49 protein-coding genes and 1 tRNA gene (1 of these 50 only partly in view) are annotated in these 57,276 nt (G+C 70.3%); 27 read left to right on the top strand and 23 right to left on the bottom strand.

The genetic code is table 11. The features are described from left to right. Positions 1 to 14: the beginning of a glycoside hydrolase family 5 protein gene (locus JIG36_RS31545; RefSeq protein WP_203380050.1), read on the bottom strand. It extends 1,822 nt beyond the left edge of the window; only the first 14 of its 1,836 coding nucleotides appear in the window; its start codon is at positions 12 to 14; the stop codon falls past the left edge of the window. 23 nt (positions 15 to 37) lie between these two features. After that, the gene (locus JIG36_RS31540) at positions 38 to 1,051 is read right to left on the bottom strand and encodes a hypothetical protein (RefSeq protein ID WP_203380049.1); all 1,014 of its coding nucleotides are present in this window, start codon (positions 1,049 to 1,051) and stop codon (positions 38 to 40) included. Positions 1,052 to 1,185: 134 nt separating this feature from the next. On the opposite strand from JIG36_RS31540, the gene JIG36_RS31535 reads away from it, so the two are divergent. Continuing rightward, positions 1,186 to 1,623: an HNH endonuclease gene (locus JIG36_RS31535; RefSeq protein ID WP_203380048.1), complete on the top strand. Its 438-nt coding sequence runs from the start codon at positions 1,186 to 1,188 to the stop codon at positions 1,621 to 1,623. On the opposite strand, the gene JIG36_RS31530 is transcribed toward JIG36_RS31535, so the two are convergent. Together JIG36_RS31530 and JIG36_RS31525 are read right to left on the bottom strand one after the other, a co-directional pair. Continuing rightward, positions 1,586 to 1,771, bottom strand: a complete 186-nt coding sequence (locus JIG36_RS31530) for a hypothetical protein (protein WP_203380252.1) — start codon at positions 1,769 to 1,771, stop codon at positions 1,586 to 1,588. The genes JIG36_RS31535 and JIG36_RS31530 overlap by 38 nt on opposite strands. Before the next feature lie 10 nt (positions 1,772 to 1,781). Continuing rightward, the gene (locus tag JIG36_RS31525) at positions 1,782 to 2,669 is read right to left on the bottom strand and encodes a GNAT family N-acetyltransferase (protein ID WP_203380047.1); all 888 of its coding nucleotides are present in this window, start codon (positions 2,667 to 2,669) and stop codon (positions 1,782 to 1,784) included. Positions 2,670 to 2,728: 59 nt separating this feature from the next. Between JIG36_RS31525 and JIG36_RS31520 the strand changes: the two genes are divergently transcribed. Continuing rightward, on the top strand, positions 2,729 to 3,031 hold the full coding sequence (locus tag JIG36_RS31520; protein ID WP_203380046.1) for a DUF1905 domain-containing protein: 303 nt from the start codon (positions 2,729 to 2,731) through the stop codon (positions 3,029 to 3,031). Positions 3,032 to 3,447: 416 nt separating this feature from the next. On the opposite strand, the gene JIG36_RS31515 is transcribed toward JIG36_RS31520, so the two are convergent. After that, entirely contained in the window at positions 3,448 to 4,596 is a 1,149-nt protein-coding gene (locus JIG36_RS31515; protein ID WP_203380045.1) for a PP2C family protein-serine/threonine phosphatase, read from the bottom strand. A 29-nt stretch (positions 4,597 to 4,625) separates the two neighbouring features. Continuing rightward, positions 4,626 to 4,970 (bottom strand): MerR family transcriptional regulator, encoded by a 345-nt coding sequence (locus JIG36_RS31510; protein WP_203380044.1) that lies wholly within the window; start codon positions 4,968 to 4,970, stop codon positions 4,626 to 4,628. A 59-nt stretch (positions 4,971 to 5,029) separates the two neighbouring features. On the opposite strand from JIG36_RS31510, the gene JIG36_RS31505 reads away from it, so the two are divergent. From JIG36_RS31505 to JIG36_RS31495, 3 genes are all read left to right on the top strand, one after another. Then, positions 5,030 to 6,040 carry an oxidoreductase gene (locus tag JIG36_RS31505; protein WP_203380043.1) on the top strand — a complete coding sequence of 337 codons (1,011 nt, stop codon included), beginning with the start codon at positions 5,030 to 5,032 and terminating at the stop codon, positions 6,038 to 6,040. 42 nt (positions 6,041 to 6,082) lie between these two features. After that, on the top strand, positions 6,083 to 10,924 hold the full coding sequence (locus JIG36_RS31500) for a PDDEXK-like endonuclease domain-containing protein (protein WP_203380042.1): 4,842 nt from the start codon (positions 6,083 to 6,085) through the stop codon (positions 10,922 to 10,924). An 84-nt stretch (positions 10,925 to 11,008) separates the two neighbouring features. Next, the gene (locus tag JIG36_RS31495) at positions 11,009 to 12,397 is read left to right on the top strand and encodes a WD40 repeat domain-containing protein (protein WP_307872986.1); all 1,389 of its coding nucleotides are present in this window, start codon (positions 11,009 to 11,011) and stop codon (positions 12,395 to 12,397) included. A gap of 4 nt (positions 12,398 to 12,401) precedes the next feature. On the opposite strand, the gene JIG36_RS31490 is transcribed toward JIG36_RS31495, so the two are convergent. Then, positions 12,402 to 13,022 carry an L-threonylcarbamoyladenylate synthase gene (locus tag JIG36_RS31490; RefSeq protein WP_203380040.1) on the bottom strand — a complete coding sequence of 207 codons (621 nt, stop codon included), beginning with the start codon at positions 13,020 to 13,022 and terminating at the stop codon, positions 12,402 to 12,404. Between the two features lie 207 nt (positions 13,023 to 13,229). Continuing rightward, entirely contained in the window at positions 13,230 to 14,117 is an 888-nt protein-coding gene (locus JIG36_RS54295; RefSeq protein WP_307873003.1) for an NAD(P)-dependent oxidoreductase, read from the bottom strand. A gap of 157 nt (positions 14,118 to 14,274) precedes the next feature. Between JIG36_RS54295 and JIG36_RS31480 the strand changes: the two genes are divergently transcribed. Together JIG36_RS31480 and JIG36_RS31475 are read left to right on the top strand one after the other, a co-directional pair. Next, the gene (locus JIG36_RS31480; protein WP_203380038.1) at positions 14,275 to 14,520 is read left to right on the top strand and encodes a hypothetical protein; all 246 of its coding nucleotides are present in this window, start codon (positions 14,275 to 14,277) and stop codon (positions 14,518 to 14,520) included. Between the two features lie 209 nt (positions 14,521 to 14,729). Next, on the top strand, positions 14,730 to 16,169 hold the full coding sequence (locus tag JIG36_RS31475) for an NAD-dependent succinate-semialdehyde dehydrogenase (protein ID WP_203380037.1): 1,440 nt from the start codon (positions 14,730 to 14,732) through the stop codon (positions 16,167 to 16,169). Here the strand turns inward: JIG36_RS31475 and JIG36_RS31470 are convergent. Then, positions 16,159 to 16,695 carry a GNAT family N-acetyltransferase gene (locus JIG36_RS31470; protein ID WP_203380036.1) on the bottom strand — a complete coding sequence of 179 codons (537 nt, stop codon included), beginning with the start codon at positions 16,693 to 16,695 and terminating at the stop codon, positions 16,159 to 16,161. The two genes, JIG36_RS31475 and JIG36_RS31470, sit on opposite strands and share 11 nt — an antisense overlap. 81 nt (positions 16,696 to 16,776) lie before the next feature. Between JIG36_RS31470 and JIG36_RS31465 the strand changes: the two genes are divergently transcribed. The 7 genes from JIG36_RS31465 (at position 16,777) to JIG36_RS31435 (ending at position 27,948) form a co-directional block, all read left to right on the top strand. Beyond that, the gene (locus JIG36_RS31465) at positions 16,777 to 22,269 is read left to right on the top strand and encodes an NACHT domain-containing protein (protein ID WP_203380035.1); all 5,493 of its coding nucleotides are present in this window, start codon (positions 16,777 to 16,779) and stop codon (positions 22,267 to 22,269) included. Between the two features lie 105 nt (positions 22,270 to 22,374). After that, a tRNA-Glu gene (locus tag JIG36_RS31460) sits at positions 22,375 to 22,447 on the top strand. Between the two features lie 200 nt (positions 22,448 to 22,647). Continuing rightward, a complete protein-coding gene (locus JIG36_RS31455; protein ID WP_307872985.1) occupies positions 22,648 to 24,090 on the top strand; it encodes an SDR family NAD(P)-dependent oxidoreductase in 1,443 nt (480 codons plus the stop codon). A 68-nt stretch (positions 24,091 to 24,158) separates the two neighbouring features. Continuing rightward, a complete protein-coding gene (locus JIG36_RS31450) occupies positions 24,159 to 24,566 on the top strand; it encodes a GntR family transcriptional regulator (RefSeq protein WP_203380033.1) in 408 nt (135 codons plus the stop codon). Beyond that, positions 24,563 to 25,441 carry an ABC transporter ATP-binding protein gene (locus JIG36_RS31445; protein WP_203380032.1) on the top strand — a complete coding sequence of 293 codons (879 nt, stop codon included), beginning with the start codon at positions 24,563 to 24,565 and terminating at the stop codon, positions 25,439 to 25,441. The genes JIG36_RS31450 and JIG36_RS31445 overlap by 4 nt, the downstream gene beginning before the upstream one ends. Then, complete coding sequence (locus JIG36_RS31440) at positions 25,438 to 26,445, top strand: ABC-2 membrane transporter-related protein (protein WP_203380031.1); 1,008 nt, start codon at positions 25,438 to 25,440, stop codon at positions 26,443 to 26,445. The genes JIG36_RS31445 and JIG36_RS31440 overlap by 4 nt, the downstream gene beginning before the upstream one ends. Before the next feature lie 342 nt (positions 26,446 to 26,787). After that, the gene (locus JIG36_RS31435) at positions 26,788 to 27,948 is read left to right on the top strand and encodes a sugar ABC transporter substrate-binding protein (protein ID WP_203380030.1); all 1,161 of its coding nucleotides are present in this window, start codon (positions 26,788 to 26,790) and stop codon (positions 27,946 to 27,948) included. Positions 27,949 to 28,133: 185 nt separating this feature from the next. On the opposite strand, the gene JIG36_RS31430 is transcribed toward JIG36_RS31435, so the two are convergent. From JIG36_RS31430 to JIG36_RS31420, 3 genes are read right to left on the bottom strand one after another with little or no spacing between them, the layout of a single operon-like run. Beyond that, positions 28,134 to 29,159, bottom strand: coding sequence for an LLM class flavin-dependent oxidoreductase (locus JIG36_RS31430; RefSeq protein ID WP_203380029.1), 1,026 nt, complete (start codon positions 29,157 to 29,159; stop codon positions 28,134 to 28,136). A gap of 16 nt (positions 29,160 to 29,175) precedes the next feature. Then, the gene (gene smpB, locus JIG36_RS31425) at positions 29,176 to 29,658 is read right to left on the bottom strand and encodes an SsrA-binding protein SmpB (protein ID WP_203380028.1); all 483 of its coding nucleotides are present in this window, start codon (positions 29,656 to 29,658) and stop codon (positions 29,176 to 29,178) included. A 16-nt stretch (positions 29,659 to 29,674) separates the two neighbouring features. Further along, complete coding sequence (locus tag JIG36_RS31420) at positions 29,675 to 29,938, bottom strand: hypothetical protein (RefSeq protein ID WP_203380027.1); 264 nt, start codon at positions 29,936 to 29,938, stop codon at positions 29,675 to 29,677. 192 nt (positions 29,939 to 30,130) lie between these two features. On the opposite strand from JIG36_RS31420, the gene JIG36_RS31415 reads away from it, so the two are divergent. The 3 genes from JIG36_RS31415 to JIG36_RS31405 are packed head-to-tail and all read left to right on the top strand — an operon-like array spanning position 30,131 to position 34,356. Further along, positions 30,131 to 32,257, top strand: coding sequence for an MMPL family transporter (locus JIG36_RS31415; protein WP_203380026.1), 2,127 nt, complete (start codon positions 30,131 to 30,133; stop codon positions 32,255 to 32,257). Between the two features lie 49 nt (positions 32,258 to 32,306). Continuing rightward, positions 32,307 to 33,305 carry an NAD(P)-dependent alcohol dehydrogenase gene (locus tag JIG36_RS31410; protein WP_203380025.1) on the top strand — a complete coding sequence of 333 codons (999 nt, stop codon included), beginning with the start codon at positions 32,307 to 32,309 and terminating at the stop codon, positions 33,303 to 33,305. Between the two features lie 37 nt (positions 33,306 to 33,342). After that, positions 33,343 to 34,356: an amidohydrolase family protein gene (locus JIG36_RS31405; protein WP_203380024.1), complete on the top strand. Its 1,014-nt coding sequence runs from the start codon at positions 33,343 to 33,345 to the stop codon at positions 34,354 to 34,356. On the opposite strand, the gene JIG36_RS53525 is transcribed toward JIG36_RS31405, so the two are convergent. Continuing rightward, a complete protein-coding gene (locus tag JIG36_RS53525; protein WP_203380023.1) occupies positions 34,322 to 35,122 on the bottom strand; it encodes an IclR family transcriptional regulator in 801 nt (266 codons plus the stop codon). The two genes, JIG36_RS31405 and JIG36_RS53525, sit on opposite strands and share 35 nt — an antisense overlap. 71 nt (positions 35,123 to 35,193) lie before the next feature. On the opposite strand from JIG36_RS53525, the gene JIG36_RS31395 reads away from it, so the two are divergent. The 3 genes from JIG36_RS31395 (at position 35,194) to JIG36_RS31385 (ending at position 38,193) form a co-directional block, all read left to right on the top strand. Then, entirely contained in the window at positions 35,194 to 35,517 is a 324-nt protein-coding gene (locus JIG36_RS31395; protein ID WP_203380022.1) for a putative quinol monooxygenase, read from the top strand. 83 nt (positions 35,518 to 35,600) lie between these two features. Further along, positions 35,601 to 37,820 (top strand): hypothetical protein, encoded by a 2,220-nt coding sequence (locus tag JIG36_RS31390; RefSeq protein ID WP_203380021.1) that lies wholly within the window; start codon positions 35,601 to 35,603, stop codon positions 37,818 to 37,820. Positions 37,821 to 37,905: 85 nt separating this feature from the next. Beyond that, on the top strand, positions 37,906 to 38,193 hold the full coding sequence (locus JIG36_RS31385; protein ID WP_203380020.1) for a hypothetical protein: 288 nt from the start codon (positions 37,906 to 37,908) through the stop codon (positions 38,191 to 38,193). A gap of 36 nt (positions 38,194 to 38,229) precedes the next feature. Here the strand turns inward: JIG36_RS31385 and JIG36_RS31380 are convergent, their stop codons facing one another. Further along, complete coding sequence (locus JIG36_RS31380) at positions 38,230 to 39,420, bottom strand: cellulose binding domain-containing protein (RefSeq protein ID WP_236048568.1); 1,191 nt, start codon at positions 39,418 to 39,420, stop codon at positions 38,230 to 38,232. Between the two features lie 298 nt (positions 39,421 to 39,718). Here JIG36_RS31380 and JIG36_RS31375 point away from each other — a divergent pair, with 298 nt between their 5' ends. After that, complete coding sequence (locus JIG36_RS31375; protein WP_203380018.1) at positions 39,719 to 41,902, top strand: rhamnogalacturonan lyase family protein; 2,184 nt, start codon at positions 39,719 to 39,721, stop codon at positions 41,900 to 41,902. Positions 41,903 to 42,251: 349 nt separating this feature from the next. Further along, complete coding sequence (locus tag JIG36_RS31370; protein WP_203380017.1) at positions 42,252 to 43,142, top strand: nuclease-related domain-containing protein; 891 nt, start codon at positions 42,252 to 42,254, stop codon at positions 43,140 to 43,142. Between the two features lie 166 nt (positions 43,143 to 43,308). Here the strand turns inward: JIG36_RS31370 and JIG36_RS31365 are convergent, their stop codons facing one another. After that, entirely contained in the window at positions 43,309 to 43,767 is a 459-nt protein-coding gene (locus JIG36_RS31365; protein ID WP_236048567.1) for a nitroreductase/quinone reductase family protein, read from the bottom strand. Between the two features lie 25 nt (positions 43,768 to 43,792). Here JIG36_RS31365 and JIG36_RS31360 point away from each other — a divergent pair, with 25 nt between their 5' ends. After that, the gene (locus JIG36_RS31360) at positions 43,793 to 44,167 is read left to right on the top strand and encodes a VOC family protein (protein ID WP_438870776.1); all 375 of its coding nucleotides are present in this window, start codon (positions 43,793 to 43,795) and stop codon (positions 44,165 to 44,167) included. Positions 44,168 to 44,196: 29 nt separating this feature from the next. Here the strand turns inward: JIG36_RS31360 and JIG36_RS31355 are convergent, their stop codons facing one another. The 4 genes from JIG36_RS31355 to JIG36_RS31340 are packed head-to-tail and all read right to left on the bottom strand — an operon-like array spanning position 44,197 to position 48,620. Beyond that, the gene (locus tag JIG36_RS31355; protein WP_203380015.1) at positions 44,197 to 44,688 is read right to left on the bottom strand and encodes a tetratricopeptide repeat protein; all 492 of its coding nucleotides are present in this window, start codon (positions 44,686 to 44,688) and stop codon (positions 44,197 to 44,199) included. After that, positions 44,657 to 46,054 carry a (Fe-S)-binding protein gene (locus JIG36_RS31350; RefSeq protein ID WP_203380014.1) on the bottom strand — a complete coding sequence of 466 codons (1,398 nt, stop codon included), beginning with the start codon at positions 46,052 to 46,054 and terminating at the stop codon, positions 44,657 to 44,659. The genes JIG36_RS31355 and JIG36_RS31350 overlap by 32 nt, the downstream gene beginning before the upstream one ends. Next, positions 46,054 to 47,172, bottom strand: a complete 1,119-nt coding sequence (locus JIG36_RS31345) for an FAD-binding oxidoreductase (protein ID WP_203380013.1) — start codon at positions 47,170 to 47,172, stop codon at positions 46,054 to 46,056. The genes JIG36_RS31350 and JIG36_RS31345 overlap by 1 nt, the downstream gene beginning before the upstream one ends. Continuing rightward, the gene (locus JIG36_RS31340; RefSeq protein WP_203380012.1) at positions 47,172 to 48,620 is read right to left on the bottom strand and encodes an FAD-linked oxidase C-terminal domain-containing protein; all 1,449 of its coding nucleotides are present in this window, start codon (positions 48,618 to 48,620) and stop codon (positions 47,172 to 47,174) included. The genes JIG36_RS31345 and JIG36_RS31340 overlap by 1 nt, the downstream gene beginning before the upstream one ends. Positions 48,621 to 48,739: 119 nt before the next feature. Between JIG36_RS31340 and JIG36_RS31335 the strand changes: the two genes are divergently transcribed. Next, the gene (locus tag JIG36_RS31335; protein WP_203380011.1) at positions 48,740 to 49,420 is read left to right on the top strand and encodes a hypothetical protein; all 681 of its coding nucleotides are present in this window, start codon (positions 48,740 to 48,742) and stop codon (positions 49,418 to 49,420) included. A gap of 103 nt (positions 49,421 to 49,523) precedes the next feature. Here the strand turns inward: JIG36_RS31335 and JIG36_RS31330 are convergent, their stop codons facing one another. After that, positions 49,524 to 50,726: a cytochrome P450 gene (locus JIG36_RS31330; RefSeq protein ID WP_203380010.1), complete on the bottom strand. Its 1,203-nt coding sequence runs from the start codon at positions 50,724 to 50,726 to the stop codon at positions 49,524 to 49,526. Between the two features lie 234 nt (positions 50,727 to 50,960). Here JIG36_RS31330 and JIG36_RS31325 point away from each other — a divergent pair, with 234 nt between their 5' ends. After that, positions 50,961 to 51,356, top strand: coding sequence for a helix-turn-helix domain-containing protein (locus JIG36_RS31325; protein WP_203380009.1), 396 nt, complete (start codon positions 50,961 to 50,963; stop codon positions 51,354 to 51,356). On the opposite strand, the gene JIG36_RS31320 is transcribed toward JIG36_RS31325, so the two are convergent. After that, positions 51,304 to 52,413 carry an MAB_1171c family putative transporter gene (locus JIG36_RS31320; RefSeq protein WP_203380008.1) on the bottom strand — a complete coding sequence of 370 codons (1,110 nt, stop codon included), beginning with the start codon at positions 52,411 to 52,413 and terminating at the stop codon, positions 51,304 to 51,306. The genes JIG36_RS31325 and JIG36_RS31320 overlap by 53 nt on opposite strands. Next, the gene (locus JIG36_RS31315) at positions 52,413 to 52,880 is read right to left on the bottom strand and encodes a hypothetical protein (RefSeq protein ID WP_307872984.1); all 468 of its coding nucleotides are present in this window, start codon (positions 52,878 to 52,880) and stop codon (positions 52,413 to 52,415) included. The genes JIG36_RS31320 and JIG36_RS31315 overlap by 1 nt, the downstream gene beginning before the upstream one ends. Before the next feature lie 190 nt (positions 52,881 to 53,070). Here JIG36_RS31315 and ppdK point away from each other — a divergent pair, with 190 nt between their 5' ends. Both ppdK and JIG36_RS31305 read left to right on the top strand, forming a co-directional pair. Continuing rightward, entirely contained in the window at positions 53,071 to 55,761 is a 2,691-nt protein-coding gene (gene ppdK, locus JIG36_RS31310; protein ID WP_203380007.1) for a pyruvate, phosphate dikinase, read from the top strand. Positions 55,762 to 55,960: 199 nt separating this feature from the next. Continuing rightward, positions 55,961 to 56,371 (top strand): VOC family protein, encoded by a 411-nt coding sequence (locus JIG36_RS31305; protein WP_203380006.1) that lies wholly within the window; start codon positions 55,961 to 55,963, stop codon positions 56,369 to 56,371. Between the two features lie 229 nt (positions 56,372 to 56,600). Here the strand turns inward: JIG36_RS31305 and JIG36_RS31300 are convergent, their stop codons facing one another. After that, positions 56,601 to 56,975 carry a DUF732 domain-containing protein gene (locus JIG36_RS31300; RefSeq protein ID WP_203380005.1) on the bottom strand — a complete coding sequence of 125 codons (375 nt, stop codon included), beginning with the start codon at positions 56,973 to 56,975 and terminating at the stop codon, positions 56,601 to 56,603. Between the last annotated feature and the right edge of the window lie 301 nt (positions 56,976 to 57,276).

The raw sequence follows: 57,276 nt of genomic DNA, 5'->3' as shown, positions 1-57,276 counted from the left end.
AGCAGAACGCGCATGGATATCTATATATACGAGGAGGTCACCCCGTGGCGATCTCCGGAAGGCAACTTTCCCGGCGGGGTTCGTCGCGCCACAGGCAGACCTGGATCGTGACGGCCTGGCCGTTGATGGTGGTCGGCACCGCGGGCGTGTGCACGTAACCCCGTTCCTCCCGGGGCAGCGCCACTTCGCAGCTGCGCCACGTGCCGTCGGGCGTGCTCCACCGCACCCGGGCCCCGCCCGCCGTCGGCACGTGGTCGTCCGAGCCGGCGCGGCCCCAGTAGTACGTGCGGCCCTCGTGCCGGGCGTAGCGGGCCGAGCCGTTCATCTCGTCGAAGTCGAGCGTGGGGTTGAGCCGGGTCGCCTCCTTGTCGTCGAACAGCTGCGTCGAAACTCCGATGATGTCGCCGGGCGCCGCCCCGAGCAGGCAGTCTTCGTCGGCGGACGGCATCAGCGTGTACGCCGTGACCCCGCCCGCCGCGGCCAGCAGCACCACGGCCGAGCCGGCGACCAGCCACCGGCGCCGGCGGCCCGGCCGCTGGGGCGGGCGGGTCGTGAAGTAGGCGTCGATCGTCGGGGCAGCGGGCGGCTCGATGGTGTCGACCGTGGCGCCGGGCCGCGGCGCCGGGACCATCGCCGGCGCCTTCTCGTCGGACTCCCGGGCCTGCGCCACCAGGGCGGCCACCCGGTCGACGGCCACCTCGAGCCGCTTGGCGTCCTCGTCGCCGAACGGCCGGTTCGCGATCAGGTGGGAGGCCCGGGCGACCGCCACCACCGAGGTCTTGTCGGTGATGTGGCGCAGGTCGCCCGCGAGCACCCCGGCCACGATGTCCTTGTCGACCGAGACGCCCGGGGCCAGCCGATGGGTGCGGATGACCTCGGCCAGGTGCCGCAGCGACCCCGCCTTGCGGCGCCGTTTCGGCTCCGGCTGCCCGGGCGGTGGCTGGTAGGCGCCGTCGCGCTCGGCCCGTGCGGCCGCCGCGTTGACGCTCGACGCCACGAGCTGCGCGGCCTCGTCGACCTGCTTCCACCACGGGGTGATCGAACCGTCCACTATGCCCTCCCATCGGCCGGCGTCATTGTTCCAGACCGTCGCTCGCCCGCCCCGCGGGCGTTAATCCGTTGTCCGGGGCCGCTGCCGTCCCTACCGTGGAGATCACCAAACCGGTGGTTGGAGGAGGTGACCCGGTGACTGATGTGCTCGTTCTCAACGCCGACCTGGGGCCACTGCACCGGGTGAGCCTGCGGCACGCCGTGCGGATGCTGGTGCGGCAGGTGGCCGAGGTGCACGAGGCGCAGCCCGACCGCGTGATCGGTGTGTGGCAGGTCCCGACCGTGGTTCGGCTGGTGACCTATGTGGTCACCCGCTGGCGGCACAGCCGCGGCCCCGGCTGGTCGCGCGCCGGTGTGATGAACCGTGACGGCAAGCGCTGCGCCTACTGCGGCAAGGCCGCCACCACCATCGACCACGTGCTGCCGCGTTCGCGCGGTGGCGCCAACAGCTGGCTCAACACGGTCGCCGCCTGTTATGCCTGCAACCAGCGCAAGGGCGACCGGACGCCGGCCGAGGCGCGCATGCCGCTGCGGGTCACTCCGGCCGAGCCTCGGTGGGGAGCGCTGCTGTAGCGGTCCAGCTGGCCGGCATGGCCAGCGCGTCGGCCGAGGGCGTGGCCGGCCGGGCGCCACGCCCGAGCGAGGGCAGGCCGGCCCGCTCGGGGGTGATGCGCCCCCGGCGCGTGGTGAGGAAATCGCGAACCTCGCTGCGCTGGTCCATGCCCCCGACGCTACGTCGTCGCGGTGCCCCGCTGGGCGGCCCGGTCGTTACCAGGCTCGCGTTCGGGCAGGTCACGCTGGTAGAGCAGGCTGCGGTGGGTCGGGCGGTAACCCAGCGACTCGTTGGTGCGGCGCATCGCGACGTTGCTGTCGGCGGTGTCGGCCAGCAGGCCGTCCAGGGCGGGGAACATTTCCCGTACACGGGAGATCTGCGCGGCCTTCATCCACTGCGCCAGCCCCTGACCGCGATGCTCCGGCAGCACCCCGGTGCCGTAGTGCTGGGCGTCGCCCGCGCCCGAGGCCGGGACCACCAGCTCGGTGAAGCCGGCCATCTCGCCGTCCGGGCCGATCGCCGCCGTGGTGCACAGGGTCTCGCCCCGCTGGGCCACCGCGTCGGCGACCGAGTGCAGCCGGGCCACGTCCCACGCCTGCGGCACGTAGCCGGTGTCGCCCATCGGCATGTCGTCCATGGCGGGCCGGGCCCGCGCGAACGTCTCGGCCAGCTCGTCGGCGACGGTGCCCTCCCAGTGCACGAGCCGGTAGCCCAGCACGGGCCTCTCCGCCGGGTCGGCGCCGGCCAGGGCGAGCCGGGTGTAGGTCAGGGCCAGCACCGGCCGGAAGCCGCGGGCCAGGCAGAAACCGTCCTCGCCGGGCCGGACGGGCTCGGTCAGCAGCGCGTTCATGCCGTGATCGACGGCCGACGCCGTGAGCGCGTCGAGCAGCCGGGTGCCGACGCCGTTGCGCTGCTCGGCCGGGTGCACGTGGATCTGCACGTCGGCCGTGCGTCCGGCCGCGGGCAACCACAGGAACGCCGTGCCGAGCGGCCGCCCGTCGTCGCCCGCGGCCAGCCAGGCGAACCGTTCGCGGCGGGAGGGATCGATGAGCGGCGTCAGTTGCATGGCGGACATTATGGCGAGAGCGGCGCAGGAATGTCGTACCCCCGTGGCATGCTCGCCGCGTGATCGTCGACTTCGAGGCCGAGCTGTGGATCTGGGACGCGCGCAAGGGCGAGAGCTGGACGTTCGTGAGCCTGCCGGTCGAGGAGTCCGACGTGATCCGCGACCTCACCGAGGGCACGCGGCGCGGGTTCGGCTCGGTGCGGGTCAAGGTCTCGTGCGGCACCAGCCACTGGCAGACCTCGATCTTCCCCGGGGGCGGCGGGGGTGCCTACGTGTTGCCGATCAAACAGGCGGTGCGCCGCGCGCAAGGTCTGGAACCGGGCGACGTGGCGACGGTTTCGGTGGAAGTTCTCGGTCTTTAGACATGGAACCCCGGTGCGCGCTGGCGCTGCGCACCGGGGAGAGGTCAGGGCTCGCCCGTCCGACGCCGGGGGACACCGGACGGACGGCCCCGGTCTATATCCAGCATTACCCGGCTCGGTCGTCTTTTACCAACGACGGCGGCGGTAATGCCCATGGTGCCGATAGTGGCCGTGGTGGCGGTAGTGGCCGTGATGGCCGCGGCGGTAGTGGCCGTGATGGCCGTAGGCGCCCGGGGGTCCGTAGTAGCCGCCGTGATGCCCACGCTTGTGGAGCTTCGACGCGAGCAGCGACATCAGCATCCTCTTGATGGAACCACTCAAAACAGGCCTCCTTGATGGGGTCCTCTACCACGGTAGGTGGCGAAGTCCAGCACAGCCTGTGACGTACCTGGCGATTCCCTGAGACCTGAACGCGATCAACCACGCCAGCGGATCATCGCGGCGGTCGCGTCGTCGCGGAGTTCGCCCTGCTCATAGCTGACGATCGTGTGGATGAGCCGCCGCATCACCTCGGGCGCGGAGAGGCCCAGCCCCAGCGACTCGGTGATGAACGCCGTCAGCCGATCGAGACCGAACAGGGCCCCCGCGCGGTCCCTCGCCTCGGTGATCCCGTCGGTGTAGAGCACCAGTGTGTCACCGGGTTCCAGCTGCTCGGTGGTCAGCCGCGGCCCCCGCCCGAGCATGTTGCCCAGGCCCAGCGGCAGAGCCGTCGGCGTCACCGGGCTCGGCCGGGAGCGGCCCTGCCGCAGCAGCAGTTCGGCCGGATGCCCGGCGCTGATCCGCCGGTAACGACCGGTTCTGGTGTCCAGCTCGGCCAGGATCGCGGTGACGAAGCTGCCCGGATATTGCGCCCGGATCCACTTGTCGATCGACTGGTAGGTGTCGGTCAGGCCCAGCCCCGACCGGCGCGCGTTGCGATAGGTGTTGAGCGTCAGTGTGGTCAGGGCGCTGGCCGCGATGCCGTGGCCGACCGTGTCGAACAGCCCCACGTGCAGGATGTCGCCGTTGGCGGCGTAGTCGAACGCGTCCCCGCCCACGTCGTAACAGGGTTCGAGCACCGCCGTGACCATGGTGCCGTCGACCGCGAACGTGAGCGGCGGCAACTGGTTCCACACGATCTCGGCCGCCAGCTGCATCGGCTCGCGTCGCCGGGTGTGCTCGACCGCATCGCCGTAGCCGCGCCGGCTCACGATCAGCTCGGCCACCAGGGCGGCGATCACCTCGAGCTCGTCGAGATCGGCCGCGCGCGTCCGCAGTTCCAGCACGCCGAGCCGTTCGGCGCCGTGCAGCAGCGGCAGCCACACGCAGTCGTCCGACATGGTCGCCCGCGCGGTCGTGAAGGCCTCGCCGGCCGGGGTGCCGTCGACCGGCACCGGGGCGAGACCGGTCGAGTCGTGGCCGCGCAACGGATAGAGCTTGAGCTGGCCGTAGTCGACCAGCATGACCGCGGCCGTCGAGGCGCCCAGCAGCGGGGCTGCGTCGTGCAGCAGGGCGGGCAGGTCTTCGGCCCGTCCCCGATGCCGCAGGCCCAGCAGCCTGCGCACGGCTTCCATCGCCTCGGGCACGAGCCCATCATGCCCCGGCGGGCCCGTGCTCAATCGACCCGGTACCGCTCCACCAATCCGGCCAGGATCTCCCGCGTACGGGTGAGGTCGTCGATCTGCCTGGTCACCCGGTCCAGCTCGGACGTAAGGCGCTCGGCCAGCCACGGCGTACGGATGGCCTCGTTGTTGATGCACGGCAGAACGTCCTGAATGGTCGCGCTGTTCAGCCCGGCCGACAGCAGCGACTGGATCAGCGAGACCCGCTCGACCGCCGTCTCGGGATAGTGCCGCTGCCCGCCGCCGCTGCGCGAACTGGCCAGCAGCCCCTGCTCCTCGTAGTACCGCAGGCTCCGGGCGCTCGCCCCGGTGGCCGCGGACAGGTCGCCGATCCGCATCGGAAAACCTCCCGGAAACCCTTGACCCTGACATGGGTGTGAAGTTTTAGCGTAGCCGTATGACAGCCGCAACCGCCGCCCTGATCCAGCCGGTTACTCTCGCCGGACTCCCGCTGAGCAGCCAGTTCGTGATGGCACCGATGACCCGCGAACGCTCGCCGTGGGGCATCCCGACGCCGGAGAACGCCGCCTACTACCGCCGGCGGGCCGAGAACGGCATCGGCCTGATCATCACCGAGGGCGTGCTCGTCGACCACCCCAGCGCCGGGCACCAGTCGGCCGTCCCACGTCTGACCGCGGGCGCCGCCGAAGCCGGCTGGCGGCACGTCACGAGCGAGGTGCACGCCGCCGGGGGCCGCATCGCCGCGCAACTGTGGCACCTCGGCAGCGAACGCGAGCCGGTCGACGGCCTCGCCTCGTGGACCCCCACCACGATGACCGGCCGTGACTTCGACACCATCATTTCCGCGTACGCCGAATCCGCGCGGGTCGCCGTCCGGGCCGGGTTCGACGCCGTCGAGGTGCACGCCGCCCACGGATATCTGCTCGACGAGTTCCTGTGGCCGGTGACCAACCCGTCCCGGGCCCACCGCGGCTTCCCGGCCGAGGTGGTCCGCGCGATCCGTGCCGAGATCCCCTCGTGCATGCCCCTGATCGTCCGGTTCTCCCAGTTCAAGGAGCGCGACTACAGCGCCCGCATCGCCGAGACGCCGGGGGAGCTGGCGACCATCCTCGAAGGCCTGCGCTCGGCCGGGGCCGACGTGCTGCACGCCTCCCAGCGCCGCTTCTGGGAGCCGGTCTTCGCCGGCAGCGACCGCAACCTCGCCGGCTGGGCCCGGCACCTGACCGGCCTGCCCTCGATCACCGTCGGCTCGATCGGCCTGACCCCCGATTTCGTCACCTCCGACCGGATGCGGGAGCTGCTGGACCGGCACGCGGCCGGCGAGTACGACGCGATCGCGCTGGGCCGGGTGCTGCTTGGCAACCCGGCCTGGGTCACCCACGCCGGCGCCGGTCAGGTCGACAAGATTCACGCCTATCACAAAACGGACGAGGAGCGATACTTCTGATTTTCCAGCGCGGAAGCCGCCTGACTTGGTGGAATCGTCACCATGGTGGCCGAAACGCCCAGAGCAGCCGTACGCGCATGGCGTGACGGGCTGGTCAACCTCGACGCCGGCAACCGCCTGCTCAACTTCCGCCCCACGGCCACCGGCACCCTCGAGATCGCCGGGCCGGCCGCCGGCGACATCGTCTCGGCCCTGCGCGGCGACCGTGACTACGGGTTCCTGCCCGCCGGTGCCCGCCCCGAGCCCGGTGGCCTGTTCCGCACCGGCCTGCCCGCCGTCGCGCTGGGCGCTCAGTTGCGCCGCTTGCTGCGCAAGTCCCGCCAGGACTTCCTCGACCGTGGGGTGGCCGCCCTGCATCTGGCGATCGGCATGCTGCACTGGCGCGACGAGGACGGGGTGGCCCTGACCAGCCCGATCCTGTTGCTGCCGGCCGAGCTGGTCGCGCACGGGCCGGCCGACGTGCCCCGGCTGCGGGTGCGGGGCGAGGACCCGGTGGTCAACCCGGCCCTGGTGCTGCGGCTGCGCCGGATGGGGATCGCCGTGCCCGGGGTGGACGGGCTGGCCGGGCTCGACGTGCGGGACTACCTGGAGGCGTTGCGGGCGACGGTCAGCAACCGGGACTGGCGGGCCGAGGAGAGTGTGCTGCTGTCGCGGTTCACGTTCCACAAGGAGGCCATGTACCGGGATCTGCTCGACAACGAGTCGCGGATCGTGGCGCATCCGCTGGTGCGGGCGCTGGCCGGCGAGGTCGGGACGCTGGACGGGGTCGGGGTCGCCAACGCCCGGAGCGAAGCCGGTGGACGGGGTTCCCGGAGCGAAGCCGTCGGCATCGGTTCGCGCGGCGCGGTTGGCGCACAAAATGCCGGAGAAGTTGGCACGCCACCGGCCTGTGGACAACCGGTTCAGCCGCCCCCGGAGGCGGTAAGTTCTCCCCACCTCTCCCCGGGTGGGCGGAGGGGTGGCGGGTGGGAAGGCAGGGAGTCGTACACAGACGATCTCCCCGGCACAGACGATCTCCCGCTGGTGCTGGACGCCGACGCCACCCAGCGGGCCTGCATCGAGGCCGCGCTCCGGGGCGAGAGCTTCGTCCTCGACGGCCCACCCGGCACAGGCAAGTCCCAGACCATCGCCAACATGATCGGCTGCCTCCTCCACGCGGGGAAGACGGTTCTGTTCGTCTCCGAGAAGGCGGCCGCCCTCGAAGTCGTCCGCAACCGCCTCGCGGGCGTGGGCCTCGAGGCGTACCTCCTGGAACTGCACAGCCACAAGGCGACCCGCAAAGAGGTCGCCCGCGCGCTCGCCAACTCGCTCGACCGCCCGGAACCGGCGAGCGAAGCCGGGCGCGACCACACCCGGCTGCGGGAACTCCGCGCGATGCTCGACGGCTACGCGGTCGCCATGAACGTACGGCGGGAACCGCTCGGTCGCAGCCTGCACGAGGTGCTCGCCGAATGCGCCCGCCTCACCGGAGTGCCCGAGGCGCCGCCTGTGCCGAAACCGGGTGAACTTACCCCGCAGGCCCTGCACGACGTGCTCGAAGCGGCCGACGACCTGGCCGAGGGGCGGCGGGCGGCGGCCACGGCGACGACCTTCCCCTGGCGTGACGTCACCGGACGCGCGTCCCTGAGCGACATGCTCCGGCGGGCCCAGCAGGCGCTGGACGCGCTCTGCGCCGAGGCGGAACAGCACCGGCGGATGGCGGCGGCGTTCGGCGCGACCCGGCCGGCCGGCGCCGGGAACCTGGCCATGCTGGTCACCCACGCCGCCCGGCGGCCCCGGGCGGTGGACGACGCCTGGCTCACCGCACCGAGCCTGGAACCGGTCGCGCGGGCGGCCGAGCGGCGGGGCCGGCGACTGGCGGAGGCGCGCCGGGCCCGGGCCGCGGTACGGGAGGCGGCCGGCGTCGAATGGCACCAGCTGCCCGAGGCCGACCCGCCCGCGGTGGGCCCGGGCGATCTGACCGCCGCCACGGCCGAGGAGACGGCCCGCCGGCTCGCCGCCGAGGCCGACGCGCTCGAGGAACTGCATCTGGCGGTCGCGCCGATGGCCGCGCGGCTCGGGCTGCCGGCCGTCGAGACCTTCGCCGACCTGAATCGGTTCGCCGCTCTGGCCGAACTCGCGTCGCGGGCCGGTCGGCCGGAGCCGTTCTGGTTCGGGCCGGGTGTGCTGCCCGGTGTCTCGGTGGCGGCGGCCGCCCAGCGCCACTGCGCCGAGGCGGTGGCCGCAGCCGAGGCCGAGTGCCGCCGCTGGTTCCACCCGGCGATCGTCGACCAGCCGGTGGAACAGCTGGCCGAGCGGCTGGCCCACGAGCACCGCGGGGTACGCAAGCTGCTCGGCGCGTACCGGCGGGACTGGGACGCCGTCGCCGCGTACGCGCTGCCCTCGGTTCCGCCGGCCGAGGCTGTTGCTCACATCGGCGCCGCTGTGGCCTGGCAGCGGGCGCGGCGCGAGCAGATCGCGGCCGAGCACCAGTACGCGCCGCTACTGGGCCGGTTCTGGCGGGGCGGCGCGGCGCTGCACCAGGCCTTGGAGCTGGCGGGTGAACTGGTGCGGCTCAGCCCGCCGGGAGCGTTGCCGGCCGTGGCCGACCAGATCTGCCGCCCCGCCCCCGACCCGGAGTTGGCGCGCCTGGCGGTCCGGGTGCGCGCTCTCGCCGTACGGGAATCGGCCGCCGACACGCCGCAGGACGCGTGCGAACGCCGTCGCGCCCGGATCGGGCCGTTGACCGAGGTGTCGACCGCCCTGCAGGCCTTCGCCCGGGTGCTCGGCCGCGACCCCGGCCTGGGTGAGGCGCGGCACCTGGCCCGTCTGCGCCGCGCGGCCGCCGACGAGGAACGGATCCTGGCCGACGACACCGCCGCCGCCACGGCCACGCTGGGGGAGGCGGCCGTCCACGACGACCACCTGGACGAGGCGGTCACGTGGACGAACGCGGCCCGCCGGCTCACCTCGGGCGTGGACCGGCCGCTCACCGGGGAACAGGCGGCCGCGCTGCGCTCGGACGGCGGGGCCGCGGTTCTGGCCGAACGGTTCGGGGCCTGGGAGGACGCCCGCGACACGGTCGTGACCGCGTTCGCGCCCGGCCGTCGCGCGCAGATCGAGGCCGAACTCGACGACTACGACGGGGCGCTGCTGTCCGCGCTGGCCGACGACCCGGACGGGCAGCAGCAGTGGCTTGCCTACGACCGGGCCCGGCGGGTGCTCACCCCGGAGACGATCCGGTTCTGCGTCGAGCGGCGGGTGCCGGCCGACCTGATCCGGCCCGCCCTGCACCGGGCGCTGCTGGCGGCGTGGGCCGACGCGGTGATCCGGGACGACGCGCGCCTGCACCCGATCGGCGGGGCGGAACGCGACCGGCTGGTCTCCGAGTTCCGTACGCTCGACGCGGCGCTGGCCGGGGAGGCGCCGGCCACGATCGTCGCCGCCGCCGAGCAGCGCCGGGCCGCCGGGCGCGTGCCGGCCGAAGTGACCCTGCTCCGGCGCGAGGGTATGAAGGAGACACGGCATCTGGCCGTACGGGATCTGATCGCCCGCACCCGCACGACCGTGCAGGCCGGCAAGCCCTGCTTCCTGATGTCGCCGCTCGCCGTGAGCCAGTTCCTGCCGGCCGACCTGACGTTCGACGTGGTCGTCTTTGACGAGGCGTCGCAGATCGCCCCGGCCGACGCGATCAACTGCCTGTACCGGGCCGACGCGGTGATCGCGGCCGGCGACGACCGGCAGCTGCCGCCCACCTCGTTCTTCACCCGCGCCGACTCCGACGACGACAGCGACGGCAGCGACGTGAACGACTTCCAGTCCATCCTGGAGCTGGCCAAGGGCTGTGGCGCCTTCCCCGGCCACGGGCTCGGCTGGCACTACCGCAGCCGCCACGAGGCGTTGATCGCGTTCGCCAACAACCGGTTCTACGACGGCCGGCTGCGGACGTTCCCCGGTGCGAACGCCGACCCTGAGACGGGTGTCGAGTTCATCCCGTCCCGGGGCGTCTACCGCCGGGGCAGCACCCGCGACAACCCGGCCGAGGCCGAGATGGTCGCCGAACGGGTGGTCGCGTGCCTGACCACCCGGCCCGACCTGTCGCTGGGCGTGGTGACGTTCTCGGTGGCGCAGGCCGAGGCGATCGAGGCCGCCCTGGAACGCGCCGCCACCCGTCACCCGGGCCTGGACCGGCTGCTCGACGGCGACCGGCTCTCCGGCTTCTTCGTCAAGAGCCTGGAATCGGTGCAGGGCGACGAACGCGACGTGATGATCTTCTCGATCGGGTACGGCCGCGACGAGAACGACCGGATCAGCACCCACTTTGGCGCCCTCAACCAGCCCAACGGGTGGCGCCGGCTCAACGTGGCGATCACCCGGGCCCGGCGCCGCGTCGAGATCATCTCGTCGGTGCGGTCCCGCGACATCCCGGAGTCGGCCAACGAGGGCGTACGGCATCTCGCCGCCTACCTGGACTACGCCGAGCGCGGCGCGGCGGCGCTGCCGGTGCGGGACCCGGCCGCGGACCCGCTCGTCGCCTCGGTGCTGGAGACCGTACGCGGCTGGGGTTACCGCGCGAAGGCGGACATCGGGCTGGACGGCTACCGCATCGACGTCGGCGTGCGGCACCCCACCCCGGCGGGTGGGTTCGTTCTGGGCATCGAGTGCGACGGACCGCGGTACGGCTCGATCAGTTCCGCCCGCGACCGTGACCGGCTCACGTCCGAAGTCCTCACCGGACTCGGCTGGCGCCTGCACCGCGTGTGGAGCGCGGCGTGGCACCGCGACCGCGCGGGGGAGGAGGCCCGGTTGCGGGAGGCGATCACGAAGGCGGCCGGAGACCTGCCCACCGCGGGGCCCCGACCCTACCGCCGGGTAGACTCGCTCGGCCTGCGGCTCGTCCCCTGAAGGAACCTGAAGAAGAGGCTGACGGACCGTTTAGGACCGGTTACGGTATTGACTCGTTGCGCTCGGATGTCCAGCATATGTCGCGTGACATCCGGGACCCCTTCGGCGCCGGCCGCGCCGGTCAGCTGCGTTGCCTTCCGCGCTGACGGACGTCGGCTGGCCAGCGGGACCCAAGCCGGCACGGTGACCGTCCTGGAGACCAGCGATCCCGGCCGCCCGGTCACCATGACCGAATTTGCCCATCGCTCGGCGGTGCTCGCCGCGTCCTGGAACCCGGGCGCGTCCGATCTGCTCGCCACCGGGTCGGCCGACGGCACGGCGGCGGTGTGGCGGGTCGTCGACGACCGTCCGCCGCACCTCATGAAAATCCTCGGTGGTCACCCGGCCGCGGTCACCGGCGTCTCCTGGATGCCCGACGGGCAGCACCTGCTCTGCCAGCTCGCCGACGGCCGGGCCGCGGTGTGGCGGGCCTTCGCCGAGGCCTACCTGGGCGAGATCGACGATTGCGTACGCCTCGACGTGAGCTCGGCCGGGCTGGTGGCCACGGTCGGCGCCAACGGCTTCGTGGCCGTCCGCGACCTGGCCCAGGACCGCACGCCCCTGGCCGGCCGGGCCGCCCCCGCCGTGGAGGCGTGCGCCTGGTCGCCCGACGCGACGACGCTCGCCCTGGCCCGGCGCGACGGCGCGATCGAACTGCGCAACGCCCACCTCGACCCGATCCGCACCGTCCGGGCGGGCGACGCGGCCCTACGGTCGGTCACCTGGTCGACCGACGGACGGCATGTGCTGGCCGGGGCGTACGACGGAACCGTCTTCGCGATCGACTCGGCGAGCCGGCCCGTGTGGCGGCTGACCGACCCGACGATCCGCACCCGGTCGCTCGCCGTCGGCGGGCCGGTGCTGGCCACCGCCACCTTCGCCACCCGGCCCTACCTGCTCGACGCCACCTCGGGCACCCCGCTCACGCCCGGCCTGTCGCTGCCCGCCCTGCCCGCGCCGACCCGGCCGTTCCGGGGCGGTGTGCTGGCCGCCGAGGGCCGCGTCGTGACGGCCGGCCCGCCGGAGGACCGCACGGTCGTCGTCGAGCACGACCTGCGCGTCGGCGCGATCGACTCCCTGGCCGACCGGGTCGTCGTCTCGGCCGCACACCAGGCCGTCCGCGTGGCCCGGCTCGACGCCAGCGCGTACGAGGTGGAACGCGGCATCACCCTGCGGGCCCCCGAACCGGTTCGTACGGTGGCGCTGCTCGGCACGCCCGAGACAACGGTGGTGGTGGCCGCGTCGTACGAGTTCCGGCTCTACTCGTGGACCGTCGACTGGACCGGGCCGCCGGTCGGTCCCACCCTGGCCGGCGAGTTTGGTGCCGGCATCGCCGCGCTGCAACGCCTCGACGAGCAGCGCCTGACCGCGACGGACCACCGCGGTGAGCTGGTGATCCTCGCGCTGGGCGCCGATGGAGCGCTCTCCTCCTGAGTTTTTATTCGAACCGGGACGGATCGCCCGCGCCGACCCGCAGGACCTCGGGTTCGCCCTCCGACAGGTCGACCACGGTTGTCGGTTCCACGCTGCCCTCACCCGAGTCGACGACGGCGTCGACGACGTGGTCCAGGGCCTCCTTGATCTCCCAGCCCATCGTCATCGGCTCCTCCTGCCCCGGCAGCAGCAGCGTGCTCGACACCAGCGGCTCGCCCAGCTCCTCGAGGATCGCCTGCGCCACCACGTGGTCGGGGATGCGCGCGCCGACCGTCTTCTTCTTCGGGTGCAGCAGGCGGCGCGGAACCTCCTTGGTGGCGGGCAGGATGAACGTGTACGGGCCCGGGGTCGACGCCTTGACCAGCCGGAACGACGCGTTGTTGATCTGCACGAACTGCCCCAGCTGGGCGAAGTCGCGGCACATCAGCGTGAAGTGGTGCCGGTCGTCGAGGTGGCGGATCTCGCGGATGCGGTCCAGGCCCTCCTTGTTGCCCATCCGGCAGCCGAGCGCGAAGCACGAGTCCGTCGGGTAGGCGATCAGCCCGTCACCCCGGACGATCTCGACCACCTGCCGGATCGAGCGAGCCTGCGGATTGTCCGGGTGCACGTCGAAATACTTCGCCACCCGCAAAGCCTAGTGAACTCCGCCCGAGCTCGTGATCGACTCGCCGCGCCCCGGTGCTCACTTCCCTTTCCCGTACGGCGGGTGGCTGCCCGCCTTCAGAGACCGGTCACCGGGTCTTCCCTTGCCACGACGCGGCTTCCCTCGTACGGCGGGTGGCTGTCCTTTGCTACGGCGCCGGATTTCCCTCGTACGGGTGAGGGCCGCTTGCTACGACGTGGGTCGCCGGGCGGCGTGCAGGGCGTGGATGACCGCCGCCATGTCCGCCTCGCTGTGCCCGAGGGCGGCCGTCGCGGCGTACAGGTCGCGGCAGACGTCGAGCAGCGGGGAGGCGACGTCACGGTGGCGCGCGGCGGCGACGATCAGCTCGTTGTTCTTGAGCACGTCCCGGATCGACGCCTGCACCGCGAAGTCGGCCTCGACCAGCTTGCCCGCCTTGCCGCGCGAGACGGCGCTGGCCATCGGCCCGGCGTCGAGCACCTGCCGCAGCAGGCCGCGATCCAGCCCGTACGCGTCGGCGAAGTGGAACGCCTCGGCCAGCCCGGTGACCATGCTGATCAGGAACGTGTTGACCGCCAGCTTCATGAGCAGCGCCCCCGGAACCGGCCCGCAGTCGACCACCTGCCGGCACATCAGGCCCAGCAGCCCGCCGAGCCGCTGCTTTGCCGCCGGATCGCCGGCCACCATCGCCACCAGCTCACCCGCTTCGGCCGGCCCACGCGAGCCCGAGACCGGCGCCTCGACATAGCCGCCCTTCACCCGCGCGCCCAGCCGGGCCGAGAACTCCGGGCTGGTCGTGCCCATGTGCACCACCAACGCCGACGACGTGTCGACGCCGTCGAGCACTTCGTCGATCGCGGCCTCGGTGGCCAGCATCAGAAACACGATGTCGGCCCGCTCGAACACCTCGGCCGGGCTCGCCGCGCGGAACGCGCCGGGCGGAGTGTCCCCACGGTCGGTGCGGCTCCACACGACCAGGTCGGTGCCGCCCTTGGCGAGGTTGGTGGCCATCGGCGTCCCCATCACGCCAAGCCCGAGAAACCCTACGGTCATGCCGCTCACCGTAGATTCGCGCCGCCGCCGGGCACGCGAGCCAATTCGCCGGTCGTGGCCCGCGCTCGTGGCCCCGCGTTCGTGGCCCGCGGCGTGGCTTCGCGCTCGTGGCTTCGCGCCATCCGAAACGGGGCTCGGAGGCCACTGTGGACTGTGTCATGCTGCGGGCGTCGGCGGATCGACTGCACCGGAGGCCCAGCCCATGCCCGTGTCCGTGAACCTCGACGACCTGCTCGACGAGCCCTTCCGTGACCTCCCGCTCACCGACCTGGTCAACGCCCCCGTCTCCGCCCTCTCCGGGGTCAGCGAGGAGGAGGCCCAGGGCCTGAGCCTGGTCTTCGGCATCAACACGATCGCCGACCTGGCCGCCAACCCGTTCATCCGCGCGGCGGTCGCCATCACGCGCATGGCCGAAGCGGCCGAGCTGCCGCCTCCGCCGCCCGCCTGAGCCGGGGTCGTCAGCGGTACCAGGCGGCGGTTTCCCGGGCGCGGCCGCCGAGCCGGGCACGCCGGTCGCCTTCACCGGCACCGACACGCTGCGGATCGAGGACGGCCGGTTCGCCGAGTACCGGGTCAACTCCGACATCCACGTCCTGCTGGCCCAGCTGAAGGTCGGTTGAGCCCCGCGAACCGTGGCGGGATCGGGCCCGGCGGACCATGCTGGGGGTTGTGGAAACTGAACTCTTCATCGGCGGCAAGTGGGTTCCCGCCTCCTCCGGGAACCGTTTCGACGTGCTGGACCCGGCGACCGGCGAGGTGATCGCGTCGGTCGCGGACGGGGGCGAGAGCGACGCCATCGCGGCGGTGGACGCGGCGGCCGAGGCGGGTGCGGGCTGGGCGGCCACGGCTCCGCGCGTCCGCGGTGAGGTGCTCCGCCGGGCCTGGGAGCTGATGACCGAGCGGGCCGACGAGCTCGCCAAGATGATCAGTCTCGAGAACGGCAAGGCCCTGGTGGATGCGAAGGGCGAGGTCACGTACGCGGCCGAGTTCTTCCGGTGGTTCGCCGAGGAGGCGGTGCGCGGCGAGGGCACCCTCGCCACCGCCCCCTCCGGCGCCAACCGCATCCTGGTCACCCGGCAGCCGGTCGGCGTGTGTGTGCTGGTCACGCCGTGGAACTTCCCGGCCGCCATGGCCACCCGCAAGATCGGTCCGGCGCTGGCGGCCGGCTGCACCGTCGTCCTCAAACCGGCCAGCGACACCCCGCTCACCGCACTGGCCATGGCGGCGATCCTGGCCGAGGCCGGTGTCCCCTCGGGTGTCGTCAACGTGCTGCCGTCGCGGAGCTCGGGCAAGGTCGTCTCGCGGATGCTGCACGATTCCCGCGTACGGAAACTCTCCTTCACCGGCTCCACCGAGGTCGGCCGCATCCTGCTCGCCCAGGCCGCCGACAACGTGGTCAACACGTCGATGGAGCTCGGCGGCAACGCGCCGTTCGTGGTCTTCGCCGACGCCGACCTCGACGCCGCCATCGAGGGCGCGATGATCGCCAAGATGCGCAACGGTGGCGAGGCGTGCACCGCGGCCAACCGCTTCTACGTCGAGTCGTCGATCGCCGCCGACTTCTCGCAGCGCCTCGCCTCGCGTATGGCCGCCCTTAAGGTCGGCCCCGGCACGGCCGAGGGCACGCAGGTCGGCCCGCTCGTCAACGAGGACACCGTCGGCAAGGTCGACGAACTGGTGAAGGGCGCGATCGAGGCCGGCGCCAAGGCCGAGACCGGTGGCCGCCGCCCCGAGGGGCCCGGCTTCTACTACCCGCCGACGGTGCTGACCGGGGTCGCCCCCGACTCGCCGATCCTGCGCGAGGAGATCTTCGGGCCGGTCGCGCCCATCGTGACGTTCAGCAGCGAGGAGGAGGCCGTCCGGCTCGCCAACGACACCGAGTTCGGCCTGGTCGCGTACGTCTACACCACCGACCTGGCCCGCGGACTGCGGGTCAGCGAAGCCATCGAGGCCGGCATGGTCGGCCTCAACCGGGGCCTGGTCAGCGACCCGGCGGCGCCGTTCGGCGGCGTGAAGCAGAGCGGCATCGGCCGCGAGGGCGGGCACGAGGGCCTGCTGGAGTACCTCGAGTCGAAGTACATCGCCGTCAACTGGTGATGATGTCCTTGCGCATCCGCACGATCGGGACGGGGGCGCCCCCACGGGCGTCCTCGGTCCGGTCCACCTCGGCGAACCCGTACGCGCGATAGAGCGGCTCGCCGGCCAGGGTCGCCATCAGCTCGAGCCGCGTGAAGCCCTCGGCGGCGGCCGCCCGCTCACACAGCCCCAGGATGAGCCGCCCGACCCCGCGCCGCGTGAACTCCGGGTGCGTGTACATCGCCCGTACCTTGGCCGGGTCTTTCGCCGGATCGAGCAGTGCGGCGTCCCGGCTCGCGAAGTGGTCACCGCCGTAGAGCGTCGCCCGCCGGCTCCACCCGCCGCAGCCGGCCAGCCGCCCCTCCGACTCGATCACGAAATACGTGCCGTCGTCGATGAGCTGCGTGTCGAGCCCCATGATGGCCGCGCTGCTGCGGACCTGCTCGTCGTCGAGAAACCCCTTCTGCAGCTCCGCGATGGCCCGCTCCATCAGCTCCCGCAGAGCCCCCACATCGTCGCGCGTGGCCAACCGGCTGCTCAGAGACATGCCCGTCATTCTTGCAGGGCCGTAACGATACTCTGTGATGTCGATATGTGACCGTGTGCAATCGCTTGCGACAATGTCCCCATGCGTTGGCGGTGGGCCGGGAATCGCTGGACGATCTTTGCCGCGTTCGTGGTGGCCTCGGCCGGGCTCGGAGGCCTGGTCGTCTACCTGTGGCATCTGGGGCTGGACCAGGCCGATCAGCTGGCCAGCGTGGTCGGGATGTTCATCGGGCTGGTGAGCCTGACCGTGGCGGTGCTTGCGATCGCGCAGACCCGCCAGCCGGCCAAACGCCCGGGCGGACGGGCCGCCCACCGGATCACCCATCAGACCGCATGGGGCCCGAGGCCGCTCAGTGAAGAAGTCCGGCAGTTGCTGACGGCGATCCATGGCGCCGCCGACACCCTGCCCAACCCGCTGCTAGGAGATCGGCGGACCGCTGTCTCCACGGTCTATGTGCGGCAGCGGGTCGAGCAGCCCCGCCCGCGGACCATGCGTGACCGCAAGGAGGAGCGAAAGCGGCTCTTTCTGCCGTTCGACCACGAGCCGTTGACGATTCCGTCCCGGCAACCGTTCGCGAAGGCGTTCGAGCTGCATCGCCACCTGCTCATCGAGGGCGGCCCCGGAACCGGCAAGTCGACGACCGCGCGGCAGATCTGCCGCGAACTTGCGGCGGCCTGGCTCAAAGGTGACCCGGCACCGGCCGGCACCGGGTCGCAGCCGCTGTTGCCGCTGCTGATTTCGGCTCGGGGCTTGGCCGGCCACATCGGTCTGCGGTGGCCGGAGGCGATCGCCAACGCTGCTCGCGCCGAGCTCGGCGCGGTGGCTCGGCTCGAGGTTCCATACGAACTTCTGGAAGGTCCCGTCGACGGCGTGCCTTGGCTGGTCGTGATCGACGGGCTCGACGAGGTTCCCGGCGACGAACGGGATGCGCTGCTGGATCAGCTCGCCGCGCAGACCCAGAATCCCGATCCAGCGTTCCGGCTGTTGATCACCACCCGGCCGCTGGCCGGCCACGCTACGAGTGTGCTGGGCAGCATCACGGTCGGCCACTACACGCTCGTGCCTTTCGACGCAGCGGCGCTTCGTGAGTTCGCGCGGCGGTGGTTCACCGACGAGCAGGACGTGGTCGACGAGGACGAAGCCGGCCGGTTCCTCAACGAGATCGCCGCCGCGGGACTCCAGGAGGTGACGTCGGTACCGCTGATGGCGACCATGGCGATCAGCGTCTTCACCGAGGGCGGCGCGGATCCGTTGCCGCGCAACCGCTACGACCTGTACGAGAACTTCTTGAGCCTGCTCCGCCGCACGAATCACCGACGACGCGTGGACGCCCGCACCGAACTGGCCGAGGCACTGTCGAGCGAGCCGGAGGGCGCCAAGACAGCTCACGGCCTCTATGACCATCTTGAAGATCTGCTCGAAACGCTGGCGATCGCGCGGGTCAGTAGCCGCAAACCACTCCTGCCCGCCGCGCTCGAACGCTTGCACCGACTCAGCCTGCCCCTCGCCAGCCCGCCCCCGCTCGATTGGGCCAAACGGGTGATGGACGCCCTGATCGCGACCGGGCTGGTGCAGCAGCGCGACGGAAGCATCGACTTCATCCACCTCAGCTTCGCCGAACACCTGGCGGCACGGGTGCACGCACGGGAGCTGAACGGGGACTTCAAACCCGACGATCAACGATGGCAGCGGTGGCTCGGCCTGCTCGGTCACCGCGATCAGGATGCGGCACTGGTCCTGGCCGGCTGGTCGCGGCGCCATCAGGCGGGACCGCTGCTCGACTGGCTGCTCCGCGGACTCCACGGGCACCGCATGCTTGCCGTCCAGCTGGTGGCCGAGGGCACTCCGGCTAACAGCGCACAGGTGGCCGGATGCCTGAACGCCGTCGGCGCAGAACTTGCCCTCAATCGGCAGCACGGAAGTCCGCGAGCGGTGTCGCTGCTCCGCAGGTTTCCCGCCGACACCCAGCTTCTCGGATGGCTGCGGGACCAGTTGTATCTGGCCACAGGCTATCCATTTCAGGAAGTCGCCCTGGCACACGTTGCTGCGGAACGTAGTGCCCGTCTGCGTCCGGAGATGATTGAACGGATCCGATCCGTCCTCAGCTCCGCGACGATGATGCGCCACCGGCTCGAGGCGGCGAAGGCCCTCCATCAGATCGCCGGTGGGCGCAGCGACCATGCCCTGTCGAGTCTCCGAGCAGTCCTGCGAGATCCGGCTGTCGACGAGTCCGACGGGGTCGATGTCGGTGTCGCCCTCATGGAGTTCGACGGAGAGCCGCGGAGCGACGCGACGGAGTATCTGACTCGATTCATGCGAGATCATCACGCCGATTACCGGGTACGACGGCAAGCGAGTGAGGCCCTGGTCAGAGCCGACGGCAGCTTCCGGTCCGAGGCACTCGAGCGCCTTCAGTCAATGCTTGGCGTACCCCGCTACAACCCAGACCTGATCGCCAATGTCGCCGAGACAGTGATCGCGATCGCGCCGGAGACGGCGGACGAAATGGCGGCGCGGGTGTGGGAAGTTTTCCTCGACCCGATGCAGATCGCCCACGAAACCGATGCGTTCAGGGTGCTGGAGTCGCTGAGTGGCGAGAATCGGAAACGGCTTGTCGCCGCTCTTCTCCGGCGCAGCGCCAGCCCTCTGCTCGAGATCTGGGACCGCCACCAGATGGCGATCTTTCTCGCCGGCCTTGGTGACGAGGCCGGCGACGCGGCGGTCGAAGTGGTCGTCGACGTCGTTCAGCAATCATGGACGGACACAGACGACGCGATGCCGATGACTGTGTATGCACGGGATTCGGAGCCGGAGTTTCGCGGCAAGCTGGTGCAGCTGCTGTCCACCCGGGCCGAGGACAGAGCTTTGCCGCGCACGGCCCGGGTCGGCCTGGCTTTGTCGTTGGCTCGGTTGGATCCCCGGTTCCGGACCGAGGTGCGACGAGCCGTCGACGAAATCATGGAACCACCTCTGCCGTATTGGACCGCTTACCGGATTCGCGAAAGTATCCAACTCCTGCACCCGGACGATGCCGATGCCGTGGTCGCACCCTTCTGCGACCTCCTTGTCGATCAACAGGTGGACCACCCCGATGCGGTCGGCCAACTCGACTTGCTGGCCGTCGTTGTTCCCGAACTGGCGGGCCTCGCCGATCAGCTCATCGCCACGGCTTCGGAGGCGGAACCGTGGTTCGCCGACAGGTTCTTCGGCAGTGTGCGCGGACGTCACCTTCATGCCGCTCCGCTGGTCAGCGGTGTCGTCGAAGTCGTCAGAAATCAGCGCCTGCCGGAGGCTCGGCGCATGATCGCGGCCCGGTCCCTGTGGTTCAGCGGTGTGCAGGGACCGGAAGTCTCTGATGCGCTCGTCTCATTCGCGGATGACGACACCCTGAGTGCCGCAAGCAGTCTGAACGCCGTCAACAACCTGCCGAACCGGGTGAAGGGCGGGACGGAGACGGCGATGTCCCGGCTCGGCGCACTACGCGACAACGAGACCCTGCCGCCTTCGGTTCGGGTCTCGTTGCTGTCGGCTCTCCTTGATCGGTCGCGTGAGCAGGCACCATCCGCCTTGGCCGAAATGCGCATGATCGCCCGAAGCCCGTACCTGGCAATCAGTGTGCGTTCCGCCGCGTGGCAGATCGTCGCCGACTCCGAGGAGCATTTCGCCGAGGCAATCGCGGGGCTGACAGCGCTCCAGGCGACGCCGTACGCCACTCTCGCCGAGCGCTGCCGCATTGTCGACGCGTTGGTTCGGATGATTCCGCCCCATGGCCGGTCCGATCTTGTTGAAACGATCTCCGCCATCGCCACGGAGTGCCTGGACCTGTTCGATCCAGACGACGTGGTCGAGCTGACCAGACTAATGGCCAGGTTATGTCCAGACCGGATGATCACCAGCGCCCAGTGGGCAGCGGCCGTTGTTGACGGCTCCCAATACACCGACATCTATCGGATTGCTGGACACCTGGCCGAGCCGCCGTCCGGTTCGATCCCGGCCGACCTCGATCGTCTGCCGTCGACGCCGGCCGGCTGGACGGAAATGCTGCGGCGGGAGTGGGTGGCCCGGGCCGTGCCGGTGGCACAGCGGTCGTCAATAGCGGCGAAGCTGCGGGAATGGGTTGCCGCGCCCGGCCTTCTGCCTGATCAGCGGTTCGAGGTGGTAGTCCGTCTTTCGAAGTACGACTTCTCTGATCGGTCCTACGCTGTCGAACTCCTGCGCAAGGCCATGGATGGCGGTCTCGCCGGAGCGACTTGGCCCGCGATCGATCCGATGTCGGCTGCCGCCGAGCTCTACCGCGAATACCTCACGGAACGCCCGGCCGCGGGCGCGTTTCTCCGCTCCGTTGCCGGAGACGCCGCGGAGCCCGTCATACGACGATCCCGCGCCCGAGCCTTGCTTGTAGGAAGCGGCGGTCCGGCCGCTCGACGTTTCCTGGTTCCGCTGCTGAAACTGGAGATCGACCGTCCGGAGGCCGACGTGGCGACCCGTTGCGCGGCCGCTCGCAATCTTGCGGAGATCCGACCCGGTGATGCGGCGGACCTGTTCGCGAAACTCCGGTCTTTACTGACGACCGCTCGGGCGTCCGATCGGCTCCGGATCGCCCAGACCATCGTAGGGATGGACACGACCGACCAGGCTGCCGTCCGTGCACTGTGCGACCTGATTCTTGACCCGCATATCCGTCGGCCGATCGGCGCCAAGGCAGCGGCGGTGCTCGCGGCGGGAGCAATACAGCATCGCGCGACTCTCGCTCGTGTCACACGGCAGCGACTGGCATCCGTACCCTCCCCACACGACGCCGTCTGGCTGCACGAAGCTCTGGCTGATGTCGTCCCGGCCACGGTTGCGGACGCCGCCGCGGCGCTGACCGGCCTTGCGACAGCTGGGCCGCTGACCGCACGCCTCGAAGCAGCCCGCGCGCTGCTCGGTTTCGGCGAGGCAGCCACCTCCGGCCAGAACGTGCTCGTAGGAATTCTGACCGACCTCGATGCGCCCGGACATCTGCGCGTGAAGGCCGGCCGCTACCTTGCCGGCCGTCCAGGTCCGTACGACGAGGTCGTCCGGGAACACCTCATCCATCTGCCGGGCAACGGGCCGTACCGGATCGAAGCCGCGCTTGTGGTGATGGAATATGCCGGACCCACGCGCGATCGGGCGGCCGCCTCCCTGCGTCGTTTTGTCAGTGAGCCCCATGTCACTCCCTACGTCCGATTTGTTGTGGCGGAGGCGCTCGCCGATCATGACGATTCCGACAGTCAGGATTGTGCCCGCGCGATCGTTGCCGAGCTTTCCCGCGCGGAGGACGTGCAACCCGCCTTGCGCTACCAGGCCGTCGCCTTCATCGGCCGTCTGGATCCCACTCGCGCCGAGGAGGTCATTGCCGACCTCAGGGACGTCCTGTCTGCGGACAGCGCTCACATGGACCACCGGCGCTGGGCGGCGGAAGCGCTCGCCTCCCTTTCGGACACACTTCGCCGCCCGGCTCTGGACGCGTTGCGTGCTCTCCGGACTATGGACATGACAGACCGCGAACGTCGCCGGCTCGAGCGCTCCATCGCCGAGGTCAGCGGCTGAACGCTGGCCGACCGAATCCGACTACGTGTCCGGCGCGATGGCCGCGACACCTCGTAATTGCGTGGTGGCCGGAGGATCGACGTCGGTAGGCTCCCGGACCAGATGGGACCTGTAGCGCAGGGGTAGTCGCGCCGCCCTCTCAAGGCGGAGGATGCCGGTTCGAGTCCGGTCGGGTCCACGAGCTCGGGCGGAGTCTGTCCGCGGAACGCGCGGACCGGGTCGCTCGTCATGCTGGCTCCGGGGGCCGAGCCCCCGGAGGCCCCGCGGTGCGGTGGTTGCGCTGCGTCGGGCATCGGTCGGCCTGCCTTTCGCGTACGGGGGAGGGCCGCCGCCCACGTGCCGGATGTCCAGGCTCTTTTCGCGTACGGGGGATGGAACGTGTTGGACGGCGACGAGGTCGAGGCCGCGCTGCGGGTGCTGGGTGAGGTTCGGGCGCTGCCGGTTGACGACCCGGTGCGTATGCGGGTTCAGCGCGCGGTCGACGGTCTGCTCAAGGACGCCCAGAAGCAGCGCCGGGCCGACCGTCGGCGCCGCACCGCTGCCGGTGACCGGGCCGTGGTCGCCGCCACGGCCACCGGTGACCTTGGCCGCCCCGAGGGGGTGCCGGTCGTCGGGGGCGATCCGGGCGTGACACGCCGGGATCGTCGCTGCTACGTCTGTCGCGCCCGCTACCGCGTGGTCGACGCGTTCTATCACGCGCTCTGCCCGGACTGTGCCGGCGTGCACCGGCAGCACCGCGACGCGCGCACCGACCTGACCGGGCGCCGCGCCGTGGTGACCGGCGGCCGGGTCAAGATCGGTTATCAGGTGGCTCTGAAGCTGCTGCGGGACGGCGCCGCGGTCACGGTGGTGACCCGGTTCCCGGCCGACGCGAGCCGGCGGTTCGCGCGGGAGGCCGACTCCGCGGAGTGGATCTCATCGCTGCGGGTCATCGGCGCCGACCTGCGTGACCCGCGGCAGGTGCTCGACCTGGCCGAGCGCGTGGCGGCTGGCGGGCGGCTCGACATCCTGGTCAACAACGCGGCCCAGACCGTACGCCGTCCCGACTGGGCCTACCAGCCGCTGGTGGCCGCCGAGCTGCCGGCAGCGAAGGACCAGCTGGCCGGCGAGGCGGCGAAGGACCAGCTGGCCGGCGAGGCGGCGAAGGACCAGCTGGCCGGCGAATTGGCTAAGGACCAGCCGGCCGGCGAAGCGGCGAGGGGCCGGCGAGCGGTCGAGACCGTCGAGGGCTACCGCCCGGGCGCCGCGCCACCCGACTGGAGCGCCGCCCTCGAACTGGCGGCCGAAGCGGCCCACGTCACCGACGCGACCGGCGCCCTGGTTGTCGGCGGCGCCACGAACTCGTGGAACGCCCGCCTCGGCGAGATCGATCCGGTCGAGCTGCTGGAGGTCCAGCTGGTCAACGTGGTGGCGCCGTTCCTGCTGGTCGATCGGCTCACCCGCGCGCTGACCGCCCCCGGAACCGGCCTGCGTTACGTGGTGAACGTGACCGGACGCGAGGGCTGGTTCGGCGCCCACGGCAACCCCGGCCCCGAGAAGCACCCGCACACGTCGGTCAGCAAGGCCGCCCTCAACATGCTGACCCGCGCCGGTGCGCCCGGCCTGGCCCGTGAGGGTGTGCACATGTGCGGTGTGGACACCGGCTGGATCACCGACGAGAACCCGGACGAGCTCAAGGCCCGCCGGGCCGCCGAGGGCTGGCGACCGCCGCTCGACGTGGTGGACGCGGCCGCGCGCATCTATGCGCCGATCGTCGCCGGCGAGGCCGGAAACCCGGTTCACGGCGTCCTGCTGAAGAACTATGTCGTCGTTCCCTGGTGATGCCTCTTGACTGTCGGTAGTGGACAACCTCTATTGTGCTAGGTAACTAGTTGAATAGAGGTTCCCGCATGATCGAGTTTCATCTGGACGCCCGGTCCGGAGTGGCGCCCTATCTTCAGCTCATCCAGCAGGTCCGGCACGCCATGCGGCTCGGCCTGCTCGCCGAGGGCGACCGTCTGCCCACGGTCAAGGACGTGGTCGCGCGGGTGGCGATCAACCCGAACACGGTGCTCAAGGCGTACCGGGAACTGGAGTACGAGGGCCTCGTGCAGCCCAGGCCCGGGCTCGGCACCTTCGTCACCCGCACGCTCGGCGGGGACGACGACAGTCGCGCCGCGCACGAGCCGCTGCGCCGGTCGCTCACCGAGTGGCTCCAGCGGGCCCGCGAGGCCGGGCTGGACGACGAGGACGTCGAGGCGCTCCTCCTCAGCACTTTTCGCGATTTTTCGGAAGAGAGAGCGGGGCGAAGGGGATGACTGACGTCGTCACCACCACCGGCCTCACCAAGAAGTACGGCCGGCGCACCGCGCTGACCGACTGCACGATCGGCATCCCGGCCGGTCACGTCGTCGGGCTGGTCGGGCCCAACGGCGCCGGCAAGTCGACGCTGCTGCAGCTCGCCTGCGGCCTGCTCGCGCCCACCGCGGGCGCCATCGAGGTGCTGGGCCGGGTGCCGGCCAGCGGCTCGGCGCGCGTCGGGTTCGTCGCGCAGGACACCCCGGTCTACTCCGGCCTGACGGTCGGCGAGCACCTGCGCCTGGGCGCCCACCTCAACCCGGGGTGGGACGCGTCGATCGCCGAGGGCCGCATCGCCGAGCTGGGCCTCGACCCGGTCCAGCGCGCCGGCAAGCTCTCCGGCGGCCAGCGGGCCCAGCTCGCCCTGACCCTCGCCATCGCCAAACGGCCCGAGCTGTTGCTGCTCGACGAGCCGGTGGCCGCCCTCGACCCGCTCGCCCGCCGCGAGTTCCTGCAGGGGCTGATGGCGTACGCGGCCGAGAACGGCACCAGCGTGGTCATGTCCTCGCACCTGGTCGCCGATCTGGAGCGCGTCTGCGACTACCTGATCGTGCTGGTCGGCTCGCGGGTCCGGATCGCCGGTGAGGTCGACGAGCTGCTGGGCACCCACCACCGGCTCAGCGGCGCCCGCCGCGACCCGGCCACGCTCGGCCCGGGCCGCCACGTGGTCGCGGCGAGCCACACCGACGTCCAGTCCACGATGGTCGTCCGCAGCACCGCGCCGATCGACGACCCGAGCTGGTCGGTCGACGGCATCGACCTGGAAGACCTCGTGCTCGCGTACATGTCCGAGGCCGGCGCGAACGGCCGTGACCGTGTTCTGGAGAAGCGATGATCTGGCTGACCTGGCGGCAGTTCCGGCTTCAGGCCTGGGTCGCCGTCGCGCTGCTGGCCGTGGTGGGGATCGTCCTGGCGATCACCGCGCCCCGCGTCTTCGACCTCTACCGCAGCACCGGCCTGTCCGAGTGCACCGGCGGCTGCGACGACCTCGCCGACGCGTTCCGGCTTCAGGCCTCCACCTCGGCGGCCTCGGCGGCGTACGTGCTCGGATCGGCCGCTCTGCTGCTGGCGCCCCCGCTCATCGGGGTCTTCTGGGGCGCGCCGCTCGTCTCCCGGGAACTGGAGACCGGCACCCACCGGCTGATCTGGACCCAGACCATCTCCCGCGGCCGCTGGCTGGCCGTCAAGCTGGCGGGGATCGGTCTGGTCGCCGTGCTGGCCGCCGGGCTGCTCAGCCTGCTGGTCACCTGGACATCCGGGCCGTTCGACCGGGCCGGCGACTTCGGCCGGATCACGCCGCTGCTCTTCTCGTCGCGGGGCGTGGTTCCGCTGGGTTACGCGGCCGTCGCCTTCGTGCTCGGCGTCGCCGTGGGCATGATCTCCCGGCGGGTGGTCGTCTCGATGGCCGTCACCCTCGTTCTTGTCGCTCTCGTGCAGCTGGCCGCGCCGTTCGGTTACCGATCGCACCTGGTCACCCCGGCCACCGGCACCGGCACGTTCAGCGAGGAGCGCGCCGAATCGTTGTGGATCGACCAGGGGCGCAACGTCACCATCAAGATGGAACCGCTGGAACGGGGCTCGTGGGTGCTGTCGAACGAGACGGTCGGTCCCGACGGCAAGACATTCACCGGCCCGGCGCCCGAGGACAAGTGCGGCCGCCAGGGCAGCCCCGACAAGTGCAACGCGTGGCTCAAGGCGCAGAACCTGAGTCAGAAGACGGAGTACGTGTCGTCCTCGGCATTCTGGACCCTGCAGTGGCGTGAATTCGGATTGCTGCTGGTAGTGGCCGGGCTACTTTCCGCATTCTGCACCTGGTGGGTCCGCCGCCGTCTGATCTAGCTCTGCGTGATTTCAAAAGCGCTCTGGGTAATCTGTTCCCGGCTGGAAAGGGTTCCCGCTCTTTCCGGCCGGTCAGCAGGCCGAATGGCCCCCTCTGATCATCTTCCAGGTGACCCCGGACCTCCTGTCGGACTATTTTTCCGGGCGGTCGTGGCGCTGACCTGGCAAAGATCACAATTGTCGATACGGTCGGTAACGCGAGGGTGCTTACGGACGGGAAATGAACTATTTTTCTCTGCGGTGCCGTACCCCCTGTTGAGCACGCCCGGACTGACTGATACTTGGTCGACCGCGCGGGGGCTCACACAGGTCGAAGTTTCACCGGAGAGGACGCTTCCCCAGATGCGCAAGAAACTGCTGGCTCTCGCCGCCGTCGGCCTGATGGCGACGGCCACCATGACTGCGTGTGATGACTCCGGTGATTCCGGCGAGGCGAGTAGTGGCGGCAGCACGAGCAAGATCAGCGGTGGAGGCAGCGGCGCCCGGGTCGGCGTGATCCTGCCCGACACCGAGAGCTCCAACCGCTGGCGCGACGAGGACCCGAAATACCTGAAGGCGGCCTTCGACGCGCAGAAGGTCCCGGTCGAGATCCAGAACGCCGAGGGCGACCGGGCCCGGTTCCAGCAGATCGGCGACCAGATGATCAACAGCGGCGTCAAGGTGCTGATCATCGCGAACCTCGACTCCGCCAGCGGCCGGGCCGTGCTGGCCAAGGCGCGCGAGAAGAAGATCCCGACGATCGACTACGACCGCCTGACCCTCAACGGCGGCGCCGACTACTACGTCAGCTTCGACAACGTGAAGGTCGGCCAGCTCCAGGCGTACGGTCTGATCAACTGCCTGCGCAGCCGGGGCGCCAAGAACCCGGTGGTGGCCCAGCTCAACGGCTCGCCCTCGGACAACAACGCGTTCCTCTTCAAGGAGGGCTACGAGGGCCCGCTGACCGAGATGTACGACTCGGCGCAGTACACCAAGGGCCCCGACCAGTGGGTGCCGGACTGGGACAACGAGGAGGCCGGCAAGATCTTCGCGCAGATGCTGGACGGCACTCCGGCGATCCGTGGTGTCCTCGCCGCCAACGACGGCATCGGCAACGCCGTCATCAAGGTGCTGAAGCAGAAGAAGCTCAACGGCACCGTCCCGGTCACCGGCCAGGACGCGACCCTCGAGGGCATCCAGAACATCCTGACCGGCGACCAGTGCATGACGGTCTACAAGGCGGTGAAGGACGAGGCCCTCAACGCGGCCAACCTCGCCATCAAGCTCTACAAGAACGAGAAGCCGACGGTCCCCAACTCCCTGAAGGACCCGGAGTCGGGCGCCTACGTCCCGTTCATCAGCCTCACGCCGAAGGCGATCACGCTGAAGAACATCAACGACGTTGTCGTGACCGACCCCTACATCGCCGAGGACGCCCTCTGCAAGGGCGCCTACCTCGCCCTCTGCCGCCAGCACGAAGTCGGCTCGTTCGCCGACGAGAAGGCGAGCGACGACGAGAACTAGTCCTCTCCGGCCAGAAAGCGAGCCGCAACGAGGACGAGAAGGCGAGCGGCAACGAGAACTAGTCCTCTCCGGCCAGAAGGCGAGCCGCAACGAGGACGAGAAGGCGAGCGGCAACGAGAACAAGACAAGGGCCAGGCGGATCCGTACGAACGGTCCGGCCTGGCCCTTGTTCTGACCCGCGACCGTCAGGCCTGCTCCAGGAGCTCCTTCACCCGCGGGACGACCTTCTCGCCGTACAGGGAAATCGCCTTCATCATGTGATCGTGGGGCAGGGTGCCGGCCGAGTACTTCAGGTCGAAGCGCTGGATGCCGAGGTGGCGGATGGTGTGCGCGACCTTCTGGGCGACGGTCTCGGGGGAGCCGACGTGCCAGGCGCCGTCGCGGATGTCGATCTCGAAGCGGTCGCGGCTCAGCGGCGGCCAGCCCCGTTCCCGGCCGATCCGGTTGAGCATGTTGCGCGCGTGCGGCCAGAGGATCTCGACCGCCTCCTCGTCGGTGTCGGCCACAAAACCGGGGCAGTGCACCGCGACCGGCTGCTCGGGCTGCTCGAACTCCTTGAGCGCGCGCTGGTAGAGCTCGACGTAGGGCGCGAACCGCACCGGCTCGCCACCGATGATCGCCAGGACCAGGGGCAGGCCGTGCTGCGCGGCCCGCACCACCGACTCCGGGCTGCCGCCGACCCCGATCCACGTACGGATGTGACCCGACTCCGTCTTGGGGTAGACCTGCTGGTCGGTCAGCGGCGGCCGGACCGAGCCGGACCACGTGACCGGGCCCTCGCCGAGCAGCTTGACCATCAGGTCGGCCTTCTCCTCGAACAGCCGCTCGTAGTCGGTCAGGTCGTAGCCGAACAGCGGGAACGACTCGGTGAACGAGCCGCGGCCCAGGATGATCTCGGCGCGCCCGTTCGAGACCGCGTCGAGGGTGGCGAAGCGCTCGAAGACGCGGACGGGGTCGTCCGAGCTGAGCACGGTGACCGCGGTGCCCAGCTTGATGCGCTCGGTCCGCGAGGCGATGGCGGCGAGCACGATCTCGGGGGAGGAGACCGCGAAGTCGTCACGGTGGTGCTCGCCGAGACCGAAGCCGTCGATCCCCAGCCGGTCGGCGAGCACGGCCTGCTCGACGACGTTGCGGATCACCTGCGCGTACGGAAGCTTCTGGCCGTGTTCGTCGACCGTGACGTCGCCGAAAGTATCGAGTCCGAATTCCACTTGATCACTCTAGGTGTTATCTCGTGCGGCCCTTCAGGCGGCGGCCCATCTCGCGCGCGATCTCCTTCTTGGCGTCCCGCTCGGCCATGACCTGCCGCTTGTCGTACGACTTGAGGCCGCGCGCCAGCCCGAGCTCGACCTTGGCCCACCCCTCGTTGAAATACAGCGAGAGCGGAACCAGGGTGAGCCCGTTGCCGTCGCGCAGCTGGCTCAGGATCTTCACGATCTCGGCCTTGTGCAGCAGCAGCTTGCGGGTGCGGCGCGGCGCGTGGTTGGTCCAGCTGCCGTAGCCGTATTCGGCGATGTGCAACCCGTAGAGCATGATCTCGCCCTCGTGTTCCTGGGCGAACGCGTCGACCAGCGAGGCCCGGCCCTCCCGCAGCGATTTCACCTCGGTGCCGGCCAGCACAAGACCCGCCTCGTACGTCTTGAGAATGGCGTAGTCGTGCCGTGCCTTCTTGTTCGAGGCGATCATCTTCTGCCCGGTCTCCCTGCTCACACGGGAGAATCTAGCTTTAGGGCACCGGTCGCCGCATGGAATAAGTGACGCTGCTCAGCCGGTGGGGTTCGTTGTGCACATGCATGGCGGCGCGATCATAGGCCTGCCAGCCGGCCGCACCCGCCCGGTTCAGATGACGCAGATCGTCGAAGCGCTCGTCGGTGCCCCAGCGCAGCACGCCGCCGGGGTGGTGGAAGGTCGCGGTCCAGTCCATGAACCGGTCGGAGCCGAGCGTGCCGGCGGCGCGGTACTCGAGCCGCGCGAATTCCCAATTGGTCACCCGTCCGATTATGCCGAAATGACCTTGGAGGTCGCGACCCAGGGGCATTTGCCGTACGACCGGGCACAGTAGACAAATACATACCTTGAGCTGCTGAGATCCCCCTGAGTTAACCCTGAGAGTTGTTGGGGTGTCCGCGCGTACGGGGCTAGGCTCCGCCCGTCAAGCACCGGAGTCTCGGGGGGATACGAGATGGCTACGGGTGGGGTGGCGAGGCTGGTCTGCGGCCGTTGGTCGAAGTGGATCGTGCTCGCCTTCTGGATCGGCGTTCTGGCCCTGGCGGGCCCGCTGGCCGGCAAGTTGACCAGCGTCGAGAAAAACGACAATTCCGCATGGCTGCCCGGCGGGGCCGAGGCCACCCAGGTGGCCGACCTGCAGAGGCAGTTCCAGCCCGACGACATCGCCCCGGCGATCCTCGTCTATGAGCGCGCGGGCGGCCTCACCGCCGCCGACCGGGCCAAGGCGGCCGCCGACCTCGGCCGCTACAAGACCGTCGACGGCGTCACCGGCGACCTCGTGGGCCCGATCGAGAGCCCGGACAAGGCGGCCATCGAGGTCATCGTCCCGGTGCGCATCGACGACGACGGCTGGGACGCCCTGCCCGACATCGCCGACTCGCTCAAGGCCACCGCCGAGACCGGCGCGCCACCGGGCCTCGACGTCTATCTGGCCGGCCCGGTCGCGGCCGCCGCCGACTCGGCCGGTGCGTTCGCGGGCATCGACGGCACCCTGCTCTACACGACCCTCGCCGTCGTCGCGATCATCCTGCTCGTCACCTATCGCAGCCCGGTCCTCTGGCTGCTGCCGATCATCACCGCGGGCGTGGCCTTGACCAGTTCCCAGGCGGTCATCTATCTGCTGGCCAAATACGCCGACCTGGCCGTGAACGCGCAGAGCGCGGGCATCCTGACCGTGCTGGTCTTCGGCGCCGGCACCGACTACGCACTGCTGCTGGTGGCCCGTTACCGCGAGGAGCTGCGCCGCCACGAGGACCGGCACGAGGCGATGCAGTTCGCCCTGCACCGGGCCGGCCCGGCGATCATCGCCAGCGCTGCCACCGTGGTCGTCGGCATGCTCTGCCTGTCGCTGGCCGAGCTGAACTCGACCGCCGGCCTGGGCCCGGTGGCCGCGATCGGCATCGCCATCGGTCTGGCCGCGATGATCTCGCTGCTCCCGGCGCTGCTCGTGATCTGCGGCCGCTGGCTCTTCTGGCCGGTCCGCCCCCGCTTCGGCACTCCCGAGCCGACCGCGACCGGCTTCTGGGCCCGGCTCGGCGGCCGCATCGCGCGCCATCCGCGCCGGACCTGGATCGGCACGGCCGTGGTGCTCGGTGCGATGGCGCTCGGCCTGCTGCAGTCCAACGCCGTCGGGCTGACCTCGGCCGAGCAGTTCACCACCGAGCAGCCGTCCACGGTCGCCGAAGAGGCGCTGGCCCGGCACTTCCCGGCCGGGGGCGGTCAGCCGGTCACGGTGATCGCCAACGCGTCCAGCGCCGGCCCGGTGAGCCAGGCCCTGGGCCAGGTCTTCGGCATCAGCGAGGTCGCCGAGCCCGTGGTCAAGGGCGATCTCGTCATGATCGACGGCACCCTGGCCAGCCCGCCCGACAGCGCCGCGGCGCAGCAGACGGTGGAGGTCGCACGGGCCGCGGTGCACGCCATACCGGGCGCTGACGCCAAGGTCGGCGGCTACACCGCGGTGGTGGTCGACATCAACGACGCCAACCGGCACGACAACCGGCTGATCATCCCGTTGGTGCTGCTGGTCGTCCTGATCATCCTGGGCCTGCTGCTGCGGGCGATCGTGGCGCCGCTGATCCTCATCGCGACCGTGGTGCTCTCGTTCGCGGCCGCGCTCGGCGTGAGCATCCTGGCGTTCCGCTACATCTTCGACTTCCCGGCCGAAGACACGTCGTTCCCGCTGTTCGTCTTCGTGTTCCTGGTCGCCCTGGGCATCGACTACAACATCTTCCTGATGACCCGGGTCCGCGAGGAGGCCCAGCAGCACGGCACCCGGCGCGGGGCCCTGATCGGCCTCGGCGCGACCGGCGGCGTGATCACCTCGGCCGGCATCGTGCTCGCGGGCACGTTCGCCGCGCTGGCCAGCCTGCCCCTGGTCGCGTTCGTCGAGATCGGGTTCGCGGTCGCCTTCGGCGTGCTGCTCGACACGCTGATCGTGCGGTCGGTGCTGGTGACCGCGCTCAACCTCGACGTCGGCCGCTGGATGTGGTGGCCGGGCAAGCTCATGCACAAGCGTGACGCCGAGCCCGGTGACAAACCCGAAACACCGTTGTCATCATCTGAACCCGAACTTACGCACTGAGCCGTCGGCTACGCACCCTCGTACCGCGAGAGATGAGGAGGCGTAGCCGATGAAGGCTGTCCGAGTTCATTCCTACGGCAAACGACCGTCGATCGACGACGTGCCCGAACCGAAGATCACGGGCCCGCTCGACGTCATCGTCAAGGTCGGTGCGGCCGGGCTGTGCCGCACCGACCTGCACATCATCGAGGGCCAGTGGGCCGACAAGTCCGGCGTCCAGCTCCCGTACGTGATCGGCCACGAGAACGCCGGTTGGGTGCAGGAGGTCGGCAGCGCGGTCACCAACGTGGCCCCCGGCGACGCCGTCATCCTGCACCCGCTCGTGACCTGCGGCCTGTGCCGGGCCTGCCGGGCCGGCGACGACGTGCACTGCGCGAACAACAAGTTCCCCGGGATCGACACCGACGGCGGGATGGCCGAATACCTGCTGACCAGCGCCCGATCGGTGGTCAGACTCGCCGACGGCCTCGAACCGGCGGCCGTGGCCGCGCTCGCCGACGCGGGGCTGACCGCCTATCACGCCGTACGGAAAGCTGTGCCTCTGCTCTATCCCGGCCAGACCTGTGTGGTGATCGGCGCCGGCGGGCTCGGCCACATCGGCATCCAGTGCCTGGTCGCCATGACCGCGGCCCGGGTCGTCGTCATCGATCCCAACGAGAAGGCCCGCGAGCTGGCCCGCGAACTGGGCGCGCACGAGGTCGTGGCCAACGGCGACGACCTGACCGACAGCGCGAACGTGGTGCTCGACTTCGTCGGTGAGCAGGGCGCCGAATCGCTCGGCCTGGCCATGACCAGGCGGGCCGGCAGCTACTACGTGATCGGCTACGGCGGCGCCGTGAACATCCCGACCATCGACCTGATCTCCACCGAACGCAACATCATCGGCAACCTGGTCGGCTCCTACAACGACCTCGACGAGCTCATGACGCTGGCCGCCCGGGGCAAGGTCACGCTGCACACCCGGCAGTACCCGCTCACGGCGGTCAACGAGGCGATGGACGACCTCGAGGCCGGACGGCTGCAGGGCCGCGGAATCCTCGTCCCCTGATGTACACGATGTCCTCCGACGCATACGACCTCCTCTGATGTACACCAAGGACGGTCAGAGCTACTTCATCGTCGACGGGCACACCCACTTCTGGGACGGCAGCCCGGCCAACCAGATCAACCGGTACGGCGAGGGCTACATCAACTGTCTCCACGGCTACCACTCGAGCATGTCGCCGGCGGGGTACCGGTGGACGCTCGGCGAGTTCGAGCGCTATCCCGAGGAGCGGATGCTGCACGACCTGTTCGAGGTGGGCTACGACGACCTGGCCATCCTGCAGTCGACCGAGCTGGGTGACTGGTTCGTCAACGGCTTCAACACCACCGAGCAGAACGGCGAGATGGCCGAACGGCACCCGGGCCGCTTCCTCGTCAACGGCCGCTGGGACCCGCGCGACGGCGAGGCGGGCCTGGACCGGCTCGAGGCGCTGCACGAACGCTGGCGGCTGCCCGGGGTCAAGCTCTACACGGCGGAGTGGAAGGGGGACAGCAAAGGCTGGCGGCTCAGCGACCCGTGGGCGTACCGGTATCTTGAGAAGTGCCGCCAGCTGGGCATCCGCAACATCCACGTGCACAAGGGCCCCACCGTCTACCCGATGAACCGGGACGCGTTCGACGTGGCCGACGTCGACGACGCCGCCACCGAGTTCCCCGGCCTGCGGTTCATCGTCGAACACGTGGGGCTGCCCCGGCTCGAGGACTTCTGCTGGATCGCCACGCAGGAGCCCAACGTGTACGGGGGTCTCGCGGTCGCCATGCCGTTCCTGCACCGCCGGCCGCGGTACTTCGCGCAGATCATCGGGGAGTTGTTGTACTGGCTGGGTGAGGACCGGCTGCTGTTCGGCAGCGACTACGCGATCTGGCAGCCGCGGTGGCTGGTCGAACGGTTCGTCGACTTCCAGATCCCGGACGACCTGCAGGGGGAGTACGGGGTGCTGACGCCCGAGATCAAGAAGAAGATCCTGGGCCTGAACGCCGCCCGGCTCTACGACATCAAGGTTCCCGGCGAGCTGGACGTCAGATCAACCGGCCCGTCCGGGCGGCCGTGGTGAGCGCGACCGCCCGGGTCGCCCGCACCGCGCCCAGCCGGACGGCCCGCTCGACCGACCAGCGGTCCTCACGCAGCCGGGTGGTCGGCATCGAGACGGCCACCGCGCCGACAAACCGTCCGGCGGCGTCCGTCACCGGGGCGGCCATGCAGCTCAGGCCGTCCTGGAACTCGTCCACCTCGACCGCCAGGTTCGTGCCCCGCACCTGGCGCAACTGGCGGATGAGCAGGCCGCGGTCGGTGACCGTGCCGGCGGTGACGGCCGGCGTGCCGGTGTGTTCGAGCAAGGTCTCGCGGTCGTCGTCGGGCAGCCGGGCCAGCATCAGCTTGCCGAACGCGGTGGCGTGCGGCGCCTGGTGGAAGCCGACCGCGAGCGGCCGGATGCGCGGGTGGGCGGGGCACTCGGCCACGTGCGCGACGATCATCTCGGCGTCGCGCAGTGCGGCGTAGTAGGCCGCGGCCTGGGCCTCGCGGTGGATCACGGTGGCGACCCGCTGCACCTCGGGCGGGGCCGCGATCTGGCGGTGCAGGCCGCGCGCCAGGTCGTCGACGCGGTGGCCCAGCGCGTACGCCCGCTCGTCGGCCAGATGCACCAGATAACCCCCGGTGACCAGGGTGGTGAGCAGATGATAGGTGGTCGGCAGGGTCAGCCCCAGCTCCCGCGCGACCTGCTTGGCCTGAACCGGGCCGTTCGCGGACGCGATGTGGTCGAGCACACGCATCGCCCGCTCGACGGACTGCAGGACGCCGGTGCCCCTACCACCACTCATCCGACCAGCCTGCTTCGCCAGAATGCATTCAGGGAAGAGCGTTCACTGATCGCGCGAAAGGGAGACCGCAAATGATCTTCATTACCGCCAAGTTCCCGGTCAAGCCGGAACATGCGGACCGCTGGCCCGAGATCGCGAAGTCGTTCACCGAGGCGACCCGGGCCGAGGCCGGCTGCATGTGGTTCGACTGGTCCCGCAGCCTCGACGACCCCAACGAATTCGTGCTGGTCGAAGCCTTCCGGGACGGCGACGCGGGCGCTGCTCACGTCGGGTCGGCCCACTTCAAGCAGGCCCAGCAGGATCTGCCACAGTATCTGTCGGCCACACCCAAGATCGTCAGTCAGACAATTGATCAGGACGGCTGGTCCGAACTGGGAGAACTCGCCGTCAAATAGACGCACGGTCGTGCCCGACCGGAGGTTCACCGCACTTGAGCGCCCTTCCTACCGTGGGTCCCCCGGGACCCTGGAGGAGATTCGTGCGCGTGGCCCTGGCCGCCGTCGTGGCGGTCACGCTGCTGGCGGCCGGCGGTGTCATCGCCTGGTCGCTGCGCTCCCCGGCGACGGTCGGGCGGGTCACGGCGGCCTCCGGCGGCACGGTCACGACCGACGAGGGGGTGTCGGTCCGGTTCGGGCCGGGGGCGCTGACCGCCGACGCCGAGGTCCGCATCGTGCCGCGGCCCAGCATCGAGGCGCCCGACGGGCTGGGCTGGATCGCCGAACCGGTCGACATCTCGCTGCGCGGCGCGGCCCTGCGCACCTCGGCCACGGTCACGCTGCCGCTGCGCGAGGAACCCGCGGACGGGCTGCTCACGGTGGTGTCACGCGACGGCAACCGGGTCTGGAGCAGCCAGGGCGGCACGCTCGACCGGGCCGCCCGCACCATCAGCACCACCGTTGGGCAGCTGTCGATCCTCTCCGCCGGGCGTGCGGTGGTCACGACACCCGATGTGACCGGCGGCGCCGGGGCGTACGAGGCACCCGACCCCGACTGCGGCACCACCCGCTCACAACGCTGGACCGCGCGCGCCGAGGGCGAGGCCGTGAAGACCTGCGTCGCCGCCGGCGCGACCGACCGTCCGGCCCTCATGCGCGTGGTCAGCAACCGGACCTCCGGGCAGTTCGCCGAGCTCGGGCACTATCCGCCGATCACGCTCAGTCAGCCGAACCGGGCCAGCGTGGCCGACACCGTGTGGCGCAAGCTGGGCGAGGCCGACCGCGACCACACGTTCCTGCCCGCAAAGGGCGAGCTCGACATCTCGTTGCCGGGCAACCTCAGCGCCGTTGACTTCGTCACGCGTACGGGCCCGGACGTCGCCGTCGCCGAATACATCGTCCAGGCGATGAGCTCGGCGTTCGTGCCGGCCGAGGTCACGGTCAAGGCCGTACAGTGCGCTCTGGCCCTGCCCCTCGACGCCCTGGACGGACGGGTGGCCGCGTGCGTGAGCGACGCCTTCGCGGCCACGCCGCTGCTGGCCGAGGGGGTCGCCGACAACCAGGCCCGAGCCGACCGGGCCGACGTACGCGGTGCCGTGATCGCGGCCATGCACGGCCTGCCCGGCGTCGCGGCGTCCCTGCCCACCGCGAGCGACGGATGGCGGGTGATCGCCGAGCGCAGCCCGGTCATCCCCGGCAAGGCGCTCAACGAGCCCGGCGGTTCCATCCCGGCCGCGGTGGTGACAACCCAGGAGCGCCTGTACGCTGCGGCCACGCGCGACTCGCTGACCGACGCGCTGCCGCCGAGCGGGCTGGTCTTCGCCAACACGAGCCTCACCGGCCCCCGCGTGAGCGACGCCGTGGCCGCGTTGGTCACCACCCCGCCCCTGCGCTGGCCCTGCGACGAGACCTCCCGCGACGGCTACGTCTACGGCCTGGCCGACCCCAACCTGCTCACCTACCCGGCCCGCCTGACCGACCTGGGCCTGCCGCCTGAAGACGTCGGCATCGTGCGCCAGACGGCCGGGCGCGGCAAGAACTACCGCCTGTGCATCGCGCTCGACGGCACCTGGACGTCGCTGGTCGCAGCCACCCCGCCCGGCGACTTCCCCCAGGCCGAGGCGGCGAAGCTGGGCGCCCTGGGCTCCGGCGCGTGCCGGGCCACCGCGACCAACCCGTTCGTCCCGCCCGACTCCACGTGCCGCACCGTCGTGCGGGCCGACCTCGACGGCGACAGCCGTACGGACACCCTGCTGCTCTTCGAACGGGCCGGGCGCTGGACGGCCCGTTCGGTCCTGGCCGCCGGCCGCACCTCCGACGTCGAGCTGCCGTTCGCCTCCGACGATGTCGATCGGCCGTTCGACGGCCCGGTCGTGCTCGACAGCATCGACCTCGACGGCGAGCCGGGGGAGGAGATCGCCCTGCGCGGCGGCGCCGGGCTGTGGCTGCTGTCGCTGACCTCCGACGGCCTGGTGCTGATCGACCACCGCTTCGAGACGGCGGCGACCCCCACCCGTACGGCGGGCCTGGGTTGTGCCGACCTCAACCGCGACGGCCGCCCGGAGCTGGTCTCGGGCAGCGCCACCCTCAACCGCGACCCCCGCACCGGCGCGATCGTCGGCGCCGACACGGTCGAGACCCGCTGGACGTGGACCGGGAAGACCCTCGTCCAGGCCGAGACGATCCGCCGGCAGCTCACCGGCCCCCAGGCCGCGGCGGCGGCCGCCCCGCCCTACCGCGAAATCACCTGCACCTGGAAGTAGCCGGCGCCGCGAACTCACGTCGCTGAGCCTCCAGCCGCGGCTCTACATCCGGCGGGTGCGGGGCCGGGCGTTGGCGTCCGCGGCGATGTGGTGGTTGGTTTTCGGTTTCGCGTACGGCGTCTTCGCGCTGACCAAGCCGAGCTGCGCCCCGCCCACGTGCGACAACGACCGCCAGATCTTCTTCATGGCCGGCGTGGGGATCGTGTTTCCCGCGCTGCTGCTCGGCCTGGCCGTCAGCGCGGGCCTGACCGCGCTGGCCCACCCGCCGGCGCGAACGGGCGTCTGGCTCGGCACGATCACCGCGTGGGTCATCGTGGTGGCCGAGTTTCGTCGCCCTCTCGGTGGCGCTGGTCTATGCCGGCTGACCTGTTGATGGCCGGCCCGCCACCGGCGTGGCGGGCCGCACCGGTCAGTTGAGCAGGGCGCTGACGTACGGGTACCAGGCGTTGGCGATCTTCACGTTGCCGTTGTCGTTGGGGTGTACGCCGTCGTAGGTGTCGGTTGCGGGGACGAAACCGGTCCACTGGTCTACGACCTTGATGGGGGACGCGGCTGTGGTGAGGCCGGCCGCCCAGGCTGGGATGGCGGCGTTCAGGTTGATGACCCGCTGGGCGCAGTCGGCGCAGTTGGAGGCGTTCATCGGGATGATCTGGGCGACCAGGATCTTCATGGTCGGGTTGGAGGCGCGCATCTGACCGACCAGCTTGGTGAACGCGGCCAGGATCGTCTCGGGTGGGAAGTTGCTCCAGACGTCGTTCGTGCCGAAGTGCATCATCACGGCGTCCGGCTTGGTGGCGGCCAGCCAGCCGACCAGCTGGTCCTGAGCGGCGACCGACGTGGCCAGGAAGCCGCCGTGGCCCTCGTTCTCGCCGTCGTAGGGGAAGCCGCAGCCCTGGCCGGGGAGCGTGCCCACGAAGTCGACCTTGGCGGCGGGGAGTTTCTGCCAGAGCAGGGCGCGCCAGCAGCCCGGCGAGCCCGTGATCGAGTCACCCAGCGCCATGATCTTGACGGGTGAGCCGGTCGGCGGCGTGGTGGGAGGCGTCGTCGGGGGTGTGGTCGGAGGGGTCGTCGGCGGCGTCGTGGGCGGAGTCGTCGGAGGCGTTGTCGGGGGTGTTGTCGGGACGGTCCCGCCGGTGCAGGCGACCCCGTTCAGGGCGAACGACGCCGGGGCGGGGTTGCTGCCGGTCCACGAGCCGTTGAAGCCGAACGACGCGGTGCCGCCGGTGGCCAGGGAGCCGTTCCAGGCGGCATTGCGTACGGTCACCGACGCCCCGGACTGGCTGACCGACCCGTTCCACAGCTGCGTGATCGTCTGGCCGGCCGCGAAGCCGAAGGTGAGGGTCCACGAGCTGACCGGGTCGCCGAGGTTGGTGATGTCGACGGCCGCGCCGAAGCCGCCGGGCCACGAGCTCGACACGGTGTAGCGGACCTGGCATCCGGCCGCCGCCTCAGCCGGACCGGCCACGGTGATCACGGCGGTGGAGACGACGGCAGTCACGGCAGCCAGCGCGGCCAGCCGACGCGGGGAAGGCTTGCCGGGCCGGCGGTAGGAGGTGTCGCGCGGCCGGCGCAGGGCCGGAAGGCGGAAACCGCGGATCAAGGGCCGACGCGGGGAGGACGCGTGAAGGTCGGGCGGGACGGACCCCTGAAGGTGAGGCGGGGAGGAAACGCCGAGCCGGCGCAGCAGGGGCAGCCGGGGCCGGCGCGGGGAGGACGGCCGAAGGGGGTCCGGGGAAGGCACTCGGGGGCGGAGCATGGGCACCTCTTGGGGGGTGATTGATAACGGTGGATTTCCGCATGATGACATGGGAGCGCTCCCAATCCAACCTTGACCGTCCGCCTGAAACGCGTCACCCTGGGAACGCTCCCATCCACGTATCTCGATCTAAGGACCCCCTGTGGCCAGAAGAGGCAAGATCGCGGCCGTCCTCGCCGTCGCCACCGTCGGTGCGGGCATCCTGGTCGCCGCCCGGGCCGATGCGGCCGCCGGCTGCCAGGTGCGCTACTCGATAGCGAGCTCCTGGCCTGGCGGCTTCGGCGCCAATGTGGAAGTCACCAACCTCGGCGACCCGGTGAACGGCTGGACGCTCGGCTTCACCTTCCCGGGCAGCCAGACGATCACCCAGCTGTGGAACGGGTCGGTGACCCAGTCCGGGGCGTCGGTGTCCGTACGCGACGCCGGTTGGAACGCTTCAATAGCCACCAACGGCACGACGAGCTTCGGCTTCAACGCGAACGGCGAGATCGGCACGCCGAGCACGTTCACACTCAACGGCGTCGCCTGCACGGGAACGACCCAGCCGACCACGCCCCCGCCCTCGACCACCCCACCGACGACAACGCCGCCCACCACGACCCCACCGACGACGACCCCGCCCACGACGACGGCCCCGGCCGACGGCAAGCAGCGGGAACGCCTCGACCGCGGCGTGATCAGCGTCCGCTCCGGTTCGGCCAACCTGGTCAGCTGGCGCTGGCTGGCCACCGACCCGTCCGGCATCGGCTTCAACGTCTACCGCGGCACCACCAAGCTCAACGCGTCGCCGATCACGACGTCCACCAACTACCTGGACTCCGGCGCCGCCGCGAACGCCTCATACACCGTACGGGCCGTGCTCGGGGGTGTGGAACAAGCCGCCGAGGGCCCGTCGCTCACCTTCGCCAACGGCTACCTCGACGTCCCGATCCAGAACCCCAACAGCTCCCTGTACGCCGCCAACGACGCCAGCACGGGCGATCTCGACGGTGACGGGAAGCTCGACCTGGTGCTCAAGTGGGATCCGCTCAACTCGAAGGACAACTCGCAGTCGGGCGTCACCGACCCGGTCTACGTGGACGGTTACAAACTCGACGGCACCCGGCTCTGGCGCATCAACCTCGGGCGCAACATCCGGGCCGGGGCGCATTACACCCAGTTCCAGGTGTACGACTACGACGGCGACGGTGACGCCGAGATCGCCATGAAGACGGCCGACGCGACCGTCTCCGGCACGGGCCAGGTGATCGGGAGCTCCAGCGCCGACTACCGCAACTCGTCGGGATATGTGCTGAGCGGTCCGGAGTATCTGACGATGTTCGACGGCCGTACGGGGGCGGCGTTGTCCACCGTGGACTACGTGCCTCCGCGCGGCACCGTGTCGAGCTGGGGCGACTCGTACGGGAACCGGGTCGACCGCTTCCTGGCCGGCACCGCCTACCTCGACGGCAGCCGCCCCAGCCTGATCATGGCGCGCGGTTACTACACCCGTACGGTGGTCGTGGCCTGGGACTTCCGCAACGGCACGCTGACCCGGCGCTGGACCTTCGACAGCAACAGCTCGACCAACAGCGGCACCGCCGGGCAGGGTAACCACCAGCTCGCGGTGGCCGACGTCGACCGGGACGGCAAGGACGAGATCGTGTACGGCTCGCTCGCCATCGACGACAACGGCGCGAAGCTGTGGAACACGGGCTACGGACACGGCGACACGCTGCACGTCGGAGACCTCGACCCGTCCCGTACGGGCTTGGAGGTCTTCAAGGTCGACGAGGACTCCAGCAAGCCGTCGTCGTGGTTCGCGGACGCCCGTACGGGACAGATCCTGTGGTCCACCCCGGCGAACGGGGACAACGGACGCGGCGTGTCGGCCGACATCTGGTCCGGAAGCCCGGGCGCCGAGTCGTGGTCGTCGGCGGTCGACGGCGTACGGGGGCCCTCCGGTTCCGTGGTGGCCTCACGCAAGCCGAGCTCGACCAACTTCGTGATCTGGTGGGACGGCGACGCGCAGCGGGAGTTGCTCGACCAGACGCGGATCGACAAGTACGGAACGTCGGCCGACACCCGGCTGCTGACGGCATCGGGCGTGCATTCGAACAACGGCACCAAGGCAACGCCGTCGCTGAGCGCCGACCTGCTGGGCGACTGGCGCGAGGAGGTCATCTGGCCGACCACGGACAACACGGCCCTGCGGATCTACTCGACGCCCATCACGACCGACCGCCGGGTGGTGACGCTGATGCACGACATCCAGTACCGCGAGGCCATCGCCTGGCAGAACACGGCCTACAACCAGCCGCCGCACCCCTCGTTCGCCATTTCGTAGTTCAACCATGGCCGGGGCCGTCCCTGGCCGGGGAGGCCGGAGAGCCCGAAGCAGCGCGTCCACAGCCCGATGCGCTCGCTTCGGGCTCTCCGGCATCAGTGCGGAACTGCTTCGCCAGCGGCGCGGGCCCGGTTGGCCCGGCAACAAAGTCAGCCGTTTCTGCGCCGAACCTGGTTAGTACCTGACCAGTCATTTGACCGCAGCACCCCTCGTGCCGCGTTGCACCTGCCGAACCCGTGGACAAGGCCAGCCAGCAGCAGATACTTATTGTTACGTCTCGATCACTCTAAGATGAGGCCTACAGCTGACATTGACTGGCGTGATGTTGAGCCTCGCGAGGAAGTGACAGATGGCTGCAACGGCGGAACTTTGGGCACGGTACGGCCACCGGCGGCTGTACGTGACAGTGGAGGAAGACGGCACAAAACTCGGGTTCTACGATCTCAAAACCGGTCGAGCTTGCAACGTCCCTTCGGCGCGTCTGAACGAGTTCCTGGAAGCGATCACGGCTTGGAAGACTGCTCACCCTGATGAACTCGACCCCGTCGCCGAACCGCCTGCCCATGCCCCCGGGGAAGCTCCGGACTCGGCCAGCCCTCGCCCGTGGAAAGATCTCGCACAGAATCGACCTGGCCAATCCGCCGCCGAGGTCGCGGACGCTTACCGCCACGCTCAACCGCTCCGCAGCCTCGCGAGTCGGGTGCTCGGCACAAAGAGCGATGAGCGCGGTTGGCGCGTCGGAGCAGCTGGCGAGGTCAAGACCGCGCGTCAGTTGGCGAAGCTGACCAACCCCGGCCTGTTCGACAGAATTGCGCCAGGCAGATGGTATGCCTTGCACAGCATCCCCATCGGGGAACGCGGTCGAGACATCGACCACCTGGCAATAGGGCCTCCCGGCGTCTTCGTTATCAATAGCAAGAATCATCAGGAACTCGTCACGGCTACCGATGCCGCCGTGTTCCTAGGCGGACGCCGCACGCGGTATGCCGAGGTCGCGCAGGATGAGGCAATACGCGCGTCCCGTCTCTTGACCGCTGCTTGCTCAGTGCAGTTGCCGGTCACGCCGATGCTTTCCATCGTGAATGCTCCCACTGTCGTGCGCGGATGCCCCCGAGGTGTCATCGTGTTGCGGGTTGACCAGGTGGCAGAGTGGCTTGCGAGTCGGCCCGTGCGGTACCAAGCGAGCACGGTCGACAAACTCTTCGAGGTCTGCCGCCGATCCACGACATGGGAGCAGTAGCCGCCTCCCGATCTGAATCCTCACATCTTGAAGGTGCGGCGCGGGGATCGACACTTCTCGCCGTCGGTTCTGCAGCGGCCGCCGCGGCGGAAGACCTCGTTGGACGCCGTGAAGCCTCGGCTCCAAGCAACGTGTAACCGAGGCTTTGCTGAGTCCGAGGTCCCCGCTACAGCCCGCGGGATCCGGTCAGGCGGATGATCGGCATCTCGCGGTCGGTCTTCGTGGCGTACTGGGCGAACCGGGGCGCCTCCTTCAGGATCAGCTGCCAGGCCCGCTCGCGGTCGTCGCCGTGCAGCTGCTCGGCGGTGACCTCCTCGGTGCGGCCGCCCACCTCGATGCGTACGTCGGGGTGGGCGGCCAGGTTGTAGTACCAGGCCGGGTTGTCGGCGGCGCCGTTGGCCGAGGCGACGATCAGCCGGCCGCCGCCGGGCTCGGCGAACCAGCCGACCGGGTGGGTGCGCTCCACGCCGCTGCGCCGGCCGACGGTATGCAGGACGAGCACGTTGAAGCCCATCATGCGGGCGTTCTTCCGGACCCGCCCGCTCATGATCTTGTTGCCGAGCCGCAGGAACCATCCCTTGGGCTGCCGAGCACCGTAGGTTCCGCGCTTCGAGTCGAACGTCATCCCGCACCCCTCTAAGGTTTTGCTCATGATTTTGCGACACGTGACGGTCGACAGCGCCGAGCCGTACGAGCTGGCCCGCTTCTGGAGTGCGGTGACCGGCTGGCCCTTGGGCGACGACGACAAGCCCGGCGACGACGAGGTGCTGATCGAGGCGCCCACGCCGGTGCCCGGTCTGCTGTTCATTCGTGTGCCCGAGGCCAAGACCGCCAAGAACCGGGTCCACTTCGACTGGATGCCCGACGAGCGCACCCGCGACGAGGAGGTCGACCGGTTGACGGCCCTGGGCGCCAAGCTCTTCGAAGACCACCGCACGTCGGACGGCCTGGGCTGGGTCACCATGCAGGACCCGGAGGGCAACGAGTTCTGCGTCGAGCGCAGCACCTCTGAACGCGGCCTCTAGTCTTCGGCCGTTCGCAGAATGACGGCCGCTCAGCGGTCGGCCGAGGTGTGCAGCTGCCGGTCGCCGTAGGGCCAGGTCAGCGTCGGGTCCAAGGTGGCCGCCCGGGTGAGGTCGGCTGAGGCTTGCTCCGTACGGCCCAGTTCCCGTTCCGCCATGGCCCGCCCGACCACGTGGGTGGCCGCTCCGGGGTCGAGTTCGATCGCCCGGGTCAGGTCGGTCAGCGCTTCGTCGTGGCGTTCGAGGTTACGCAGCACAGCCCCGCGGATGCTGATCACCCAGCCCGATTCCGGGTTGGGACGTACGGCCTGATCGAGGTCGGGCCGGGCTTCGGTGAACTGGCGCCAGCGTTCCAGCAATGTGGACTTTCCGACGCCGCCCTCGCCGTGCACGGTGAAGATGAACGCCCGGCGCTCGTCGTCGGCGGACCAGCCGAAGTTGGCCCGGAACCGGGTCAGCTCGTCACCGCGGCCGACGAAGGTGGCCCCCCGCCTACGCCGCAGCACCGCCTGGATGGATTCCACGGCCCCAGCGTGTCAGGAGATCGCCAACCGCGACAGGCCCGCGGATTGAGGCGTCCAGCACCTGGGCCGTGTGGGCCATCGCCATGGCCGTGCCGCCCTGCCGTTGCAGCGAGGCGGCGACCTGCATCATGCACCCCGGGTTGGCCGTCACCAGCAGGTCGGCGCCGGTGGCGAGCACGTTGCGGGCCTTACGGTCGCCCAGTTCGGCCGCCGGCACCGGGTTCAGGATGTTCCAGATGCCGGCCGAACCGCAGCACAGTTCCGGGTCGGCGATCTCGCGCAGGGAAAGGCCGGGAATTCCTTTGAGCAGGGCGCGCGGCTGGGTCCGGATCCCCTGGGCGTGGGCGAGGTGGCAGGCGTCGTGATAGGCGACCGTCATCGGCAGCGGGTGGCGGGGCGCGACCGGGCCCAGTTCGTCCAGCAGTTCGGCCAGATCGCGTACCTTGGCCGAGAAATCCGCCGCCCGCGAGGCATAGTCGGGGTCGTCGGCGAGCAGTTCGCCGTATTCCTTGAGCGACGAACCGCAACCGGCCGCGTTGACCACAAAATAGTCCATGCCGGTGCGGGCGAATGTGTCGATCAGGCGGCGCGCGAAATGGGCCGCCTCCTCCCGGCGGCCGTTGTGGACACTCAGGGCGCCGCAGCATCCCTGGCCGGGCGGAATCAGCACTTCGCAGCCTTCCGCGGCCAGGATGCGTACGGTGGCGGAATTGACCTCGGGGAAGAAAGCGCCCTGCACGCACCCGGTCAGCATGCCCACTACCGCCCGTCGGGTGCCGCGCGCGAGAACCCGTCGTGGGGGCGGGGGAACCTTGCGCAGCCGGGGCGCGAGCGATTCCAGCGTCGCCAGGGTGGGCCCGAGACGGTCGAGCAATCCGCTGCGTTTCACGAGTTTCTGCAAACCCGTTCCCTGGTACGCCCGCAGGGGTCCCCGAAGCAGGCGAAGTCGCCGCGGATAGGGGAACACCGCGAAGATCGCCTTCCGCAGAAGCGCATCGCCGCGCCCGCGCGTGAACCGCCGCTCGACCTGGGCGCGGGTGTCCTCGATGAGCCGGTCGTATTTCACGCCGGACGGGCAGGCGGTCACGCACGACATGCAGCCCAGGCATGCGTCGAAATGCTCCACCATCGACTCGCTCATCGGTTCGCCGGTGATGCCCTCGTTCATCAGATAGATGCGCCCGCGCGGCGAATCGGCCTCGTTTCCCCACAGCGAATAGGTCGGGCAGGTCGGCAGGCAGAAACCGCAGTGCACACAGTCAGCGATCAGATCGGCGCGCGGTGGGTGGAATTCGTCGAAAGCCTGACCGGCCATCCGGAGGACATCTTCCGGCGGCTCCCCGGTGCCCCACGTCGCGTCGACCATCAGATGCCTCCCACGAATCGGCCGGGAGCGAACCGGTGCCCGGGATCGAACTGGTCCTTGATCCGCCGCATCAACGCCAGACCCGGGACGGGTCCCCACATGTCCAGGATGTCGCGTACGGACGCGGGCGCTGTCAGCACGACCGCATGCCCGCCGCCCCGCACGCACAACGCCCGCAGCCGTTCGACCTCGGTGATGTCGCGCGCCGCGGCATAGAGCACCCCGGCCCCGGCCGACCCGCGCACGGCCGAACCGGTCTCGATCAGCGCGGGCACCTGCGACAGCGGCACCGAGAGCTTCATCCCGATCCCGTCCTCGGGCCACGGCGGCCGGCCCCACCAGCTCGGCGGCTTCTCGCTGACCTCGCCGGCGAGCAGCTTCTCGAGCAGAGCCGACCTTTCCCGTACGCCGGTAGGGGTGCCCTCGACCAGCACGGCCAGTTCCCCCGTGGCCGAGTCGACCTCGATCGCCGTGGGCGCCACCTGAGCGGCCAGGATCGCCGGCACCGCCTGCGCCGGGGCGGTCGACCGGACGTAAGCGTGGGCCGCCGGCCGTGGATGCAGGCGGAACACGCACTCGGTGATCAACCCCAGGGTCCCGTACGAGCCGGTGTAGAGCTTGCCCAGGTCATAGCCGGCCACGTTCTTGACGACCTTGCCGCCGGCCTTCGTGACCGTGCCGTCGGACCGCACCACGGTGATGCCGATCAGCAGGTCGCGAGCCGTGCCGTAGTGCATGCGGCGCGGCCCGCTGGCCCCGGTCGCGACCGTGCCGCCGACGGTCGCCCCCTCGGGCGCGTCGAGGGCTAGCTGCTGGTCGCCGAGCGCGAGGTCGTCGAGGGGCGTGCCGGCCCGCAGCACCGTGATCAGGTCACCCGCGGCGTGCTCGACCATCCCGGTCAGCCGCCGCGTGTCGATGATCAGGTCGAGCGCGCGCGGGGCGGGCCCCCAGTGCAGCTTCGTGCCGCCGCCGCGCACCACCACGGTCAGGTCCCGCGCGGCGGCCACCAGAGCGGCCGCCTCCTCGGTCGACGCGGGCGCCCCCACGAGACGGGCCGGCACGCCGCCGACGTGATCGTCGCCGGTCGCCGGGCGGGTCAGTTCCTCCAGGGCGCCCATCAGAAGACCTCGACCCCGGGGAAGCGCTGGTGGAGGCCGGAGCCGGGCTTCTCGCCGCACAACCGTGGCGTCGGAAAGATCTTGCCGGGGTTCGACAGCATCGCCGGGTCGAACGCGCACCGCACCAGCTGCATCGTGTCGAGGTCGTCGGCGCCGAACATCCGCGGCATGTACTTCGCCTTGTCCATGCCCACGCCGTGCTCGCCGGTGATCGACCCGCCGTACTCGATGCACAGGTCGATGATCGCCCCCGACACCGTCTCGGCCCGCTCGGCCTCACCCTCGACGTGAGCGTCGAACAGCACGAGCGGGTGCAGGTTGCCGTCCCCGGCGTGGAAGACGTTGGCCACCCGTACGCCGTGCTCGCTCGCCACCTCCGAGATGCGCCGCAGCACCTCGGGCAGCGCCGTCCGCGGGATGACCCCGTCCTGCACGATGTAGTCGGGGCTGATCCGCCCCACCGCGGCGAACGCCGACTTGCGGCCCTTCCAGAACAGCGCCCGCTCGGCGTCGTCGGCCGCGATCCGGATCTCGAACGCGCCGTTTCCCTCGCACAGCCCGGTGACCTGCTCGAACTGGGCCTCGACCTCGGCCCCGGGCCCGTCCAGCTCGACGATCAGCACCGCCGCCGCGCCGGGCGGATAGCCGCAGGCGACCGCGGCCTCGGCGGCCTCGATGGCCAGCGCGTCCATCATCTCGATGGCGGCCGGCACCACCCCCGCCCCGATGATCGCCGAGGTGGCGGCCCCGGCCTGGTCGATGCTTCCGAAGGCGGCCAGCAGCGTCCGGACCGTCTCGGGGAGCCGGGTCAGCTTCACGGTGACCTCGGTGGCGATCCCGAGCGTCCCCTCCGACCCGACAAACGCGCCGATCAGGTCGTAACCCGGCGGGTCGGGCGCCCGGCCACCGAGGCGCACCAGGTCGCCGTCGGGCGTGACGATCTGCAACCCGGTCACGTGGTTGGTGGTGAAGCCGTATTTCAGGCAGTGGGCGCCGCCCGAGTTCTCGGCCACGTTGCCGCCGATCGAGCAGATCTGCTGGCTCGACGGGTCGGGCGCGTAGTAGTAGCCGTGCGGGGTGGCGGCCCGCGTGACCTGCAGGTTGATCACGCCGGGCTCGACGACCGCGCGCTCGTCGGCCGGGGCGACCTCGACGATCCGGCGCATCTGGGCGGTGACGATCAGCACGCCCTCGGCGTGGGGGAGGGCGCCGCCGGAGAGCCCGGTGCCGCTGCCCCGGGCGACGAACGGGACCCCGGCCTCGGCGCAGGCCCGGACCACGGCCGCGACCTGGGCCGCGGTGTGCGGCAAGGCGACCACGGCCGGGACGACCTTGTAGTGGGCGAGGCCGTCACATTCGTACGTCCGTAGCTCCTGCCGGTCGGTGATGACCTGCGCGGGGCCCAGCTCGGACCGCAGGCGCCGGGCGAGGGCGTCGATGTCGGGCATGGGGGCCTCCTTCCCGACAACCTAACCCGAGTGCTCACTCAGCGCGATGCTGTCGATCGGTCCCGTAGTAGTTGCGGCGCCGCCCTCGACCCCGGCGGCCGGTCTGGGATTATGGCCCGATGTTCGTTCGCGCTGTGGTGACCGGGGCCTGCGCCCTCCTGCTGGTGGCCGGGTGTTCCGGCGACGACGACCCGGCCCCGGAACCGACCGGGAACATCGCCGTCACCACCATGCGCGGCGCGCTGCTCCAGGCCGGTGAGATCGGGCCGACCTGGGCCGCGCCGGAGCAGAGCGCCGACCCCGACCAGCTGGTGAGCATCTGCGGCGGCACCACGACCCCACCCAGCGTGCCGCCCGGCGGCGAGGTCGTGGCGTCGTCCTTCGTGGACGAGGGCCAGAAGGGCGCGCAGACGCTCGATCAGACCGCGCTCGTCTACGGCAACGAGACCTTGGCCACGGCCGCGCTGACGGCCCTGCGGGCGGTCGCGGACGGCTGCCAGGCCAACCAGGAGGTGCCGGCCACCGTCAACGACGAGAAGTCCGAACCCGCGTACACCGAAACCGTCGAGATCAAGACACTCGACGAGTCGGGATGGAAGGGCTTCGTGGTGGTGCGGCACAAGAAGTACGAGCCGAAGCACCCGGGCACCGCGGACATCGCCGTAGCCATCCTGAACAGCAGGAATGTCGTGCTCGTGGACACGTACGCGATCTATCGCCTGAACAACTCGAGCCCCTCGCCGAACTTCGACGCGGACTGGCAGAGGTTGGTCGGCAGCGTGGTTCAGCGAGTCAGCTAGCCGGGTGGGATAGACACGACGGCCCGCCGTCGTCTAATGTTCCCAGTGCGCCGTTGCGAGTTCTTCCCCCGTGGAATTCGCAGCGGCGTCTTACTTTCGAGGGTTATGAACCCACCGGCAAGACATCGAACCCCCTGATTGTCAGGCTCTCGCGCCGCCTGGCCCCATCCCTGAGGTGCAGGCCGGGCATCCGTTCGAAGAGCCGGGGAAAAGCGAGCTCCGCCTCGAGCCGGGCCATCGGCGCACCCAGGCAGTAATGCATGCCCCCGCCGAACGACAGCGACGCGTTGTCGGGCCGCCGCAGGTCGAGCCGGTCGGGGTCGGTGAAGCGACGCGGATCACGGTTGGCCGAGCCCGTGTACGCCACGATCCGGTCACCGGGCTCAAAATGCACCCCGGCGATCGTGGTCGGTTCCAGCGCGGTCCGGTCGATGTTCTGCACCGGCGAGTCGTAGCGCAGCAGCTCCTGCACCGCCGAGGCCGGGTCCCCGATCATGTCGGGCAGCTGCTCCGGATGCCCCAGCAGCGCCACCAGCCCGTTGGAGAGCAGGTTGGTGGTGGTCTCGAAGCCGGCCGCGAACAGCAGCCCGGCCATCGTCAGCAGCTCGTCCTCGGTGAGCCGGTCGCCCGCCTCCTCGTGGCCGACCAGGGCGCTCATCAGGTCTTCCCGGGGCCGCCGGCGCCGCTCGGTGGCGAGAGCGGCGAGATATTCCCGTACGGCCTTAGCCGCCGGATTGGCCTTCGAGAGCACCTCGGGCGTGATGTCGTCGAGCACGGCCGACCAGTCCGACACCAGGTGCTGGAACTGGGCCCGATCCTCCGGCGGGATGCCCAGCAGCTCGCTGATCACGTTGCAGGGCAGCGGGAACGCGAACGCCGGCACGAAGTCGCAGGAGTCGCCCATCGCGTCGATCAGGTCGTCGACCATCCGCTCGGTCGCGGGCCGTAACGCCTGCACCCGGCGGGCCGTGAAGCTCGAGCTGACCAGCCGCCGCAGGCGCGTGTGGTCGGGCGGGTTGATGCCGAGCAGGCTCGTGAAATAGCCGTAGAGCGCCGGGTGCTCGGCCCAGTCGGCCAGCCCGGCGTGGGCCAGCAGCTCGACCGGCATCTTGCCGAGTTTGTGGTCCCGCGCGACCGCCGCGCACTCGGCGAACCGTGTGACGATCAGGGTGCCGTCGTCGGCCCGGACGACCGCGCCGATCTCGCGCAGACGCATGTAGTGGCCGTAAGGATCCTCGCGCCCAGCCGCGGTGGTGAGCTCCCTCAGAAGTGCCGAAACCTCGCGACTTTCCACAATGTCCGCCACAACTTGACCATACAAGCTGCAGGCCCCGGCATGAATTGACCGGATGTGACAGATCAATTACCAGTAGTGCTCAACTTCGGACTTGAGCCGCGGCGTTTCATGTTTTAGGCTCTCCGAGTTCCATAAACCACAGTTGATGGCGCCTACATCGGGGGATGTGCATGGACGCGTTCCTCGCGTTCCTGCTCATGGCGCTCGCGCGGCTGTGGTGACCCGTCGGGGGAGGGGGCGTGGGTGGGCGCCTTCCCCATCGCGGAAAAGCTGGACCGGCTGTTCAAGCAGCACAAGCCGGAACCCAGTTACATGGCCGTGTCCGAGGCGATCCGGGCCGGCCAGGGCGTGGCCATCTCGCACACGTACATCTGGCAGCTGCGCACCGGCCGGCGCGACAATCCGACGGTCACGCATCTGACCGCCCTCGCCACCTATTTCGGCGTCCCGGTGGCCTATTTCATCGACGACGAGCAGACCCGCCGCATCGACGATCAACTTCAGTTGCTGAAGACGATCCGCGACGCCGGGGTCACCGAGATCGCCCTGCGCGCGGCCGACGTCTCGCCCCGGGGGCGAGACATGATCAGCGAGCTGATCCGGAAGGTCTGGGAGTCCGAGCGCGGGGCGGAGAGCTGACGGGCCGTTTCGCGAGCTTCCGGTACGCCTGACTGACCGCGCTCAACCACGCGACCTCGTCCGCCATCTCCGGGCCGACCGGAGCCCAGCCGCCGGTGTGGTCGGCCGGCTCGACCCCTTCGGCCCGCCGTCGCAGCGCCCCGGCGATCCGTTCCGCCTCCGCCACCGGGCCGCCGGCCCCGGCGTTCTCGGGCAGGTAGCCGCGCAGCGCCATCATCCCGTCCCGGATCTCGATCACCCGTCGGTAGAGCCGCAGGTGCACGTCGTCGACCCCGGCCAGCTCGACGATCGCCCGGCGCGGCGAGAAGAGGATGATCGCGGGGAACGCGTCCCGCATCGCCTTCCACAGCGGCCGCAGGGCCAGCAGCGACCGGTAGGCCGCCAGGGCCGCCCGCGCCCGGGGGAAGGCCGTGACCGATCCGCCCACGACCATCAGCAGCGCGCTCGCCGCCTGCACGAACATGGCCGGCGGGTCGATCGCGGCCAGGTCCAGGGTGACGCCCGCGCCCAGGATCACCATCACCACGGCCCGGAAGAACGCGTCCAGCGCAAGCAGCCCGGCCCCGGTCGCCAGCGTGCGCAGCGCCCATCGTGACCAGCGGGCCGGCACCTCGGCCCCGATCGCCCAGAAGAACCGGGCCGAGGCGGCCAGCGCGACGCCGACATAGAGATCGAGCGCGACCCAGTAGGCGACCGCGCCCGGGGTCAGCTCGCCTGCCGGCAGGCCCGGGGCGACGAAGACCGCGGCCGCGGCCACGAGAAGGAGGGCCAGCACGGCGGCGGCCGAGGCCAGGTGCCACCGGAGGCCGCGGTGCGCGACCAGCAGGACGAAGCGGAGCAGGAAGTAGGCGGCGATCATGGCCGACAGATGCTGCACGGCGCCTGCCCGCAGCACCTCGAGTTCGGCCGCGACCGGCGGGTAGGCCGCGGTCCGCGAGATCGCCAGCGCGATCACGGCCGCGGTGATCGCGCGCTGCGGCCGGTCACGCCAGATGCCGGGCAGCCGCGTCACCGCCAGGCCCCAGAGAAACGCGAGCAGGACGGCGGAAACGATCATCAGGTGAGGCCGAGCGCGTCCGTCACCCGGCCGAGCGCGGTGCGGGGCCGGCGGGACGAGCCGCCCCGGATCAGCGAGGCCATCATCTCGGCCTCCCGCTCCTGCGCGTCGGTGTAGCCGGCCCGGCCCAGCACGCGCCGTACGGCGTCGGGGTCGAGGTCGGGGAAGAGCCGGCCGATCGCCGCGTCGGCTCCGGAGTGTCCGCAGAGGATGTGCGAGAGCTCGTGCAGCACGATGTGCTCGGCGTGCAGCGGCGACGTGCCCGGGTCGAAGAAGACGTGGTCGGCCCGGTCGGTGCCGATCCACAGCCCGCAGGGCGCCTCGGCGCTCAGCCCGGGGATGGGCTGACGGATCAGCGGGCGGCCCCGGCGCGCGGCGACCTCGTCACAGAACTGGTCGAGGTCGAAGGGGTCGGGCACACGGATGCCGCGCAGTCTCGCCTCGCACCGCCGCCGCAATCCCTCCACCGCGGACACGGTACCCGTCCGTTTCGCTGCGCGGAACTGCGCGGAGAAAGCGCTTACCGAACAGGGGGTGTCGAACCCGTGTGGAATACCCCACCGGGCTGTTAACTATTCGGCCATTCTCTGCTTAGCCTTACGAACCTTGGGGCAGGAACCAGTTAGACCGAGGATTCATAACCGGAGGTGGCTGGCGATGGAGAAGTTCGTCTACGACTTCGCCGAGGGAAACAAGGATCTCAAAGACCTTCTCGGGGGCAAGGGCGCCAATCTCGCGGAGATGACCAATCTCGGCCTGCCGGTCCCGGCCGGCTTCACGATCACGACCGAGGCGTGCCAGCGTTTCCTGGCCGAGGGCGCGCACGTCGACGGTCTCGACACCGAGATCGACCAGCATCTGGCCGCGCTCGAGGAGACGATGGGCAAGCAGCTCGGTGACCCGGCCGATCCACTGCTGGTTTCCGTACGGTCCGGGGCCAAGTTCTCGATGCCCGGGATGATGGAGACCGTTCTCAACGTGGGGCTCAACGACGAGTCCGTCGCGGGGCTGTCGCGCCAGGCCGGGGGCAACGACCGCTTCGCGTGGGACTCGTACCGCCGCCTCATCCAGATGTTCGGCAAGACCGTCTGCGACGTGCCCGGCGAGGAATTCGAGGACGCGCTGCACAAGGCGAAGGTGGCCAAGGGCGTCAAGGACGACGTGCAGCTCGACGCGGCCGACCTCAAGGAGCTCGTGGCGGCGTACAAAAAGGTCTTCGTGAAGCACGTCGGGCACGACTTCCCGCAGGATCCGCGTCAGCAGCTCGACCTCGCGATCGAGGCCGTCTTCAAGTCGTGGAACGCGGACCGGGCCGTTCTCTACCGCCGCCAGGAACGTATTCCGGCCGACCTCGGCACGGCGGTCAACGTGGTCGCCATGGTCTTCGGCAACCTCGGCCCCGACTCGGGCACCGGCGTCGCCTTCACCCGCGACCCGGCCACCGGCGAGAGCGGCATCTACGGTGACTACCTGCAGAACGCGCAGGGCGAGGACGTGGTGGCCGGCATCCGCAACACGCTGCCGCTGGCCGACCTCGAGAAGATCGACAAGAAGTCGTACGACGAGCTGCTGCAGATCATGGCCACGCTCGAGGGGCACTACCACGACCTGTGCGACATCGAGTTCACCATCGAACGCGGCAAGCTGTGGATGCTGCAGACACGCGTCGGCAAGCGTACGGCGGCGGCCGCCTTCACGATCGCCGCGCAGCTGATCGACGAGGGCATGATCGACCTCGACGAGGCGGTCACCCGGGTCTCGGGGGCGCAGCTCGCGCAGCTGATGTTCCCGCGGTTCGACCTCTCCTCCGACCCCGCTGCGCTCACCCGTGGGGTGGGTGCGTCGCCCGGCGCCGCCTACGGTCGCGTGGTCTTCACCTCGGCCGATGCGGTTGCCCGGGCCGCCGAGGGCGAGCAGGTGATTCTTGTACGGCGGGAGACGAACCCGGACGACCTGCCCGGGATGATCGCGGCGCAGGGCATCCTGACCTCGCGCGGCGGCAAGACCTCGCATGCGGCCGTGGTGGCCCGCGGCATGGGCAAGACATGTGTCTGCGGCGCCGACGAGGTCGAGGTGGGCCGCGACCAGTTCACCGTCCACGGCACGGTGGTGCACGAGGGCGACCTGATCTCGATCGACGGTACGACCGGCCGCGTCTATCTCGGTGAGGTTCCCGTACGTCCGTCCGAGGTCGTCCAGTACTTCGAAGGCGACCTCGACCCGGCCCAGGCCAACGACCCGCTGGTCGCCGCCGTGCACCAGCTCATGACACACGCCGATTCCCGCGCGTCGCTGCACGTCCGTACGAACGCCGACACCGGCCCCGACGCCGCCCGCGCCCGCCGGTTCGGGGCGCGGGGGATCGGGCTGTGCCGCACCGAGCACATGTTCCTGGGCGACCGCCGCGAACTGGTCGAGCGGCTGATCCTGGCCCACAACAAGGCCGAGCGTGACGACGCCCTGGCCGCCCTGCAGCCGTTGCAACGGGCCGACTTCCTCGACATCTTCCGCGAGATGAACGGGCTGCCGGTGACCGTACGGCTGATCGACCCGCCGCTGCACGAGTTCCTGCCCTCCCTCGAGGAGCTGGCGGTGCAGGTGGCGGTGGCCAAGGCGCGGGGCTCGTCGGGCGAGCAGACCGAGCGGGACGAGCGGATGCTGGCGGCCGTGCGGCGCATGCACGAGTCGAACCCGATGCTCGGCCTCCGGGGCGTACGGCTGGGTCTGGTCATTCCCGGTCTGTTCGCCATGCAGGTGCGGGCGATCGCCGAGGCCGCGGTCGCCCTCGCCGCCGAAGGGGGCCGGCCCCGCCCCGAGATCATGGTGCCGCTGGTCGGTGCGGTGCAGGAGCTCGAGACCGTACGCGCCGAGGCCGAGAAAATCATCGCCGAGGTGGTCGCCGACTCCGGGGTCGAGGTGCTGATCGGCACGATGATCGAGGTGCCGCGGGCGGCGCTGACCGCCGGGCAGATCGCCGAGGCGGCCGAGTTCTTCTCGTTCGGCACCAACGACCTGACCCAGATGGCGTGGGGCTTCTCCCGCGACGACGTCGAGGGCGCGTTCTTCTGGCGCTACCTCGAGCTGGGCATCTTCGGCATCTCGCCGTTCGAGTCGATCGACCGTGACGGCGTGGGTCGGCTGGTGCGGATCGCGGCCGAGGAGGGACGGGCGCAGCGGCCCGGTCTCAAGCTCGGCGTGTGCGGCGAGCACGGCGGTGACCCGGAGTCGGTGCACTTCTTCCACGAGGTCGGGCTCGACTATGTGTCGTGCTCGCCGTTCCGGGTGCCGATCGCGCGGCTCGAGGCCGGGCGGGCGGCCGTGGAGTCCGCCGGATCCGACCACCGTTGACCGTTTGCGCATTTGCTGCTCTGTCGCCGTCCGGGTGCTGGTCACTCGGACGGCGGTTTTTTGTCGGTGGGGAGGTCTAGCGTGTTCTACGTTCTTCCGACCAGCCGCTCTACGTTCCTTCCAGCCGCTCTACGTTCCGTGCAGCCGCTTTACGTTCCTTCCAGCCGCTTTACGTTCCTTCCAGCCGATGGAGTCTGTGATGGCGTCTCAGCTCAACCCCTACCTGACGTTCAACGGCAACGCCCGCGAGGCCATGGAGTTCTACCACTCGGTCTTCGGCGGCGAGCTCAAAATCAACACGTTCGGCGAGTTCGGCGCGCCCGACCCGGCGCTGGCCGACAAGGTCATGCACGCGATGCTGACCACCGACAAGGGCTACCTGCTGATGGCGTCCGACACGGCGCCCGGCATGACCTACAACCCCGGCGACACGATGACGGTCAGCCTCAGCGGCGACCCCGGCGAGGGCCTGGAAGAGGTCTGGGAAAAGCTGGCCGACGGCGGCGTGGTGCAGATGCCGTTCGAGAAGCAGATGTGGGGCGACCTCTACGGTCAGCTCGTCGACAAGTTCGGCGTCCCGTGGATGGTCGACGTGGTCGCGCCCCAGTAACAGCACGACGCTGCCGGGCGCGTTCGCACACGCACCCGCCCGGCAGCATCTGCTCCCGGCGGGCGTGCGCTTGTTCGGTTTGCCGCCGGTCGGGCTGGCGCTTGTCTCCCGGCCCGGCGGTGTTCGCTTCTGGCCGGGCCGTTGGTCGCGACTTTGCTTGTTCGCGGCGGTCAGCTTCCGGGCGGGCCTTGCCATGTGACATGGCCCGGCCCGGCAGCGTTCGTGCCCGTCAGCTTCCGGCCGAGGCCGGGGTCTGGCACAGGTTGGTGGTCGCGATGGCCAGGATCCGCTGCCCCTTGGTCGCGTCGACCTGGAACAGGTTGATCGCGTCGTTCAGCTGCTCGGCCACGGTCATGCCGTTGACCGCGTCCCGGCACAGGTTGTAACCGTTGTCGACCGCGGTCTTCTCGTCCGCCACCAGGTTGGCGTCCAGCGCCCGCAGCGCCTTGAGATAGGTCGCCTCGTCCCCCTTCGGCAGGTCGCCCGCGGTGTCCTCGACGGCCGCCGGTGTTTTCGGCGTTTCGTCGTCCGAGCAGGCGCTGAGCGACCCCAGGCCCGCCAGTGCCACCAGAACGGTGCCCGTCACGACAAGACGTGCCCCCACGTTGCGTCCCCCTACGTTTCGATCTTCCCCATCTTTACCGCGAGCACGGTACGGGCCTTCCGCCACACCCGAAACAGCCCCCCAGCCATCTTTTCCGGCCAAGCGGTCACCCTCCCACTCATCCGGCGCGCGCCGCGACTGCCCGCTTCGCTCGCGCGTTCGTTCGCGTGCCTCGTGGGATGCGCGTTTGCCGTCTTGTGTGCGCTTCGCGTGTCGGGCGTGCGCGGTGGCTGCTCGCTTCGCTTGCGTGTTTGTGCGCGTGGCGGGTGGGATGCGCGTTTGCCGTCTTGTGTGCGCTTCG

The organism is Paractinoplanes ovalisporus, assembly GCF_016834655.1.
GTDB classification, from domain to species: Bacteria; Actinomycetota; Actinomycetes; order Mycobacteriales; family Micromonosporaceae; genus Actinoplanes; species Actinoplanes ovalisporus.
The sequence above is the reverse complement of the archived record's forward strand: the minus strand, read 5'-3'. Positions and strand labels throughout refer to the sequence as shown.

Bases quoted from the DNA above. Each gene is read 5' to 3' on its own strand.
- JIG36_RS31360 (WP_438870776.1), top strand. From the start codon at position 43,793: ATGATTTTGCGACACGTGACGGTCGACAGCGCCGAGCCGTACGAGCTG.
- ppdK (WP_203380007.1), top strand. From the start codon at position 53,071: ATGGAGAAGTTCGTCTACGACTTCGCCGAGGGAAACAAGGATCTCAAA.
- JIG36_RS31475 (WP_203380037.1), top strand. From the start codon at position 14,730: ATGCTGGGGGTTGTGGAAACTGAACTCTTCATCGGCGGCAAGTGGGTT.
- JIG36_RS31465 (WP_203380035.1), top strand. From the start codon at position 16,777: ATGCGTTGGCGGTGGGCCGGGAATCGCTGGACGATCTTTGCCGCGTTC.
- JIG36_RS31480 (WP_203380038.1), top strand. From the start codon at position 14,275: ATGCCCGTGTCCGTGAACCTCGACGACCTGCTCGACGAGCCCTTCCGT.
- JIG36_RS31510 (WP_203380044.1), bottom strand. From the start codon at position 4,970: ATGCGGATCGGCGACCTGTCCGCGGCCACCGGGGCGAGCGCCCGGAGC.
- JIG36_RS31530 (WP_203380252.1), bottom strand. From the start codon at position 1,771: ATGGACCAGCGCAGCGAGGTTCGCGATTTCCTCACCACGCGCCGGGGG.
- JIG36_RS31450 (WP_203380033.1), top strand. From the start codon at position 24,159: ATGATCGAGTTTCATCTGGACGCCCGGTCCGGAGTGGCGCCCTATCTT.
- JIG36_RS53525 (WP_203380023.1), bottom strand. From the start codon at position 35,122: ATGAGTGGTGGTAGGGGCACCGGCGTCCTGCAGTCCGTCGAGCGGGCG.
- JIG36_RS31415 (WP_203380026.1), top strand. From the start codon at position 30,131: ATGGCTACGGGTGGGGTGGCGAGGCTGGTCTGCGGCCGTTGGTCGAAG.
- JIG36_RS31335 (WP_203380011.1), top strand. From the start codon at position 48,740: ATGTTCGTTCGCGCTGTGGTGACCGGGGCCTGCGCCCTCCTGCTGGTG.
- JIG36_RS31370 (WP_203380017.1), top strand. From the start codon at position 42,252: ATGGCTGCAACGGCGGAACTTTGGGCACGGTACGGCCACCGGCGGCTG.
- JIG36_RS31340 (WP_203380012.1), bottom strand. From the start codon at position 48,620: ATGCCCGACATCGACGCCCTCGCCCGGCGCCTGCGGTCCGAGCTGGGC.
- JIG36_RS31440 (WP_203380031.1), top strand. From the start codon at position 25,438: ATGATCTGGCTGACCTGGCGGCAGTTCCGGCTTCAGGCCTGGGTCGCC.
- JIG36_RS31525 (WP_203380047.1), bottom strand. From the start codon at position 2,669: ATGCAACTGACGCCGCTCATCGATCCCTCCCGCCGCGAACGGTTCGCC.
- JIG36_RS31345 (WP_203380013.1), bottom strand. From the start codon at position 47,172: ATGGGCGCCCTGGAGGAACTGACCCGCCCGGCGACCGGCGACGATCAC.
- JIG36_RS31470 (WP_203380036.1), bottom strand. From the start codon at position 16,695: ATGTCTCTGAGCAGCCGGTTGGCCACGCGCGACGATGTGGGGGCTCTG.
- JIG36_RS31500 (WP_203380042.1), top strand. From the start codon at position 6,083: ATGGTGGCCGAAACGCCCAGAGCAGCCGTACGCGCATGGCGTGACGGG.
- JIG36_RS31505 (WP_203380043.1), top strand. From the start codon at position 5,030: ATGACAGCCGCAACCGCCGCCCTGATCCAGCCGGTTACTCTCGCCGGA.
- JIG36_RS31410 (WP_203380025.1), top strand. From the start codon at position 32,307: ATGAAGGCTGTCCGAGTTCATTCCTACGGCAAACGACCGTCGATCGAC.
- JIG36_RS31435 (WP_203380030.1), top strand. From the start codon at position 26,788: ATGCGCAAGAAACTGCTGGCTCTCGCCGCCGTCGGCCTGATGGCGACG.
- JIG36_RS31405 (WP_203380024.1), top strand. From the start codon at position 33,343: ATGTACACCAAGGACGGTCAGAGCTACTTCATCGTCGACGGGCACACC.
- JIG36_RS31305 (WP_203380006.1), top strand. From the start codon at position 55,961: ATGGCGTCTCAGCTCAACCCCTACCTGACGTTCAACGGCAACGCCCGC.
- JIG36_RS31445 (WP_203380032.1), top strand. From the start codon at position 24,563: ATGACTGACGTCGTCACCACCACCGGCCTCACCAAGAAGTACGGCCGG.
- JIG36_RS31320 (WP_203380008.1), bottom strand. From the start codon at position 52,413: ATGATCGTTTCCGCCGTCCTGCTCGCGTTTCTCTGGGGCCTGGCGGTG.
- JIG36_RS31385 (WP_203380020.1), top strand. From the start codon at position 37,906: ATGTGGTGGTTGGTTTTCGGTTTCGCGTACGGCGTCTTCGCGCTGACC.
- JIG36_RS31365 (WP_236048567.1), bottom strand. From the start codon at position 43,767: ATGACGTTCGACTCGAAGCGCGGAACCTACGGTGCTCGGCAGCCCAAG.
- JIG36_RS31395 (WP_203380022.1), top strand. From the start codon at position 35,194: ATGATCTTCATTACCGCCAAGTTCCCGGTCAAGCCGGAACATGCGGAC.
- JIG36_RS31350 (WP_203380014.1), bottom strand. From the start codon at position 46,054: ATGGTCGACGCGACGTGGGGCACCGGGGAGCCGCCGGAAGATGTCCTC.